The sequence below is a fragment of the Pararoseomonas sp. SCSIO 73927 genome, assembly GCF_037040815.1.
Taxonomy (GTDB): Bacteria; Pseudomonadota; Alphaproteobacteria; order Acetobacterales; family Acetobacteraceae; genus Roseomonas.
The window spans coordinates 778,971-832,746 of the sequence record NZ_CP146232.1 but is presented as its reverse complement, the minus strand read 5'-3'; the positions used below and the strand labels follow the sequence as shown (position 1 = coordinate 832,746).

Annotated in this window: 55 protein-coding genes (1 of these 55 running past the window's edge); 25 read left to right on the top strand and 30 right to left on the bottom strand. The window is 72.0% G+C overall.

The features are described 5' to 3' along the window. Positions 1-2,159, top strand: partial view of a DNA methyltransferase gene (locus VQH23_RS03965; RefSeq protein ID WP_338664321.1) — the 3' portion only. 823 nt of this gene lie to the left of the window's left edge; the window shows 2,159 of its 2,982 coding nt (coding positions 824-2,982); its start codon lies off the left edge, out of view; its stop codon occupies positions 2,157-2,159. A gap of 46 nt (positions 2,160-2,205) precedes the next feature. On the opposite strand, the gene VQH23_RS03960 is transcribed toward VQH23_RS03965, so the two are convergent. Next, positions 2,206-2,520 carry an H-NS histone family protein gene (locus tag VQH23_RS03960; RefSeq protein WP_338664320.1) on the bottom strand — a complete coding sequence of 105 codons (315 nt, stop codon included), beginning with the start codon at positions 2,518-2,520 and terminating at the stop codon, positions 2,206-2,208. A gap of 476 nt (positions 2,521-2,996) precedes the next feature. Here VQH23_RS03960 and VQH23_RS03955 point away from each other — a divergent pair, with 476 nt between their 5' ends. The 3 genes from VQH23_RS03955 (at position 2,997) to VQH23_RS03945 (ending at position 4,331) form a co-directional block, all read left to right on the top strand. Then, complete coding sequence (locus tag VQH23_RS03955) at positions 2,997-3,158, top strand: hypothetical protein (protein WP_338664319.1); 162 nt, start codon at positions 2,997-2,999, stop codon at positions 3,156-3,158. Between the two features lie 170 nt (positions 3,159-3,328). Next, positions 3,329-3,730 (top strand): hypothetical protein, encoded by a 402-nt coding sequence (locus VQH23_RS03950; RefSeq protein ID WP_338664318.1) that lies wholly within the window; start codon positions 3,329-3,331, stop codon positions 3,728-3,730. 247 nt (positions 3,731-3,977) lie between these two features. Next, a complete protein-coding gene (locus tag VQH23_RS03945; RefSeq protein ID WP_338664317.1) occupies positions 3,978-4,331 on the top strand; it encodes a hypothetical protein in 354 nt (117 codons plus the stop codon). A gap of 79 nt (positions 4,332-4,410) precedes the next feature. Here the strand turns inward: VQH23_RS03945 and VQH23_RS03940 are convergent, their stop codons facing one another. The 5 genes from VQH23_RS03940 to VQH23_RS03920 all read right to left on the bottom strand — a co-directional run bounded on the left by VQH23_RS03940 (position 4,411) and on the right by VQH23_RS03920 (position 8,724). Beyond that, positions 4,411-4,812, bottom strand: a complete 402-nt coding sequence (locus VQH23_RS03940) for a host attachment family protein (protein WP_338664316.1) — start codon at positions 4,810-4,812, stop codon at positions 4,411-4,413. A gap of 498 nt (positions 4,813-5,310) precedes the next feature. Beyond that, positions 5,311-5,634 carry a hypothetical protein gene (locus tag VQH23_RS03935; RefSeq protein ID WP_338664315.1) on the bottom strand — a complete coding sequence of 108 codons (324 nt, stop codon included), beginning with the start codon at positions 5,632-5,634 and terminating at the stop codon, positions 5,311-5,313. Positions 5,635-5,810: 176 nt separating this feature from the next. Then, positions 5,811-6,251, bottom strand: coding sequence for a type II toxin-antitoxin system antitoxin SocA domain-containing protein (locus VQH23_RS03930; RefSeq protein WP_338664314.1), 441 nt, complete (start codon positions 6,249-6,251; stop codon positions 5,811-5,813). 334 nt (positions 6,252-6,585) lie between these two features. Next, the gene (locus tag VQH23_RS03925) at positions 6,586-7,308 is read right to left on the bottom strand and encodes a YoaK family protein (protein ID WP_338664313.1); all 723 of its coding nucleotides are present in this window, start codon (positions 7,306-7,308) and stop codon (positions 6,586-6,588) included. 192 nt (positions 7,309-7,500) lie between these two features. Then, positions 7,501-8,724: a phage integrase central domain-containing protein gene (locus tag VQH23_RS03920; RefSeq protein ID WP_338664312.1), complete on the bottom strand. Its 1,224-nt coding sequence runs from the start codon at positions 8,722-8,724 to the stop codon at positions 7,501-7,503. A 238-nt stretch (positions 8,725-8,962) separates the two neighbouring features. Here VQH23_RS03920 and VQH23_RS03915 point away from each other — a divergent pair, with 238 nt between their 5' ends. The 4 genes from VQH23_RS03915 (at position 8,963) to VQH23_RS03900 (ending at position 14,019) form a co-directional block, all read left to right on the top strand. Next, positions 8,963-11,395 (top strand): SLBB domain-containing protein, encoded by a 2,433-nt coding sequence (locus tag VQH23_RS03915; protein ID WP_338664311.1) that lies wholly within the window; start codon positions 8,963-8,965, stop codon positions 11,393-11,395. A gap of 133 nt (positions 11,396-11,528) precedes the next feature. Next, positions 11,529-11,663, top strand: a complete 135-nt coding sequence (locus tag VQH23_RS03910) for a hypothetical protein (RefSeq protein WP_338664310.1) — start codon at positions 11,529-11,531, stop codon at positions 11,661-11,663. Between the two features lie 82 nt (positions 11,664-11,745). Continuing rightward, a complete protein-coding gene (locus VQH23_RS03905; protein ID WP_338664309.1) occupies positions 11,746-12,912 on the top strand; it encodes an aminotransferase in 1,167 nt (388 codons plus the stop codon). 141 nt (positions 12,913-13,053) lie between these two features. Beyond that, complete coding sequence (locus tag VQH23_RS03900) at positions 13,054-14,019, top strand: alpha/beta hydrolase (RefSeq protein WP_338664308.1); 966 nt, start codon at positions 13,054-13,056, stop codon at positions 14,017-14,019. Between the two features lie 68 nt (positions 14,020-14,087). Here VQH23_RS03900 and VQH23_RS03895 read toward each other — a convergent pair whose 3' ends face one another. The 4 genes from VQH23_RS03895 to VQH23_RS03880 all read right to left on the bottom strand — a co-directional run bounded on the left by VQH23_RS03895 (position 14,088) and on the right by VQH23_RS03880 (position 18,037). After that, positions 14,088-14,414: a hypothetical protein gene (locus VQH23_RS03895; protein ID WP_338664307.1), complete on the bottom strand. Its 327-nt coding sequence runs from the start codon at positions 14,412-14,414 to the stop codon at positions 14,088-14,090. Positions 14,415-14,430: 16 nt separating this feature from the next. Further along, complete coding sequence (locus VQH23_RS03890; RefSeq protein WP_338666051.1) at positions 14,431-15,696, bottom strand: hypothetical protein; 1,266 nt, start codon at positions 15,694-15,696, stop codon at positions 14,431-14,433. A gap of 65 nt (positions 15,697-15,761) precedes the next feature. Next, the gene (locus VQH23_RS03885; protein WP_338664306.1) at positions 15,762-17,510 is read right to left on the bottom strand and encodes an ABC transporter transmembrane domain-containing protein; all 1,749 of its coding nucleotides are present in this window, start codon (positions 17,508-17,510) and stop codon (positions 15,762-15,764) included. A 26-nt stretch (positions 17,511-17,536) separates the two neighbouring features. Further along, the gene (locus tag VQH23_RS03880; RefSeq protein WP_338664305.1) at positions 17,537-18,037 is read right to left on the bottom strand and encodes a metallophosphoesterase; all 501 of its coding nucleotides are present in this window, start codon (positions 18,035-18,037) and stop codon (positions 17,537-17,539) included. Between the two features lie 427 nt (positions 18,038-18,464). Between VQH23_RS03880 and hydA the strand changes: the two genes are divergently transcribed. Then, positions 18,465-19,871, top strand: coding sequence for a dihydropyrimidinase (hydA, locus tag VQH23_RS03875; RefSeq protein WP_338664304.1), 1,407 nt, complete (start codon positions 18,465-18,467; stop codon positions 19,869-19,871). 9 nt (positions 19,872-19,880) lie between these two features. On the opposite strand, the gene rdgB is transcribed toward hydA, so the two are convergent. Then, positions 19,881-20,492 carry an RdgB/HAM1 family non-canonical purine NTP pyrophosphatase gene (gene rdgB / locus VQH23_RS03870; protein ID WP_338664303.1) on the bottom strand — a complete coding sequence of 204 codons (612 nt, stop codon included), beginning with the start codon at positions 20,490-20,492 and terminating at the stop codon, positions 19,881-19,883. Next, the gene (gene rph, locus VQH23_RS03865) at positions 20,489-21,268 is read right to left on the bottom strand and encodes a ribonuclease PH (RefSeq protein ID WP_338664302.1); all 780 of its coding nucleotides are present in this window, start codon (positions 21,266-21,268) and stop codon (positions 20,489-20,491) included. Before rph ends, rdgB begins: the two co-directional genes overlap by 4 nt. Positions 21,269-21,689: 421 nt before the next feature. Here rph and hrcA point away from each other — a divergent pair, with 421 nt between their 5' ends. Next, positions 21,690-22,796, top strand: a complete 1,107-nt coding sequence (hrcA, locus tag VQH23_RS03860; RefSeq protein WP_338664301.1) for a heat-inducible transcriptional repressor HrcA — start codon at positions 21,690-21,692, stop codon at positions 22,794-22,796. 43 nt (positions 22,797-22,839) lie between these two features. Here hrcA and VQH23_RS03855 read toward each other — a convergent pair whose 3' ends face one another. Next, a complete protein-coding gene (locus VQH23_RS03855; RefSeq protein ID WP_338664300.1) occupies positions 22,840-23,316 on the bottom strand; it encodes a CYTH domain-containing protein in 477 nt (158 codons plus the stop codon). Between the two features lie 112 nt (positions 23,317-23,428). Beyond that, the gene (locus VQH23_RS03850) at positions 23,429-23,647 is read right to left on the bottom strand and encodes a hypothetical protein (protein WP_338664299.1); all 219 of its coding nucleotides are present in this window, start codon (positions 23,645-23,647) and stop codon (positions 23,429-23,431) included. Between the two features lie 245 nt (positions 23,648-23,892). Between VQH23_RS03850 and VQH23_RS03845 the strand changes: the two genes are divergently transcribed. Continuing rightward, positions 23,893-25,944, top strand: coding sequence for a caspase family protein (locus VQH23_RS03845; protein WP_338664298.1), 2,052 nt, complete (start codon positions 23,893-23,895; stop codon positions 25,942-25,944). Positions 25,945-26,252: 308 nt separating this feature from the next. Here VQH23_RS03845 and VQH23_RS03840 read toward each other — a convergent pair whose 3' ends face one another. Further along, on the bottom strand, positions 26,253-27,236 hold the full coding sequence (locus VQH23_RS03840) for an SMP-30/gluconolactonase/LRE family protein (RefSeq protein WP_338664297.1): 984 nt from the start codon (positions 27,234-27,236) through the stop codon (positions 26,253-26,255). 362 nt (positions 27,237-27,598) lie between these two features. Between VQH23_RS03840 and VQH23_RS03835 the strand changes: the two genes are divergently transcribed. The 7 genes from VQH23_RS03835 to VQH23_RS03805 all read left to right on the top strand — a co-directional run bounded on the left by VQH23_RS03835 (position 27,599) and on the right by VQH23_RS03805 (position 35,276). Continuing rightward, positions 27,599-29,032, top strand: a complete 1,434-nt coding sequence (locus VQH23_RS03835) for a mannose-1-phosphate guanylyltransferase/mannose-6-phosphate isomerase (RefSeq protein WP_338664296.1) — start codon at positions 27,599-27,601, stop codon at positions 29,030-29,032. A gap of 320 nt (positions 29,033-29,352) precedes the next feature. Continuing rightward, on the top strand, positions 29,353-29,994 hold the full coding sequence (locus VQH23_RS03830) for a TetR family transcriptional regulator (RefSeq protein WP_338664295.1): 642 nt from the start codon (positions 29,353-29,355) through the stop codon (positions 29,992-29,994). A gap of 106 nt (positions 29,995-30,100) precedes the next feature. Next, entirely contained in the window at positions 30,101-31,255 is a 1,155-nt protein-coding gene (locus VQH23_RS03825) for a Gfo/Idh/MocA family oxidoreductase (protein ID WP_338664294.1), read from the top strand. Positions 31,256-31,257: 2 nt separating this feature from the next. Further along, a complete protein-coding gene (locus VQH23_RS03820; RefSeq protein ID WP_338664293.1) occupies positions 31,258-32,418 on the top strand; it encodes a dihydrodipicolinate synthase family protein in 1,161 nt (386 codons plus the stop codon). Further along, positions 32,418-33,236 (top strand): sugar phosphate isomerase/epimerase, encoded by an 819-nt coding sequence (locus VQH23_RS03815; protein WP_338664292.1) that lies wholly within the window; start codon positions 32,418-32,420, stop codon positions 33,234-33,236. The genes VQH23_RS03820 and VQH23_RS03815 overlap by 1 nt, the downstream gene beginning before the upstream one ends. Positions 33,237-33,268: 32 nt before the next feature. Continuing rightward, a complete protein-coding gene (locus VQH23_RS03810) occupies positions 33,269-34,237 on the top strand; it encodes a tripartite tricarboxylate transporter substrate binding protein (protein WP_338664290.1) in 969 nt (322 codons plus the stop codon). A 118-nt stretch (positions 34,238-34,355) separates the two neighbouring features. After that, a complete protein-coding gene (locus tag VQH23_RS03805) occupies positions 34,356-35,276 on the top strand; it encodes a hypothetical protein (RefSeq protein ID WP_338664288.1) in 921 nt (306 codons plus the stop codon). A gap of 48 nt (positions 35,277-35,324) precedes the next feature. On the opposite strand, the gene VQH23_RS03800 is transcribed toward VQH23_RS03805, so the two are convergent. Next, complete coding sequence (locus tag VQH23_RS03800; RefSeq protein ID WP_338664287.1) at positions 35,325-37,439, bottom strand: YjbH domain-containing protein; 2,115 nt, start codon at positions 37,437-37,439, stop codon at positions 35,325-35,327. Positions 37,440-37,578: 139 nt separating this feature from the next. Here VQH23_RS03800 and VQH23_RS03795 point away from each other — a divergent pair, with 139 nt between their 5' ends. Next, entirely contained in the window at positions 37,579-38,271 is a 693-nt protein-coding gene (locus tag VQH23_RS03795) for a DUF1028 domain-containing protein (RefSeq protein ID WP_338664286.1), read from the top strand. 68 nt (positions 38,272-38,339) lie between these two features. Next, positions 38,340-39,335, top strand: a complete 996-nt coding sequence (locus VQH23_RS03790) for a P1 family peptidase (protein ID WP_338664285.1) — start codon at positions 38,340-38,342, stop codon at positions 39,333-39,335. Positions 39,336-39,390: 55 nt separating this feature from the next. Here VQH23_RS03790 and VQH23_RS03785 read toward each other — a convergent pair whose 3' ends face one another. Both VQH23_RS03785 and VQH23_RS03780 read right to left on the bottom strand, forming a co-directional pair. Next, positions 39,391-39,579, bottom strand: coding sequence for a hypothetical protein (locus VQH23_RS03785; protein ID WP_338664284.1), 189 nt, complete (start codon positions 39,577-39,579; stop codon positions 39,391-39,393). A 12-nt stretch (positions 39,580-39,591) separates the two neighbouring features. Then, the gene (locus tag VQH23_RS03780; RefSeq protein ID WP_338664283.1) at positions 39,592-40,254 is read right to left on the bottom strand and encodes a dienelactone hydrolase family protein; all 663 of its coding nucleotides are present in this window, start codon (positions 40,252-40,254) and stop codon (positions 39,592-39,594) included. Between the two features lie 36 nt (positions 40,255-40,290). Here VQH23_RS03780 and VQH23_RS03775 point away from each other — a divergent pair, with 36 nt between their 5' ends. Continuing rightward, positions 40,291-40,479 carry a DUF4169 family protein gene (locus VQH23_RS03775; protein ID WP_338664282.1) on the top strand — a complete coding sequence of 63 codons (189 nt, stop codon included), beginning with the start codon at positions 40,291-40,293 and terminating at the stop codon, positions 40,477-40,479. 279 nt (positions 40,480-40,758) lie between these two features. Here VQH23_RS03775 and VQH23_RS03770 read toward each other — a convergent pair whose 3' ends face one another. The 6 genes from VQH23_RS03770 to VQH23_RS03745 form a co-directional block, all read right to left on the bottom strand. Continuing rightward, positions 40,759-41,187 (bottom strand): TIGR01841 family phasin, encoded by a 429-nt coding sequence (locus VQH23_RS03770; RefSeq protein ID WP_338664281.1) that lies wholly within the window; start codon positions 41,185-41,187, stop codon positions 40,759-40,761. 73 nt (positions 41,188-41,260) lie between these two features. After that, entirely contained in the window at positions 41,261-42,154 is an 894-nt protein-coding gene (locus VQH23_RS03765) for a TetR family transcriptional regulator (protein ID WP_338664280.1), read from the bottom strand. A gap of 157 nt (positions 42,155-42,311) precedes the next feature. Next, positions 42,312-42,881 (bottom strand): histidine phosphatase family protein, encoded by a 570-nt coding sequence (locus tag VQH23_RS03760; RefSeq protein ID WP_338666050.1) that lies wholly within the window; start codon positions 42,879-42,881, stop codon positions 42,312-42,314. A gap of 29 nt (positions 42,882-42,910) precedes the next feature. Next, a complete protein-coding gene (locus VQH23_RS03755; protein WP_338664279.1) occupies positions 42,911-43,537 on the bottom strand; it encodes a glutathione binding-like protein in 627 nt (208 codons plus the stop codon). Between the two features lie 143 nt (positions 43,538-43,680). Further along, on the bottom strand, positions 43,681-44,244 hold the full coding sequence (locus VQH23_RS03750; protein ID WP_338664278.1) for a flavin reductase family protein: 564 nt from the start codon (positions 44,242-44,244) through the stop codon (positions 43,681-43,683). Between the two features lie 64 nt (positions 44,245-44,308). Continuing rightward, the gene (locus VQH23_RS03745; RefSeq protein ID WP_338664277.1) at positions 44,309-44,707 is read right to left on the bottom strand and encodes a hypothetical protein; all 399 of its coding nucleotides are present in this window, start codon (positions 44,705-44,707) and stop codon (positions 44,309-44,311) included. Between the two features lie 119 nt (positions 44,708-44,826). Here VQH23_RS03745 and VQH23_RS03740 point away from each other — a divergent pair, with 119 nt between their 5' ends. Next, positions 44,827-45,612, top strand: a complete 786-nt coding sequence (locus VQH23_RS03740; RefSeq protein WP_338664276.1) for a helix-turn-helix transcriptional regulator — start codon at positions 44,827-44,829, stop codon at positions 45,610-45,612. On the opposite strand, the gene VQH23_RS03735 is transcribed toward VQH23_RS03740, so the two are convergent. The 6 genes from VQH23_RS03735 to VQH23_RS03710 form a co-directional block, all read right to left on the bottom strand. Beyond that, a complete protein-coding gene (locus VQH23_RS03735) occupies positions 45,605-46,537 on the bottom strand; it encodes a ribose-phosphate pyrophosphokinase (RefSeq protein ID WP_338664275.1) in 933 nt (310 codons plus the stop codon). The genes VQH23_RS03740 and VQH23_RS03735 overlap by 8 nt on opposite strands. Before the next feature lie 268 nt (positions 46,538-46,805). Next, a complete protein-coding gene (locus tag VQH23_RS03730; protein WP_338664274.1) occupies positions 46,806-47,753 on the bottom strand; it encodes a hypothetical protein in 948 nt (315 codons plus the stop codon). 292 nt (positions 47,754-48,045) lie between these two features. Beyond that, positions 48,046-48,813, bottom strand: a complete 768-nt coding sequence (pgeF, locus tag VQH23_RS03725; protein WP_338664273.1) for a peptidoglycan editing factor PgeF — start codon at positions 48,811-48,813, stop codon at positions 48,046-48,048. Next, positions 48,810-49,775: an SAM-dependent methyltransferase gene (locus tag VQH23_RS03720; RefSeq protein ID WP_338666049.1), complete on the bottom strand. Its 966-nt coding sequence runs from the start codon at positions 49,773-49,775 to the stop codon at positions 48,810-48,812. Before VQH23_RS03720 ends, pgeF begins: the two co-directional genes overlap by 4 nt. 59 nt (positions 49,776-49,834) lie before the next feature. Continuing rightward, entirely contained in the window at positions 49,835-50,644 is an 810-nt protein-coding gene (gene lgt, locus VQH23_RS03715; RefSeq protein WP_338664272.1) for a prolipoprotein diacylglyceryl transferase, read from the bottom strand. A 245-nt stretch (positions 50,645-50,889) separates the two neighbouring features. Beyond that, positions 50,890-51,201, bottom strand: a complete 312-nt coding sequence (locus VQH23_RS03710; protein ID WP_338664271.1) for a hypothetical protein — start codon at positions 51,199-51,201, stop codon at positions 50,890-50,892. Between the two features lie 527 nt (positions 51,202-51,728). Between VQH23_RS03710 and VQH23_RS03705 the strand changes: the two genes are divergently transcribed. The 3 genes from VQH23_RS03705 (at position 51,729) to proC (ending at position 53,713) form a co-directional block, all read left to right on the top strand. Then, on the top strand, positions 51,729-52,157 hold the full coding sequence (locus VQH23_RS03705) for an accessory factor UbiK family protein (protein WP_338664270.1): 429 nt from the start codon (positions 51,729-51,731) through the stop codon (positions 52,155-52,157). 149 nt (positions 52,158-52,306) lie between these two features. Further along, positions 52,307-52,810, top strand: a complete 504-nt coding sequence (locus tag VQH23_RS03700; protein WP_338664269.1) for a YbjN domain-containing protein — start codon at positions 52,307-52,309, stop codon at positions 52,808-52,810. Between the two features lie 84 nt (positions 52,811-52,894). Beyond that, positions 52,895-53,713: a pyrroline-5-carboxylate reductase gene (gene proC / locus VQH23_RS03695; RefSeq protein WP_338664268.1), complete on the top strand. Its 819-nt coding sequence runs from the start codon at positions 52,895-52,897 to the stop codon at positions 53,711-53,713. Positions 53,714-53,776: the final 63 nt, after the last annotated feature.

The following is a 53,776-nucleotide window of genomic DNA, read 5'->3' as shown; positions in this document are numbered from 1 at the left end:
TGGACTGGCGGGACATTGATCCATCGATCATGGGGACGCTGTTCGAGCGCGGTCTAGATCCGGACAAACGCGGACAACTCGGAGCCCATTACACCGATCGCGACACGATCTGGCGTATCGTCAGCCCGACCGTTGTTCAGCCTCTAGAGGCCGAGTGGGAGGCGGCACACGAAGCCATCGCGCGCACCATGGCCAAGCGAAATGCAATTGGTCCTGCTGCTGTCGGAGATGCTGCGCTGGCGGCGCTGGAAGGCGACCGCATCACAGCGGAGAGCCTTGCCGCCCGGAAGACAATCAGTCGATCAGCGGAAACGCGGAGGAAGCGCTCCAGCGCATTGAAGGTTGAGGCCGAGGGGATCTTGTCGCGCTTCCTAGAACGACTGCGCACCTTCCGTGTCCTAGACCCCGCATGCGGATCCGGGAACTTCCTCTATGTGGCCCTCCTGGCCCTTAAGGACTTGGAACGCAAAGCCCTTGTGGAGGCTGAGGCGCTTGGGCTGCCTGCGCGCTTCCCCGAGGTGGGGCCTGAAGTCGTGCTCGGCATCGAACTTAACGCTTATGCGGCTGAGCTTGCGCGAGTTTCGGTGTGGATCGGCCAACTGCAATGGGCGCGCCGCAACGGCTACTCCCCGCCAGAGAACCCGGTGCTTCGAAGGCTGGATAACATTGAGTGTCGTGATGCCGTGCTTGCCCTAGACGGACAAGGAAAGCCCTCTCCGGCGGCTTGGCCCTCGGCTGATGTGATTATTGGCAATCCTCCGTTTCTCGGCGGCAAGATGCTCCGTCGCCAACTCGGTAATGCTACGGTCGATAAACTATTCGCAGCCTACACCGGCCGAGTGCCAGCAGAGGCAGACCTGGTCACCTACTGGTTCGACAAGGCGCGCCAAGCTGTGGAAGAGGGGCGGACCCGGCGCGTAGGGCTGGTTGCCACAAACTCTATTCGCGGTGGAGCAAACAGAGAAGTCTTGGACCGCGCTGCACGTGCGGCTCCGATCTTCAAGGCTTGGGCCGATGAGCCGTGGGTTCTCGACGGTGCGGCGGTGCGGGTGTCGCTGGTGTGCATGGGACGAGATGTGGTGGAGAGGCCGCGCCTCAATGATCGTGAAGTGGATGCCATCTTCACGGACCTAACTGCTGGCGATGCGGACCTAACCAGGGCTGTGCGGTTGTCAGAAAACGCACGAGTATGTTTCATGGGTACAACCAAGGTTGGATCATTCGACGTTCCGGCAGAAACAGCCCGGGCTTGGCTACTGGAACCTCCCAACGCCAATGGAGGGACAAATGCCGATGTAGTTCGCCCCTGGCGAAACGGTCTGCATATTCTTCGCCGTGCAGACGATGCTTGGGTCGTCGATTTCGGTGCGACTATGGGATCGAATGAGGCTGCATTCTACTCGGAGCCGTTCGCCTACGTATCCCGAATGGTCAGGCCCGAACGGGAAAAGCAGCGCCGTGACGGGTATCGGCTGGCATGGTGGCGCCATGGTGAGGCTAGAGCGGGAATGCGAAATGCGCTTAATGGGCTATCGCGCTACATAGCCACACCCCGAGTGGCTAAGCATCGAATTTTTACTTGGCTAGACAACATGGTGGTGCCCGATTGTCAGTTGATCGTGACTACCCGTGACGATGATACGACATTCGGTGTTCTTCACAGCCGGTTTCACGAAGCTTGGGCCCTGAGGATGGGATCCTCGTTGGAGGACAGACCTCGGTACACCCCCACTACCACTTTCGAGGCATTCCCATTTCCGATTGGCCTCACACCGAAAGTTCCTGCCGTTGTCTACGCTTGTGACCCCCGAGCAGTTCGTATTGCAGATGCCGCACGGAAGTTGGTGGCGGCGCGCGATCGATGGCTCAATCCGGATGGGTTGGTGGAGAGAGTGCGCGAAGTGGTTCCGGGCTTCCCCGACCGAGTTCTTCCGCGCTCACCTGAGGCGGCAGCGCAACTGAGAAAGCGCACCTTAACCGCCCTCTACAACACCCGAGGCAAGCCGGAGGGTACTTGGCTGGACGGCCTGCATGCCCAGTTGGATGCCGCCGTTGCTGAGGCATATGGGTGGCCGGCCGATATATCTGAGGCAGATGCACTTGCCGCTCTGCTAAGGCTGAACCAAGAGCGGGCCAGACACCCGGCTGCAGTTCACTGAGGACGGCTTGCGGCAGGCTCCTTCTTCCGAGCCTGCCAAGCCTCTCTCACACCGCGAACTCTTCCCTCTTCCTCCCCTCAGCCTCCAGCGCCGCCATCCACTTCGGCATGCGCCCACGCCCGGCCCACTCCTCACCGTTCGGCCCGCGGTACTTGGCCGCCACCGTCTTGCCGGCGTCGCTCCGGGGACGGCGGACGTTCGTGTGAGGACCAGGCCGGTCCAGCAGGTCGCCCAGGCTGAGGCCGAGGGCTGCAGCCTTCGCCTTCATCTCTTCCACCAGTTCGGTTCGGGCGCCTTCCCTTTTTGTGGCAAGGGCTGCCTCCGCCTCCTTGATGAGCTGGGTGAGCTCGGCAACGCTCATGGCGTCCAGATCGATTGCTGATTTGGCCATTTGGAACTTCCTAATCGGTAGGCGGGTAGATCTGCTGCCTACTGCAGAGGGTTGAAGCGATGATACGGGTGGTCTGCCAAGGCTGAGCCCTGTCGCTCAACTTGCGTCAGTGGCCGAACGTTACATGGCCTCCAACTCCGGAACCCTTTATGTCGCGCATCGCTGCTCTGACTACTCTGGCGATCCTGCTTGGCAGTCCCGCCCTCGCGAACGTGCCTGACGTTCCGGATGCGTCCGGGCAAGCGCGCCGCGGTCAGGCTGCCGTCATTGCGCAGGGTCACGCTGGGCGTCGAATGGCCGACGGAGGGCGGGTGGAGCTGAACTCAGATACCGTGGCGAGCGCGGATCTTCCCCTTGGCACGACGGCTCGGATCCGTAACCTACGGAATGGCCGGGTGGCGATGGTCCGAGTACGTGACCGGCTACCCGCATTCGAGGGCCGGATCGTGAGCGTCACCCCCAAGGTCGCTGGGATGCTGGGCATGGGCAGTGTCGCTCAGGTGGAGGTCGCGCCGCTGGCAATCCCGCAGAGGGATGGGACAGTACGGCTGGGATCTGGAACGCGCCTCTCCGGGCGGCGGGCCTATGTCACTGATCCCGACCGCTGAGGGTTAGCCGACTGGTATGCCTGAGACTAGTTCCGCACTCGTCCGGGCTGTTGCCCGCGCTGCATCTACCTGAATGCGAAGAGGATGAGGGGAGTTTGCTTCCAGTTCGTCATCAATAGCAGAGACGGCGCGGCGGTGCGGACGCTCATGGTTCAGGAGGATGTCGGGCGTTGATCTTCTGGGTATCCTGGTCGGGACGCGGCAGGCTTGTCCCATTCTTCGGCGTTGCAGCGATCGTCGTCGGCCTCGTCATTGCATTCTTTGCTAGGGCACCTGGCGCTGGGCTCGGCACCTTGGGCCCATGGCCTTTTTCAGCCGGGTTCGTGCTCGTCGGAGTTCTGACCCTGCCGCTCGGCGTGTGGTGGAACCGGCGATCCGCCCGCAGGATCACTGCGCCGTCCCGGGCACAGGCTGATCCTGGCCCTGCCCCACACCGCTTCTGCGGCTTGGCCATGCAGTGGTGGTCGGTTCTGATGATCGGCTTTGGCGCGCTGCTGCTCACCGACCAGGAGCCGGAGAGGGAGCCACGCGGCGCGGCGGCGGTGGCCATCGAAGAGCTCCGGAAGGAATAGCGGGTGAGCGACGAGGGGCCACGACTATCAACTGTCCTCCACACCTCGTCGCTTCCGCCAACATGGCCTGCCAAGCTTGCGAACTGGATCGGTGCGACCCTCTTGATCGTGACAGGACACCTCTGGGGTTCGGGGTACTGGGGCTGGGCACTGCCCACGTTGTTCTTGGGCGGGGGATGTATCGGGGTCGGGCAGTTCTTCGGGGAGCGGCGTGCCTACGCCGAGGGCGTGCGGGACGGGGCAGGGCATGCTCACTGAGAAAGACGACCACGCCGTGATCAGAGCGGTCTACCTGCTCCTCTTCCTGGGGATCATCGCCCAGGTGCTCCTGATTTACTACTTCCGCAACGACCTTGTGGCAGCTCGACGCGATGATGCGGGTGGGGTGTCAATCATCGGCGTGCTGATCTCGATCGCTCCAGCGATCCTGGCCGTTGGAGGTGCCACAGCGGCTTGGGCGCTGAAGCGCCGGGGATCCCGTTGGGCGTGGCTGGCCGTGGGAGGTCCGCTTGTGATCTTGGCGGCGGGCTTCGGTGCGGGGGCGTACCTCGCGGCTTATCCGCTTCCGCTCCTGGGTGGCTACGGGGGTTTGCCCCTGTAGCTGGCGGAGCGCCCATCGCGGAGTAGGGCTGCAAGACATGGGCGCGGAGCGGCTACATGCCTCCTCCGCGCCCGTTCCATCACTTCACGAGTGCAGCCGCGATCTCGCCGGCCGCGTGGTTGGTCAGGTCCTTGTCAATCGTATGCACGACGCTGGCCTCGACCGTCTTATGCATGACCTTGCGGATTTCACCGAGCGTCTGGGGATCGGCAACGATGACGAGGGCGTCGTAGTCGTTGGCTGCGCGTCTGGTTTGAAGGGTTTGGGCCAGCTTCTTGCTGAATGTGGCCTCATCGGTGTCGCTCGGAGACGCCTCCTGGCCCTGCGACCCAGACGGACCATCATTGCTGAAGTCGGACAGGGTGAGGCGGCGCTCTTCGTGCAGGTTCACTTCGCCACCCTGACCGGCGTTGCGGAACAGGATCGCCTTGGCGCCATCGGCAACAAGAATGAGGGCGTTGTGGGGGATATTGTGGGCCATGAAGGCATCTCCTTGAGGGAGCGGGGCATCGCCCTGCTGCCGGGGTGCAACGCCGGAGCGGGCTAAAAAGCAGGTGGTGGAGCGGCGACCTATTGGATCCTGGCTTGGCTAGCCTGCCGGAGCCTTTCCAGTCGCTCCAGGCACTTCCCGCACGTTACCTCATGATGGGGCGGCTCCTCCCATCCAGACCCGTTGCCGGGCTCTTCGGCGCAGAGCGCGGGCCGGCAGTACGGCGTCACAGCGTGGAAGACCCGAGCGCGCCCAGGCACCGGCCGGCCAGCCTTGCGGAGGGCGACGAACGTTCGATCGGCCACGGTGATGACGTTCAGCATCACCGGATGAACGCGGCTAGGGGCTTCACGGCGGCGGGCTGCACCGAGGCGAGGTTCCACCTCAGCCAGTGCGGGCTCTCGCGGCTGGATGAAGATGGGGATGGGGTGCCGTGTGAGGCGCTGTGTCGGTGAAGACCTCAGGCCAACTGACAAAGCGCAACGGGCCCTAAGTGTTCTTCTTGGCGACCGGGTAAACGGAATGTTGCGGATCCCACCAGAGCAGATGAAAGACCACGCCTCTCCTGATGCCCCATACTCTGCACCGGCCTGTAAACCTGACCGAGTATAAGCTGTCTTCATCGGCCTTGCCGATTTCGCCTAGACGTTCGCGTGCTTCCTTGCACACTTGGTCAGTGGGAATGGGGTGGCTACCCTGAGCGCGCAGTTGCTGCCAGGACATGGTTTCCAGGTTGTGCAGATGAGGGATGACTTCGCGGAACAGATATTCCGCTGATGTCCCACTCCATCCCCAGCTGCCTTCCAGGTCCACCTCAGCCGAGCGCCAGGAAAAGTTTCTATTCTCCACCGCATCAGCGAGTGAACCCCCACGGGGAGACCGTTCGGTTTGGCTGCGCTGATCAGCAAAAGAGCCCCCTCGGGGCTCTTTTTCTAGCTTGGTTGGGCTAACTGATCTACCCGGCTTCTTGTCGCGTTTACCCGAGCAGTTCAGACCCCAGGCGGAAGGCTGCCATAATATTCAGCCATCGAAGCCTGACTAATCTCCGCCGAGCTGAGTGCGCCATCGGGCAAGGTGCCGCGTGCATCCTTCCAGGGAGCCTCAAGATGGGTGAGATCGCTCAACCACTGAGCCGACTTGTCGCCATAGTAGGACAGCACCGCTTGGACAGTCTTGCGCGCTTCATCATCCAGCAGGCCAGGGTTGCCTGCCGTCAACTGCATAACGGTGAACTGTCCCCTATGATGCTCGTACAGGGCTGGGCTTACCGGGCCGTTTGCCCAGGCCTCGATGCGCTCGTTGAAAAGGGGGCGCTCGTCCCACACCAGCGACCAAGCTTGGCTGTAGTAGACGAGCTTCTGGAGCTTCATCGCCGTCATCGGGCCTTTCTCGGCCAAGATGTAGGCAGCGACGTCGATCACAGATGGCATGTCTGATCTGCCTTCCAGACGACCAATGCCCCCGCCCCTGTGGCGTAGGTGTCCCGCGTCGGCCCTGCATGTAGCAGGAATGCTCTCCTCTTTCCATTGGTGGCGGATCATCTCTGGCATGATGTCAACAAAGAGCTTCTGGAACAGACGCTTAATGAATTCACTCTTTCGTGACTGCTGGTCCGCGCACTGCCTTGGCCCTGTCCCGACCGCCCCGACCGCGTCCCGACCTGTCGGGACGCAGAAAGCCTAACAAAATAAGGCTGTCCCGGCCGTCACGACCGTGTTGGCCGGGGTAGAGGTGCCCTTTCACCGATCCCGCCCGCTGCTGGAGTTACGCTGTCCTCGGAAGGTGGCGCTCCGCCCGGACGATAGCCCGTGCCAGCAGCAGCAACGCGAGAGCCAGCGGTACGGTGGAGACGAACCCGAGCGTCGCGAAAGCGAATGCGCCAGCCACCCCGCCTAGGATGAATGCCGAGAGGATGGAGCCCAGCAGGCGCAGCTTCGCCCGGTCAGCTCGCACCATGTGCCCGCCCGGACCTGGCGAGCCGCGGTTCCAGTAGGCGAGCTTGCCCAGCTCGATGCCGAGGTCCGTCACCACGCCCGTCATATGGGTAGTGCGGATCCGCGCGCCCGAGATCTTCGTGATGGTGGCGTTCTGCAGGCCCATGAGGAAACAGAGGAGCGGCACAGCCAGGGCTACCACCGGCTCTGCCCGGACTGGACCGCCGAGGATGCCCAGAAAGAGCAGCAGCACGGCCTCCAGCACGAGTGGAAGGGCATGAGGCGGGTGTCGCGGGTGCCGGCGCCCCCAGTTGATCAGGATAGCCGAGAGCCCGGCGCCGGAGAGGAAAGCGAGTACGGCCAGGCTCCCGGCTAATGCGGGCCCGAGAGCATGGAGCACCACCGCGTCGGCCATGGCCGAGAGGATGCCGGACATGTGGGAGGTATATTGCCCGACCAGCAGGAAGCCGCCCGCGTTTACAGCACCTGCTATGAAGGCCAGCGAGATGCCAAGGCCGGCCTCGCTGACCGCCAGGCGCCCGAAATTCGTCATCTCGCCTCCATCGTCAGCCCACTCCCTTGACCCGATTAGGGGTGTCCTGTCCGACTTGGCCGACCCTAGCCGATCTAGTCGGACAGCAAAAAGCATAATGAAAACAATTATGTCCGACGTGACCGACCCGTCCGACCCAGAATTAGAGGGTAGGGGTAGAAACGGCATTCACCTCTGGCCAGCAGCTATCCCTCAGCCTCGCTTGGCAGCCTTGACCGAGACCACATGACCGGGCGCCTGCCCACAGAACCGACCCCAGGCTTCCATAAGCTGCGCCCGCTTCACCAGCAGCTCACTCCGTTGGTAGGCCCGCTCCACCGCGGAACCGACAGTGTGAGCCAGGGCCATCTCCCCAATTTCCCGCGGGAAGCTGGTCCTCTCGGCCACCCAGTCCCGGAAGGTCGATCGGAAGCCGTGGACGGTGAAGTCGGTCCGCTCCATCCGCTTGAGCAGGACGGCGCAGGCACGGGTGGAGAGAGCTTGCTTCCCCTTGGGGCTGGGGAACACGAACCTCCCCACCTGGCCCTGCTCTGACCGGATCCGGTTGAGAAGCGCCATGGCTGGGATTGAGAGGGGCACGCGGTGCTCCTTCTTCCCCTTCATCCTCTCGGCTGGGATCAGCCAGATCGCTCTGGCCATGTCGATCTCTGCCCACTCAGCTCCCATGGCTTCCTTTGTCCGGACGGCGGTGAGCACGAGGAACTCCAGAGCACGGGCTGCCAGATCGGGAGAGGCCCGGACCTCCTGCATGAAGCCGCCCACTTCGGTCCAAGGCAGGGCAGGGTGGTGCTGCACCTTTGCGATGCGGCTGCGAGGCGGGAGGAGCTTGGAGAGGTGCCCACGCCAGCGGGCCGGGTTCTCCCCTGAACGCCACTCCCGGACCTTGGCATAGTCCAGCACGGCCTCAATGCGCCCGCGCTGGACCACTGCCGTCTGCGACTTCTCCTGCCAGATCGGCTCCAGGGCCCGCAGGACGTCGCCTGTGCCTACGCGGTCCACCGGCATGTCCCCGAACACCGGGTAGACGTAGGCCTCCATCTGCGTGGTCCACTGGTGGCGGTGCTTGAGGTTCCGCCAGCCGGCCTGGTGCGCGGTGTGGTAGCGCTGGGCTACTTCCTTGAAGGTGAGGCGGGGCTTGCTGGCCTCAGCCTCCTGGGCAGCCCTACGCACCTCCAGCGGATCCTGGCCTTGTCGAAGCTGCTGGCGGCAGAGGGCCGCGCCTTCCCTGGCATCGGCCAGCCCCACATCCGGGAAAGGTCCCAGTCCCATCTCCCGAGCTCGTCCGTGCCGGGTGTAGCGGAACAGCCAGGACCGCCGATCGGCATCCCGAACCTGCAGCCAGAGGCCGTCACCATCGCCGTACCGCCCCGGCACGGTGAGCGCCTTCGCCTTCAGTGCCGTCAGCTTGCCCGCCATCGTCCGCCTCCAGCCCACAAATTACAGCCCACGTTTCAGCCCCCAAGAGCGTGCCGGATTGTGGCGGACGTGACCGTATGATCCCGAACGCTCGGCGTCCATCTTCTCTTTTCTAAACAATGCACTATGAACGTCTACGGACGCTCCTGAACGTGGCTACGGCTACGACACCTTCCGCAACCTCGGCGCGCCGCAGGGGGCCTCGCCCGTCCTCGTCGGGGCGCTGCCCGACAGCTACGTGCTGGGGCGGGACGACGAGGTGGTGGTGGCTATCCGCGGCCGCTCCCGCCAGTCCTACACCGTGCGGGTGGGGCGGGACGGGCTGCTGACCCTGCCGGACATCCCGCCCTTCCCCGCGGCCGGGCGCGCGCTGCGGGACCTGCGGGCCGACATCGAGGCGCGGGTGGCGCGGGAGCTCGGCGGGTCCGAGGCCTATGTCTCGCTGGGGCAGACCCGGCAGATCGCGGTCTTCGTGGCCGGCGAGGTGGTGCGGCCGGGGACCGTGCCGCTGCCCGCCGTCGCCTCCCTCCTCGATGCGCTGGGGGCGGCGGGGGGCATCCGGCGCACGGGCAGCCTGCGGGCCGTGCGGGTGGAGGGGCCGGGCGGGTCGCGGGTGGTGGACCTCTACGCCGCCATCGCCGGCACGCCGGGCAGCCCGGACCTTTCCTTGCGGGAGGGGGAGCGGGTGGTGGTGCCGCCGCTGGGCGGGGTGGTGGCGCTGGCGGGGGACGCGACGCGGCCCGCGATCTACGAGCTGCCGGCGGGGGCGGGCGCCGTGCCGATGTCCGCGCTGCTGGCGCTGGCGGGCGGGGCGCTGCGGCCGGCGGGGAACCGGTTCCTCTCCACCGGCACGGATGCGGGCGGGCGGCGGGCGCTGGCGGAACTGGCGCCGGGATCGCCGGTGCGGCGGGGCGATGCCGTGACGGTCTCCCCCGGGGTGGACGCGGTCTCGGGCGGGCTGCGCCTGGCCGGGCACGTGGTGGCGCCGGTGATGCGCGGGGTGGGCGCGCGGGGCGGGGCGGGGCTGCGGGCCCTGCTGGCGGACCCGCGGGTGATCCGGCCCGATCCCTATGTACGGCTGGGCGTGGTGTGGCGGCAGGACGAGCGCACGCGGGTGCGGCGCTTCATCGGCTTCGACCTGGGGCGGGTGATGAACGGGGCGGCGGAGCTGCCGTTGCGCGAGGGGGACGAGGTGATCCTCCTCTCCCAGGCGGACGTGCTGTGGCTGGCCTCGCCGGCCGTGCAGAGGGCGCTGAAGGGGGATGTGGGGCAGGGAGTGCCGGGCGCGTCTGTTCCCGGCGCCCCGTTCCACGGCGGGGTGCCCGGGGCGGCGCAGGCGTTGCCGGGTGCCGGGGTGCCGGGTGCCGGGATGCCGGGGGCGGGCGTGCCAGGTGTGGGGATGGCCGGCGCGGCGGGGCCTGCTGGGGCGGCGCTGCCCGGCGGGGTCGCGAGCGTGGCGGCGCATCCGCTGGCGGCGGTGCCGGAATGCCCGGCGCTGACCTCTCTCGCCATCGCCGCGCGCTCCTCGCCGCTGCGCTTCGCCCATGCGCGCAGCGCGGGATTCCCGGATATCGGCACGCCGGGCTGCCCGCAGCTCTTCATCGACTACCCGGCGCTGCTGCCCTTCCTGCTGGACCAGTCCGTGCTGCTGGCCGGCGAGGTGCGGCTGCCCGGCCTGTTCCCCGTGCTCGACGACACGGGGCTGGACATGGTGCTGGCGGCGGCGGGCGGGGCGGCGGAGACGGCCGACCTCTCCTCCGTGGAGTTCGCGCGGGAGCCGCTGGAGAACGCGGGGGCCATCCCGCTCTCCCGCACCCTGCTGGACCTGCGGAGCCGCAACTTCGCGGCCGTCCGCCTCTCCCCGCGCGACGCGGTGCGGGTGCCGCGCGGCTTCGGGGACCGCGACACGGGGCCGGTGATGCTGGTGGGCGAGTTCCTGCGCCCCGGCACCTACGACATCCGGCGCGGGGAGCGGCTCTCCGAGCTGCTGGCGCGCGCGGGCGGGCTGACGGGGCAGGCCTATCCCTACGGCGCGGTCTTCACGCGGGAGAGCGTGCGGCAGCGCCAGCAGGAGGGGTTCCAGCGCACGGCGCGGGAGCTGGAGACGAGCCTGATCCAGGTGGCGGCCGGGCAGGCCGTGGCGGGCAGCCGGCAGGGCAGCCTGGACCTGGGCGGGGCGATCAACGCGGGCCAGGCGCTGGCCTCCACCCTGCGGGACGCGCGGGCGGCGGGGCGGATGGTGGTGGAGGCGAACCCCGTGGTCCTCGCCTCCCGCCCGGAGCTGGACGTGCTGCTGGAGCCTGGGGACCTGATCGTGATGCCCAAGCGCCCGAACGAGGTGACGGTGGTGGGCGCCGTGCTGAACCCGGGCAGCCTGCAGTTCGCCACGGGCTGGAAGGCCAGCCAGTACGTGCGCGGGGCGGGCGGGGAGCAGCGCTTCGCCGACGTGTCCCGCGCCTTCATCGTGCTGCCGAACGGGCAGAGCGTTCCGGCGGGGCTGGGATCCTGGCAGGCGGGCGGGCCGCCGGTGCCGCCGGGCAGCCTCGTCGTCGTGCCGCAGGATCCGTCCCCCTACGAGACCTGGGGGTTCATCCGGGACCTGACCTCGGTGCTCGGGCAGATCTCCATCAGCTCCGCGGCGCTGGCGGTGATCTCGCGGCAGGGGCGGTAGGGCGGACCGCCACGGGACATGGCCGTGCGGGCGCGGCGATCACGAAAGATGGATGGAGGATGACGCGGGGGTAAGGCGCGTGCGAGGCTTCCCCCGCGCGGGTCCCGCGCCAATCCGAGAACGGGAGGATCAGATGCAAACCGCCCTGCACACGTTCCGCGGCCCGAACCTGGCCATCGCGCTGATCGCCCTCGCGCTGGTGGTGCTCTTCCTCGTGGTGGAGCACGTGTTCGAGTGGCCCTTCCCGCTGCACCGGGAACGGAACTAGCCGCCCCGCCTCCCCGTCCGCTGTCGGTTTAGTGCGCGCGGGCGCGCTTGCGCCGCCCGGGCTTTTTGCGGACAGCACGGGGATGCCGCCCGCGAACCCGCTCCTGCTCGACACGGGCAGCCCGCCCATCCCGGAGATCCAGCGCTGGGGAGCCCTCTACAACGGCGGGGGCGGGCCGCTGCTGAACATGTGCCAGGCCGTGCCCTCCTACCCGCCCGCGCCGGGGATGCTGGAGCGGCTGGCGGCGGCGGCGGGGGATCCCGCATCGGCCACCTACGGGCCGATCATGGGGGACGCGGCGCTGCGCGAAGCCTACGCGGCCGACCTCAACCGCGCCTATGCCGGGCGGATCGGGGCGGCGGAGGTGGCGATCACCGCGGGCTGCAACCAGGCCTACTTCGTCGCCATGATGGCGCTGGCCGGGCGCGGGGACGCGGTGCTGCTGCCGACGCCCTGGTACTTCAACCACCGCATGGTGCTGGACATGATCGGCGCGGAGCCGCGGCCGCTGCCGTGCCGCTCCGCGCGCGGCTTCGTGCCGGACCCGGAGGAGGCGGCGGCGCTGATCGACGAGCGGGTGCGCGCGATCGTGCTGGTGACGCCGAACAACCCCACGGGGGCGATCTACCCGCCGGAGGTGATCGCGCGCTTCCATGACCTGTGCCGGGAGCGGGGCATCTGGCTGGTGCTGGACGAGACCTATCGCGACTTCCTGCCGGTGGGGCAGGAGAGGCCGCACGGGCTGCTCTCCGGCGATGCGTGGCCGGAGAACCTCGTGCAGCTCTACAGCTTCTCGAAATCCTTCGCGATGCCCGGGCACCGGCTGGGCGCGATCGGGGCGCCCGCCGCGCTGATGCCGGAACTGGGGAAGGTGATGGACTGCGTGCAGATCTGCGCGGCCCGCGCCGGGCAGGCCGCGCTGGCCTGGGGGCTGGGCGCGCTGGACGATTGGCGCGCGGAGAAGCGGAAGGCGACGCAGGATCGGATCGAGACCGTGCGCGCCGCCTTCGATCGGCTGCCGGGCTGGGAACTGGAGGCGCTGGGGGCCTATTTCGCCTATGTGCGGCATCCCTACGGCGGGACCTCGGCCTGGCGCGTGGCCGAGGCGCTGGCGACGCAGCACGGGCTGATGTGCCTGCCCGGCCCCGCCTTCGCGGGGGAGGAGGCGCATCTGCGGATCGCCTTCGCGAACGTGGACGAGGCGGGGATCGTGGCGATGGAGGAGCGGCTGCGGGCGGCGACGCCCTGAGCGGCGGCGAGCGGCAGCACCGCGGGCCGGAGGGCAGCGGGCGGAACTCCTCCCTCTCAGCGCGTCGTTTCTGTGCCAGCCTGGGCGGTGGCGGGGCGGGGCCATGCGGCCGCTCCGGACGGAACACGGGAGGGGATGGCGATGGACGAGAACCCGGCGAGCCGGCGCGGCGTGATGGGGATGGGGGCGGCCGCGATCGGACTGGGTCTCCTTCCCGCCGCCGCGGCCCAGGCGCAGCAGGCGCCCGCGCCCGCATCGGCGGGGCAGGCGGCCTACGCCCCGCGCTTCGTGACCTCGCCCGACGGCGTGCGCCTGGCGACCTACGAGTTCGGCAACCCGCAGGGGCCCGCGATCCTCTTCCTGCACGGCTTCGCGCAGGCCGCCCTGTCCTGGGACCGGCAGCTGCGCGATCCCGCGCTCGCGCGCGAGTTCCGCATGGTCGCGATCGACCTGCGGGGCCACGGGATGAGCGCCAAGCCCGAGGGGGACGCCTTCTACAAGCCGGGGCAGGTGTGGGCGGACGACGTGCGGAGCGTCATCGCCGGGCTGGGGCTGCAGCGGCCTGTCCTCGTCGGGTGGTCCTATGCCGGGCGGGTGGTCGGCGACTACCTCAACGCCCACGGCGCCGCCGCGGTGGCGGGGATCAACTACGTCGATGCCAGCAGCTCGCTCAGCGATCCGGCCTTCTTCGGGCCGGATGCCGGGCTGCTCGGGCCTTCCGCCATGCTGGCACCGGGGATCGACGGCTTCATCGATGGCACGGTCCGCTTCCTGCGCGCCTGCTTCGCCACCCAGCCCGAGCCGGCGGATTTTCAGACGATGCTGGCCTTCAACATGCTGGCGCCGCACTACGTGCGCGCGGGCCTCGCGGGGCGTCCGGCGAACTACGACGAGGCCCTGAAGGCGCTGCGCCTGCCCGTGCTGGTCAGCCATGGCGAGAAGGACCGGATCCTCACCCCGGCGATGGCCCGTTTCACGGCCGGCGCGGTGCCGGGCGCGCGGCTCTCGCTCTACGCCGACAGCGGCCACGCGCCGTTCTGGGAGGAGCCCGCGCGCTTCAACCGCGAGCTGGCCGATTTCGTGCGGATGGCCCAGGCGACGCGGTAGCGGGGCGCCCGCGCTGGCGAGCAGGAGCGGTCGAGGCGGAGGGCCCTGGGTGGGCTTCCGCCTCCGGCTCAGCGTCGCGCTTGCGCCCTCCTTCGGGCGGAGATCGCGAGCAGGAGGACCGCCGCGCCTGCCAGGGCGGGCGCGAGGGCGGGCGCCGCGCGCATCAGCGGGAGATAGAGCCAGGCGTAGGCGAGGGTGGGCTCGTCGCGGTCGAGGACGATCTGATCGGGAAGGGGGCGATCCCGGGCCTCTGGGCGCTCGATCCACAGGGCCGGTGCGCGCTTGAGCACGAGAAGGGCGGTCGGTTCGTCCAAGGGGTAGACCACGCCGGTGAAGAGGCGCGCGCCTCCGATCAGGAGGGACAGGACGAGCAGTGCCAGCGCGAGCCGGTGCATGGGCGGCGCTCGGCGCTCAGCCCGGCAGCCATCCCAGCGCGCGCAGCCTCTCGCGCTCGCCCTTGAGGAAGCGGTCGCCGATATCCGCGCGCCAGCGCAGCTCGGGGGCGACGACGTTGCGGGCGCGGGCGCGGGCGTCCTCCTGCGCCGCCTCCACCGTGGCGCCGGTGCCGGTGACGATCATCAGGTGGCCGGAGCGCCGGTGGCCGAGGAGCTGGCCGTCCTCCATCCGCACGTCCACGAGGTGGTAGCGGTCCAGCTCCGCGCCCTTCGGCTCGGTGAGGAAGAAGACCGGGGGATCCTCGCCCGGCGGGGCGGCTTCCGTGTGGGCGGGGAAGGGCGGCACGGTGAGGACGATGGCCACCGACCAGCCGGGGCGGGCGTTGAAGCGGTCCGTGCCGCCCGTGGCCATGCGGGCCATCAGGTCGCCCCAGCCATCGGGCTGCAGGGCGGCGAGAACGGCGAAGCCGGGGTTGCCGAAGCGGCAGGTGAACTCCAGCGGCCAGACGCCGCGCTCGTTCACGATGAGGTTGAGGTTCACGTAGCCGACATGGCCGGCCTCCGCGAAGCGGGGGGCCATCCGGTCCAGCGTGGCGGCGAAGAGTTTTTCCGAGCCGTCATAGGCGGCCAGCGTCCCCATCTCGCCGGTCATCTCGCCCATCTCGCCGGTGAAGAAGCGCTTGTGCTCGAAGTCGATGCAGGCGGGGCGGAGGAAGCGGGTGCCGTCGAAATAGGCGCCGACGCCGACCTCCACGCCGTCCAGCCGCTCCATCAGCAGCACGCGGCCGTCGCCGGCGCGGCGGAGCATGAAGGCGAGGTCCGCGCCTTCCGGGTGGTCGCCGACGAAGGTGGTGCGGGCGGTGTCGTCGTGCTTCAGCACGTAGCGGCCGGGGTGGCGGGCCAGCCATTCCAGCGCGAGGGAGGGGTGGGCGAAGGAGTGGCTCTCGGCAATGGCGAGCCCGGCCTCCTGCAGCACGGCCTGGCCGAACTCGCGCTCCGCCTCCAGCCGGTCGCCGAAGGTGCTGCCGCCGACGACGCGGTAGCCCTGTGCGCGCAACTCCTCCTGCACGGCGCCGCGGCCGATGCGCTCGAAGAGGATGATGCCGTCGCGGCCGACCCAGTCCAGCTCCGCGCGCCAGTCCGGCACGGTCTCGATAATTCCGCCGAAGGCGCGGCGCTCCGGCGGGTCCTCCGCGTGGACGCGGACCTCGTGGCCTTCCCGGCGGAGGGCGAGATAGATGTCGCCGAGATAGGCGCGCGGGCCGATGGCGAGGATCCGCATGCTCACTCCGTCTCCGCGATGGACCCTGAAGATGTGGGTGGCGCGGTTCCACTCAACCCCGCTTGCTACATTCCCGCGAACTGCAGCCGCGCCAGCCGCGCGTAGAGCCCACCCTCCTGCACCAGCGCGTCGTGCGTGCCCTCCGCCACGAAGCGCCCGTTCTCCATCACCAGGATGCGGTCCGCGCGGCGCACGGTGGCCAGGCGGTGGGCGATGACGAGCACGGCGCGGCCGCGGGAGAGGCGGGCGAGCGCGGCCTGCACCGCGGCCTCGCTCTCCGCGTCCAGCGCGCTCGTCGCCTCGTCCAGCAGCAGCAGGGGCGGGTCGCGCAGCACGGCGCGGGCGATGGCGATGCGCTGCCGCTGCCCGCCGGAGAGGCGCACGCCCTTCTCGCCGAGGAAGGTGGCGTAGCCCTGGGGCAGGGCGTCCACGAAGCCTTCCGCGTCGGCGGCGCGGGCAGCGGCGCGGATCTCGGCCTCCGTGGCGTCGGGGCGGCCGTAGCGGATGTTCTCCGTCACGTCCGTGCCGAAGATCACGGGGTCCTGGGGGACGAGGGCGATGCGGGCGCGGATGGCGGCGGGGTCGGCCGCGCGCAGGTCCACGCCGTCCAGCGTCACCCGGCCGGCATCGGGGTCGCGGAAGCGCAGCGCGAGCTGGAAGAGGGTGGATTTCCCCGCGCCGGAGGGGCCGACCACCGCCACCGTCTCGCCGGGTTCCACAAGGAGGGAGGCGCCGTCCAGCGCCGCGCGGTCCGGGCGGCTGGGATAGAGAAGGCGGACCTTCTCGAAAGCGAGGCGGCCGACGGGGCGGCCTTGCGCGGGGGCGGGGAGGAGCGCGGGGCGTGCGGGCGGGGCGATTTCCGGCAGGACGCCGAGGAACTCGCCCAGCCGTTCCGCGGCGCCCGCCGCGCGCTGCACCTCGTTCCACAGCTCCGAGAGGGAGGTGGCGGAGCTGGCGAGGAGCACGGCGTAAAAGACGAAGGCCGAGAGCTCCCCGCCCGTCAGCCGGCCGGAGAGGACGGAGTGGCCGCCGACCCACAGCGCGAGGGTGATGGCGCCGAAGCCCAGCAGGATGAGGCAGAGCATGAAGCCCGCGCGCACGCGGATGCGGGCGAGGGAGGCGCCGACGCTCTCCTCCGCCAGATGCGTGAAGCGGGCGCGGTCCGCGGCCTCGTGGTTGTGGGCCTGGACGGTGGCCATCGCGTTCAGCGTCTCCTCCGCCTGGGCGCCGAGGTCGGCCACGCGCTCCTGCGCGATGCGGCTGAGGCGTCTCTCCCGCCGCCCGAAGAGGACGAGGGGCATGACGATGAGGGGGGTGACGGCGACGACGATAAGGGTGAGGCGCGGGCTGGTGACGAACAGCATGGCCAGCGCGCCGAGGGCGGTGACGAGCGCGCGCAGCCACTGCGACACGGCGGCGCCGACGAGCCCGCGCAGGATCTCCGTGTCCGTGGTGAGGAGGGTGAGCACGTCGCCCGTGCGCTGCCTCTCGTAGAAGCTCGGCGGCAGGTCCAGCGCGTGGGAGTAGACGCGGCGCCGGAGCGAAGCCCCCACCCGCTCCCCGAGCCAGGAGACGAGGTAGAAGCGCGTGGCGGTGCTGACCGCGAGCAGCACGACGAGGCCGAAGAGGAGCAGCGCCTGGCGGTTCAGGGATTCCTCGGTCTGGAAGCCCTCGTCCACCATGTGGCGCAGCCCCTGGCCGAGCAGCAGCAGCAGCCCCGCGGCGACCGCCATGGCGAGGATGGCGCCCGCCACGCGGCCGGGATGGGCGCGCAGCAGGGGCAGCACGATCCGGAGCGCGGGGAGGCGGCTCATGGACGCGGTGCCCGCGGCCGGCGGGCTCAAGGTGCTACCGCGCGGCGCGGCCGCAACTCGTCCAGCCGCACGGGGCGGTAGCCGCGCGGGTCCACCCCCACGTCGAACTGCCGGGGCAGGGGCTTGAGGGTGCCGTGGGAATGGCCGTGCAGGTTCCAGGCCCCCTTCCGCTGTCCGTTCCAGTGCCGCAGTGCGTAGTGGCAGAGCACGAGCGCCCGCCCCTCCCGCTCGATCTCCGCCATGGCGCCCGCGCTGGCCCAGCCGGGCAGGGCGCGGACGGCCGGCGGGTCGTTGTTGCCCCAGACCAGGTGCTTCGTGCCGTGAAGCGAGGCGAGCAACCCGGCCGGGTCCCGGTGCCCCACCGCGAAGTCCCCGAGATGCCACACCTCGTCCTCCGGCGCCACGGCAGCGTTCCAGGCAGCGGCCAGGGCGGCGTCCATCGCGGCGGTGCTCTCGAAAGGGCGGCGCATCAGGGCCCGCAGGGAACCGTGGCCGAAATGGGTGTCGGCCGTGAACCAGCTTCGCATGCGCGGGAGGTGGGGCGGTGCGCGCTGGGCGTCAGCCTTTGTAACCGTCTTGTCAGGGCGGTGATCCCGCGAGTCCGTCCTGACAGGTCCGGAGCCAGGGGGCGCCGCCCCCTGGAACCCCCGCCAAGGGCCTGAGGCCCTTGGATCCCCTTCTGGCTGCCGCCGTGCCGTCCTGAGACGGTGTTTCGGGGTGACTGGCCCCTTCCTGCCCTGGCAGTCGCCTCGGGTCATCGACCCGAGGCGCACCGTCAGCCGAAAGAGATGAAAGTCTAGAAGAAGATGATGGAGAGGGGTCCGGGGAGAGGAAGAATTCCTTCTTCCTCTCCCTGGCCACGGACCGGACGCGAAGACCCGGACCAGGACGGTGTCCGGGCTGACCTTTCCCGCGCGCCCGCCTAACCTCCCCCGGACGACGAGGGAATCTGGCATGTACGATCTGGCGATTCGCGGCGGCACGGCCGTGCTGGGCGATGCGGTGGTTCGCTGCGACATCGGCGTTTCCGGCGGCCGCATCGCCGCCATCGCGGAGCGGATCGACGAGGCGCGGCAGGTGATCCGGGCGGAGGGGCTGCTGGTGATGCCCGGTGGCGTGGATACGCACTGCCACATCGAGGAACCGCTGCCGGAGGGCGGGTTCCAGGAGGAGAGCTGGGAGAGCGCGTCCCGCTCCGCCTTCGCGGGCGGCACCACCAGCGTGGTGTGCCACACCACGCAGGAGAAGGGCGGGACGCTGCTGGAGCGGCACCGGTCCAACCGGGAGCGCGCGGCGGCGGGGGCGATGGTGGATTACGGCTTCCACCAGATCGTGGCGGATCCTTCGGAGGCGGCGCTGGCGGAGATCCCGGCGCTGGCGGCCGACGGGATCGGGAGCTTGAAGGCCTTCCTAACCTACGACAACGTGCACCTGGACGACGCGGCCTTCCTGCGGGTGCTGCAGGCGGCGAAGCGCAACGGGCTGATGGTGCACGTCCACTGCGAGAACTACGACGCCATCAACCTTGCCGTCTCCACGCTGCTGGCGAATGGGTGCACGGCGCCGAAGTTCCACGCGCTCTCCCGCCCGCCGGTGGTGGAGCGGGAGGCGACGGCGCGCGCGATCGCGCTGGCGGAGCTGGTGGGGCAGCCGATCCACGTCTTCCACGTCTCCTGCGCGGAGGTGGCGGAGGAGATCGCGCGCGCCCAGGCGCGCGGCGTGGCGGTGAAGGGTGAAACCTGCCCGCAATACGTGGTGCTGACGGCGGACGACATGGACCGGCCCGGTTCTGATGGATCGGGCTTCGAGGGCGCGAAGTTCATGTGCAGCCCGCCGCCGCGCACGGTGGCCGACCATGCGGGCGTGTGGGCGATGATCCGGCGCGGGGTGCTGGACATGATCACCTCGGACCACTGCGCCTTCTCCTTCGAGGGAGTGCGGGGGAAGGCGAAGCACGGGCGCGATGCCGCCTTCGACGTGATCCCGAACGGCGTGCCCGGGCTGGCGGCGCGGCTGCCTCTCGTGTTCTCCGAGGGGGTGTCGAAGGGGCGCATCGACCTGCCGACCTTCGTGAAGCTGGTGGCGGAGAACCCGGCGCGCATCGCGGGGCTGTACCCCCGGAAGGGCGTGATCGCGGTGGGCAGCGACGCGGACCTGGTGCTGTGGGACGCGGAGCGGCCGGTGACGATCACCAACGCGCTGATGCAGCACGCGGTGGACTACACGCCCTATGAGGGGATGGAGGTGGTGGGATGGCCCGCCGCCACCATCCGGCGCGGCGAGGTGGTGATGCAGGACGACGCGGTGATCGCGCGCCCCGGCACTGGGCAGTGGCTGCCGCGGGGGCCGGGGGTGCGGTAGCAGCGGCGCTCAGCGCGGCGGCAGGAGGGCTTCCGAGAGGAGGCGGAAGGCGGCGGCGCGGTGGCTGATGGCGTGCTTAAGGGCCGGGTCCATCTCCGCGAAGGTTTGCGTGTCGCCGTCCGGGACGAACATGGGGTCGTAGCCGAAGCCCTTCTCCCCGCGCGGGGGCCAGACCCATTCGCCATGGGCCTCGCCGAGGAAGGATTCCACGTGGCCGTCCGGCCAGGCGAGGACGAGGGCGCAGGAGAACCAGGCCTTGCGGTCCGGGGAGTGGCGGGCGAGGCGCTCCACCTTCGCCATGGCCGCCGCGTAGTCGCGCGTGCCGTCCGGCTGCTCCGCCCAGTCCGCCGTGTAGACGCCGGGTGCGCCGTCCAGGGCGGCGACGGAGAAGCCGGAATCGTCGGCGAGGGCGACAATCCCGCTGGCGCGGGCGGCGGCCATGGCCTTGATCGTGGCGTTGCCGATGAAGGTGTTCTCCGTCTCCTCCGGCACGGGCAGGCCGAGGCTGCCGGCGGTGACCACCTCGATCGCGTGGTCGGCCAGCAGTGCGGCCACCTCCCGCGCCTTGCCGGCGTTGTGGGTGGCGAGGACGAGGCGCTTCTCCGTCAGCGGGCGGGTCATGCGCCGACGGCCTCGCGCTGGGCGGCGAAGAGGGTGTCCGTGCCCTGGCGGGCGAGGGCGATGAGGGAGGTCAGCTCCGTGTCGGTGAAGGGCGCGCCCTCCGCCGTGGCCTGCACCTCCACGATGCCGCCGCGGCCGGTGAGGACGAAGTTGCCGTCCGTGTGGGCGGCGCTGTCCTCGGCGTAGTCCAGGTCCAGCACGGGGACGCCGCCGTGGATGCCGCATGAGACGGCGGCCACCTGGTCCACCAGCGGGTTGCGGGCGATGATGTTGTTCCGCATCAGGTGCTGGAAGGCGAGGTGCAGGGCCACCCAGGCGCCGGTGATGGCGGCGCAGCGGGTGCCGCCATCGGCGGTCAGCACGTCGCAGTCCAGGGTGATCGTCATCTCGCCCATGGCCGCGCGGTCCGTCACAGCGCGGAGGGAACGGCCGATCAGGCGCTGGATCTCCTGCGTGCGGCCGGACTGCTTGCCGCGCGCCGCCTCGCGGTCGCCGCGCTTGTGGGTGGCGCGGGGGAGCATGCCGTACTCGGCCGTGACCCAGCCCTCGCCCTTGCCGCGCATGAAGGGGGGGACGCGCCCCTCCACGCTGGCTGTGCAGAGGACTTCGGTGACGCCCATGCGGATGAGGCAGGAGCCCTCCGCGTGGCGGGCGAAGCCGGGCTCGAGCTTCAGGTCCCGCAGCTGGTCGGGGGTGCGGCCGGAGGGGCGGAGTCCGCGGGGAGCGCCGAGGGGGGAAGCGCCGAGGGGGGACGCGCCGAGAGGGTCGGTGGGCATGGGCGGGCACTCTCCTGCGGGGGAGGCGGGAGGAACACGCCCGGCCCCTCGGCTGTCAACGTCCCCGCTGCCAACGTCTCGGCCGGAGTCTCCAGCTGGGAGCTCTCGCGCGCCACCTCGGCCGCGGCAAGTTCGCCGGGGGGCAGCCAGAGGGTCAGCATGGTGGCCCAGGCCCCCACGGAAGGAAGGCCGCGTCGGGATGCCGGTCCCCTTCGTGTCTCGCCCATCATGGCCTCCTCATCCCCTCATGGCATTGGGGCAGGGGGTTGAGACCGGAGGATGTCCGGCTCGTGACCGATTGTGGCGGGGGCGCCTTACGATTGGCTGACCGCGGGGGCGTGATGAGGGGCGGCCTTCGTTGACGCAACGGGGCCCGCTGCCTAGCTTTTCTGGTCCATTCCCAGCGGAGACGAAACCCCGAATGGGCGCCCAGCCCAACAGCCGCCCCGGGCCCGGACCGATCCGGGCCAGCGCCGCCCTGCCGGGCGCCGGTCCCCTGCTGCCGGGGCTGGACAACCGCAGCGCCTCCATCCTGCGCCAGGTGGTGGAGCTCTACGTCGAGACGGGGGAGCCGGTGGGCAGCCGCACCCTGTCGCGCCGGCTTCCCACTGCGCTTTCCCCGGCCACCATCCGCAACGCCATGGCGGACCTGGAGGAGGCGGGGCTGCTCTACGCGCCGCACACCTCCGCCGGGCGGCTGCCGACGGAGCGCGGGCTGCGGCTGTTCGTGGACGGGCTGCTGGAGTTCGGTGACCTGACCGAGGAGGAGCGGGAGGCGATCGCGGCGCGCTGCGCCGCCTCCGGCCGGTCCATGCAGGACACGCTGGCGGAGGCGGGGCAGATGCTGTCCGGCCTCGCCGGCGCGGCGGGGCTGGTGGTAGCGCCGAACGCGGAATCGGGCCTGCGCCACATCGAGTTCGTGGCCCTCGGCCCCGGCCGCGCCCTGGTGGTGCTGGTGGGCGAGCGCGGGCAGGTGGAGAACCGCATCATCGAGGTGCCCGCGGGCCTGCCGGCCGGCGCGCTGGCGCAGGCCGGGAACTACCTTAACACCCGGCTGAACGGGCGCACGCTGGAGGACACGCGGGCGGTGGTGGAGGCCGAGATCACGGCCAACCGCACGGCGCTGGACGCGCTGACGAACCAGGTGGTGCAGTCCGGCCTTGCCACCTGGGCGGGGGGTGGTGGCGGATCGCTGATCCTGCGCGGCCAGTCCCGCCTGCTGCAGAACCTGGACCAAGCGGCGCGGGTGGCGGAGATCCAGTCCCTGTTCGACCGGCTGGAGGCGCAGGAGACGATGCTGCGCCTGCTGGAGCTGGCCCAGCGCGGCCAGGGCGTGCAGATCTTCATCGGCGCCGAGAGCGGGGTCTTCGACACCGCCGGGCTCTCCATGGTGGTGGCGCCCTTCCGCAACGGGCAGGAGCGGATCGTGGGCGCGATCGGGGTGATCGGGCCGACGCGGATCAACTACGGGCGGGTGATCCCGGTGGTGGACTACACCGCCCAGGTGATCGGGCGGATGCTGGGGTAGGGCGGGACGGCCGGGAAGTCGAAGCCCCCCGGCCTCCCGCGCATCAGGACCGGCCGCGCAGCAGCTCGGCGTTGCGGTTGAGCAGGGTGGCCTTGCGGTACTGGGGGTCGTGCGTGATCTCCTCCCCCGCCCAGGGCGGCATGGGGATGGGCTGCTCGGGGTAGTCCAGCTCCACCTCCGCGAACTCGATGCCGGAGAGGGCGCCCTGGTGGACGTCGATCGCCCAGGTCAGGCCCTCATAGGGGACGATGTGGCGGACCTTCTCCACGTGCGGCATGCCGCAGAGGAGGAAGATCTCCTCCGCCTCGGCCAGCGGGATCTCGTACTCGAACTCGGCCCGGCTGATGCCCTCCCGCGGGCCCTTCACGGTGATCCAGGCGCGGTCCCCGCCGTGGCGGACGCGGACCTTGCCCTCACCGAACCGGGCCAGCAGGCCGTCCTTCAGGACGAGCGTCTCCACGACGCCGGCCTTCCAGCCGTCGCCCGCGAGGAGGAACTTCCGCTCGATTTCGGTAGCCATAACAAGGGGCCCTGTTCTCGAAGGCCCGCCATGTAGCGCAGCGGGCGGGCGATGGAACCCCCGAATCCCGAAATTGGGACCGGCCCGGCCGGGGCCGGGAGCCGGCAGGGCCTCAGCGGGTGCGGACCCAGCCCGCCTCCGCGAGGTCGGCCGGGCAGGCGCGGGCGGAGCCGTTGCGCAGCAGGGCCGGCGAGAGGGAGGCGTCCTCCGACGGCACCTCGCAGCGCGCGAACTGGCCGGTGGCGGTGTTGTGCACGTCGATCATCTGCACCCCGCCGCAGCCGGCGGCGGTGAGGGTGAGGAGGGCGAGGAGAACGCTTCTGGAAGCCATGGCCGGGTCTGTCCTTCGCTGTGCCTGTCGGCGGCGGCGCACCGGGCCTGGCCTGGGCGGCAGGCCCGCGCCGTCCTGCGGGGCATCCTATCCGGGTTCTCGGGGCCTGCCTTCCCCCTCCCGCCGGCCGGACCTGGGGTGCGGAGGAGCGGCGTTGACAGCGGGAAGGCCGGCATGATCCCGTTTCGACCCCGGCTCGGTAGTGCGGCCGGATGCCCGGAGGGGCGCCGGAGATTTCCGTGATCATGGCCATGCCCGCCGCGATGACCCGCCCTTCCGTCCGGCGCCGCCTCGCGGGGGCGCTGGCGCGCCGGCTCCGCGGCGCGCTGCTCCTCCTGCTGCTGCTGCCCGGCGCGGCGCTGGCGGCGGACCCGCCCGGGCCCGCCCAGCCGCGGCGGGTGGCGCTGGTGGTCGGGAACAGTGCCTACCGGAGCCTGGGGGCGCTGGCGAACCCGGCCAACGACGCGACGCTGATCGCCGGCACGCTCAGGGGGCTCGGCTTCTCTCTCGTCGGGGGCGGGCCGCAGCTGAACCTGGACAAGGCCGGGTTCGACCGGGCGGTGCAGGCGTTCGGCGCGGCGCTGCAGGAGGCCGATGTCGGCCTGTTCTACTACGCGGGACACGGGCTGCAGGTCGGCGGCACGAACTGGCTGGTGCCGGTGGGCGCCAACCCCACCGGTCCGCGGGACATCGACTTCCAGATGGTCGATGCCGAGCTGGTGCTGAAGCAGATGCAGTTCGCCCGGACGAAGCTGAACATCCTCATCCTCGATGCCTGCCGCAACAACCCGTTCGGCGGGCGCGGCCTGCGCTCCTCCGGCGGCGGGCTGGCCGAGATGCGGGCGCCGCAGGGCACGCTGATCGCCTACGCCACGCAGCCCGGCAACGTCGCGCAGGACGGGGCGGGGGCCAACAGCCCCTTCTCCTCGGCGCTGGCGACGACCCTGGTGCAGCCCGGGCTGGACGTGTTCCGCCTGTTCAACCAGGTCGGGCTGGCCGTGAAGCGGGAAACGGCGGGGGAGCAGCAGCCCTGGGTCTCCAGCTCCCCGATCGAGGGGGAGTTCTACTTCGCGGCCGCCCCCGGCGCGGCCGCGCCGCGGCCGGCCGCCGACCCGGACCAGCTGTTCTGGCAGTCCGTGGCGGAGAGCAACCGGCCCGCGGAGTACCGCGCCTACCTCTCGCAGTTCCCCCAGGGGCGCTACGCCGAGCTTGCCCGCGCGCGGCTGGCGCCGCCGGAGATGCCGCAGATGCCGGGCAAGCCGGAGGCGCTGGCGGCGCTGCCCTCCTTCCGGCCGGGGCGGCCGGCCCCACCCTCCCGGCCGCCCGCGGAGGCCGCGCCGAGCCTGTTCATGGCGGGGGTGGAGGCGCTGAACAGGGCCGGGCGCGCGGGCGAGCACGGCTACCTCTCCTACGCGCGGGAGTTCAGCCCGGAGCGCGGCCCGACCGGCCGGGAAACCTCGGTGAGCTTCCGCAACGTCTTCGGCCCGACCGAGCGGGAGGCGCTGCGCCAGCTCTCCCGCGCGCTGGCGGAGGGAGGGGGTGGCGCCGGATCCGCCGCCTTCGCCGACATCACCGAGCCCCTGGCGCTTCCCCGCGCGCCGCAAGGTGGCCGGCCCCCGGCCGCGCCCGCCGAGCCCCTGCCCGCCGCCGCCGAGCGCTTCGTGGCAGCCGCGAACGCGCTGATGGCGGTGCTGGACCAGGCGCGCCCCTATTACGAGAACAGCAACTTCCTGGACGACCGCTTCGCGCGCGGCCGCGCCATGCACCCCGGCATCATCACCGCCTACCGGGACTTCCTGGCCGCGCGCCTCGGGCTGACGGAGGCCCTGCGCGCCCTGGTGCCGGCGGAGCGCGAGACCTTCCTGAACGGGGCGCGGCCGGAGATGCGGCCCGTGCAGGCGCTGGTCCAGCGCAACCTGACCCAGGGCCGGCAGCTGCTGGGCTTCATCGTGGCCGGGCTGGACGGGGGCAGGGACCCACGCGGCCTCGACGCGGGCCGGCTGCAGGCGGAGATCGACCTCTTCGAGCGCGGCCTGAACGAGCTGCAGGCCCGCGTGCGCGACGGCGACGGCGGCGTCAGCGAGGCGGCGTTCGGCACGGGCGGCGCGATCCGCATCAAGGGCTACCTGGAGAATGCCGGGGGGTTCCTGACCGTGTCGCGCTACCTGCTCCGGCAGGTCCGCGCCCGGCAGGCGCCCGACTCCCTCTATTTCAGCTTCCGGACGGGGTACGAGAACGACGTCGTGTCCCGCTTCAACAACCTCGTCGGGTCGGCGAACCTTCTCAGCGGGGCTTGACCTCTGCGGGGCTTCGGGCCTTGCGGTGGCGGTCCGTGGCCAGGGAGAGGAAGAAGGAATTCTTCCTCTCCCCGGACTCCTCACCATCATCTTCTTCTAGGCTTTGGCCTTTGCCCGGCTGACGGTGCGCCTCGGCTCGTGGAGCCGAGGCGACTGCGGGGGCAGGTCCCGGCGCCGATCGTAGAGGGTTGACGGGGCAGGTCAGTTCGGCGGCAGCCCGATGCAGGTCCAGGAGGCTCAGCCTCCTGGTGGGGGTTCCAGGGGGCAAGGCCCCCTGGCTCCGGACCTGTCAGGACGAGGAGGGGCGGTCAGAGCCCGCGCGTGTTCACCGTGACGGCGTAGAGGGAGCGGGAGGCGGTGATGAAGAGGCGGTTGCGGAGCCGGCCGCCGAAGCAGAGGTTGGCGGCGCGCTCGGGCAGCTCGATATGGCCGATAGGCGCGCCGGCGGCGTTGAAGATCCGCACCCCGTCCTGCTCCGGCGTGCCCATGCCCCAGCCGCACCAGAGGTTGCCGTCCTCGTCCACGCGGAAGCCGTCCGGGGTGCCGCCGGGCTCGGCGGTGATGAAGTCGCGGCGGTTGGAGAGGCGGTTGTTCGCGCCGACGTCGAAGGCGAGGATCTTGCGGGGGTTGGTCCGGCTCTCCACCACGTAGAGGATGGACTCGCCGGGGGAGAAGGCGAGGCCGTTCGGGCCCTCGATGCCTTCCGCCGCCACCTCCAGCGTGCCGCGGGCGGGGTCGGCGCAGTAGAGGTTCTGGGGGAGTTCCTGCTCCGCCCGCTCCCCCTCGTTGTCGGAGAGGATGCCGAAGGGCGGGTCGGAGAACCAGATCGTGCCGTCGGACTTCACCACCACGTCGTTGGGGGAGTTCAGGCGCTTGCCCTGGTAGGCTTCCGCGATGACGGTGATGCGGCCGTCATGCTCCGTGCGGGTCACGCGGCGCGTCAGGTGCTCGCAGGTGATGAGGCGGCCTTCCCGGTCCCGGGCGTTGCCGTTCGCGAAGTTGGACGGGGCGCGGAAGACGGTGGTGGCGCCGGTGGCCTCGTCCCAGCGGAGGATGCGGTTCTCCGCCACGTCGGACCACAGCAGGCAGCGGTGGTCGCCGAACCAGACCGGGCCTTCGCCCCAGCGCGTGCCGCCGGTGAGCTTCTGCACGGGGGCGTTCATCAAGCGGTAGCGGGCGAAGGAGGGGTCCAGGTCCCGCAGCCGGGGGTCGGGGTAGCGGGCCGTGGGGGTCCAGGGCGCCTCGTTGGCCGTGGATGAAGAATGGGCCGGGGCGGCGAAGGGCGATTCCATTTGGGGAGGCTGCAAGGGGCCGCAACCCGCCGCAAGTCCCCCCGTTGGGAACCCACATACCCCAACAGGAGGCGACACGATGCGTGGTATTCTTCTCTGGCTGATCGGCATCCCCATCCCCGTCATCATCCTGCTCTGGCTTTTCGGCGTCCTGAGCTAGGCCGGGACGGGGCTGCCCCGGCACGGGGGCGCCCTGACGAGGCCGTACTTGGCGCGGCCGTACTTGACGAGGCCGTATCGGAGTGGCCGCCCCGGCAAGCGGGGCGGCTTTTCTTTTGGGCCGGGCTCCTTTACTCCCAGGGCTCCTTTGCTCGTGGGGCCCCTTGCCCGTGGACGCCCCACCCAACTTGCCGAGAGAAGCCATGTCCCAGGATCGTGTCGTGCCCGTGGTCCTGTCGGGCGGCGTCGGCACCCGTCTCTGGCCGCTGTCGCGGGAGGGGTTCCCCAAGCAGTTCTGGCCGCTGATCTCGGATGCCAGCATGTTGCAGGAGACGGTGGCGCGCGGCACCGGGCCGGACTTCGCGCCGCCGATGGTGGTCTGCGCCGAGGCGCACCGCTTCCTGGTGGCCGAGCAGCTCCGTGACGCCGGGGTGGCCGTCGGGTCCGGTGGGGCGCGGATCGTGCTGGAGCCGGCGGCGCGCAACTCCGCCCCCGCCATCGCGGCCGCCGCCGTGCTGGCGGCGGAGGAGAGCCCGCACGCCCTTCTCTGGGTCATGCCCTCCGATCACGTGGTGAAGGATCTGCCGGCGCTGCACGCGGCGCTGGGCCTGGCCTGCGCGGCCGCGAAGTCCGGGCGGATCGTCACCTTCGGGATGCGGCCGGGGAGCCCGGAGACGGGGTTCGGCTACATCGAGGCCGGGGCGCCGCTGGCCGAGGCGCCGGGAGTTTCCGCCATCGCCTCCTTCGTGGAGAAGCCGGATCTGGCGCGGGCGCAGGCCTTCCTCGAGGGCGGCAAGCACCTGTGGAACGCCGGCATGTTCGTCGCCTCCGCCTCCACCCTGCTGGCGGAGCTGGAGCGGCTGCAGCCGGAGCTGGTGGCCTCCGTCCGCGCGGCGGTGGAGGATGCGACGCGGGACCTGGACTTCGTGCGGCTGGGGGCGGGCTTCGCGGAGAGCCCGAACATCTCCATCGACTACGCGGTGATGGAGAAGACGGCGCACGCGGCGGTGGTGCCGGCGGATATCGGCTGGTCCGATGTCGGGTCCTGGGACGCGCTGTGGCAGGCGAGCCCGAAGGACGCGGCGGGGAACGCCACCCACGGGCCGGTGGAGCTGCTGGACTCGAAGGGCTGCTACGTGCGGTCCGAGGGCATCCTGACCACCGTCGTCGGCCTGACCGATGTGGTGCTGGTGACCACCGAGGACGCGGTGCTGGCCCTGCCGCGCGACCGCGCGCAGGACGTGAAGAAGCTGGTGGACCAGCTGAAGGCGAAGAAGCGGCCGGAGGCCGGCGCGCACCGCCGCATGTACCGCCCCTGGGGCCACTACGAGGGGCTGATCCAGGGCGAGCGCTTCCAGGTGAAGAAGATCCTGGTGCGGCCGGGGCAGAAGCTCTCCCTCCAGAAGCACTTCCACCGCGCGGAGCACTGGGTGGTGGTGAACGGCACCGCGATCGTGGAGCGCGACGCGGAGAAGATTCTGCTGCGGGAGAACGAGTCCGTGTACCTGCCGTTGGGCTGCGTGCACCGGATGGAGAACCCCGGGATGATCCCGCTGACGCTGATCGAGGTGCAGTCCGGGTCCTATCTCGGCGAGGATGACATCGTGCGGTTCGAGGACACCTACGGGCGGGTCTGAGGCGGCGCACCGGCGGCCCCCAGGGGGAGAGAAGGAATTCTCTCCCCCTGGAACCCCCTCTCATCTTCTTCTATCGGGCTGCCGCGGAATGTTCGGCTGGCCCGCGAGGCAGTGACCTTGATGGAGTGGCGGCGCGGGCCGCCATGTCCCGCGCCGGGCGGCGTGGCCGCCCGGCGAGCCGCAGGCTCCGCATTCCGCGGCAGCCCCTCAGAAAGAGATGAGGGTGGGGGTTCCAGGGGGAGGGAGAATTCCTTCTCCCTCCCCCCGGGGCCGCCCGCGTGCCCGTTGTCATTTCCAGCGCCCCGGACAGGATGGCCCGCATGGACGCGCCCGCCCGAACCATTCCGCAGAGCCCCCGTGCCGAGGCGACGCGCCAGCGCATCCTGGACGCTGCCCTGGCCGAGTTCGCCGCGCACGGGCTGGCGGGCGCGCGGGTGGACGAGATCGCGGCGCGGGCGGGCGCGAACAAGCGGATGCTCTACGCCTATTTCGGCAACAAGGAGGAGCTGTGGGTGGCGGTGCTGGAGGCCGCCTACGCCCATAAGCGCGCGGAGGAGCGGGCGCTGCAGGTGGACGGGCTGCCGCCGGCGGAGGCGATGGCGGGGCTGGTGCGGTTCAACCTGCGCTACACGGCGCGGCACCCGGAATTCGTGGCGCTGCTGAACCAGGAGAACATGCACCGGGCGGCGTATCTAGCGCGGAGCGAGCGGGTGCCGGCGCTCTACTCGCCCCTACTGGAGTCGTTGAGCGAAGTGCTGCGGCGCGGGGCGGAGGGCGGGGTGTTCCGCGCGGGGGTGGAGCCGATGCAGGCCTACATCACGCTTGTGTCGCTGGGGCACTTCTACGTGTCCAATCTGCACACCCTCTCCGCGATCTTCGGGGCGGGGCTGGGGGCGGAGGCAGCGATCGAGGCGCGGGAGGCGCACGCGGTGGAGGTGGTGCTGGGCTGGCTGCGGCCCTGACGGGGCCGCGTGACCTGTCGGCATGACGGGGACGCTTGACGCGGGGTGCCCGGAGCGGCTTAGGTAACCACGTGGTTACCTGAGAAGTTCCGGGGAGGAAGCGCGTATGGCGCAGCGGCGTATCGGCCTGATCATGCACGGCGTGACGGGGCGGATGGGGATGAACCAGCACCTGATCCGCTCCATCGCGGCGATCCGCCGGGAAGGGGGCGTGGCGCTGCCGAACGGGGACCGGATCATGCCGGACCCGATCATCGTGGGGCGCAACCGGGAGAAGCTGGAGGCGCTGGCGAAGGCGCATGGTGTGGAGCGGGTCGGCACGGACCTGGACGCCGCGCTCGCCAACCCGGACGACACCATCTTCTTCGACGCGGCCACGACGACCATGCGCGCCGCCCTGCTGAAGAAGGCGATCGCGGCCGGCAAGCACGTCTACTCCGAGAAGCCGACGGCGGAGAACCTGGACGACGCCATGGACCTGGTGCGCGCGGCCAAGGCCGCCGGCATCAAGCACGGCGTGGTGCAGGACAAGCTGTTCCTGCCGGGGCTGCGCAAGATGAAGATGGTGATCGACAGCGGGTTCCTCGGCCGCATCCTCTCGGTTCGCGGCGAGTTCGGATACTGGGTCTTCGAGGGCGACCTGCAGCCGACGCAGCGGCCGAGCTGGAACTACAAGAAGAACGAGGGCGGCGGCATCATCCTCGATATGCTCTGCCACTGGCGCTACGTGCTGGACAACACCTTCGGCGAGACGAAGTCGGTCTCCTGCCTCGGCGCCACGCATATCCCCGTGCGCTACGACGAGAACGACAAGCCCTACGACGCGGACACGGACGACGCGGCCTACGCCACCTTCGAGCTGGAGGGCGGGATCGTCGCGCAGATCAACTCCTCCTGGGCCACGCGCGTGCGGCGCGACGACCTCGTGACCTTCCACGTGGACGGCACGCACGGTTCGGCGGTGTGCGGGCTGACGGATTGCTGGACGCAGGCGCGGGTGAGCACGCCCAAGCCCGTGTGGAACCCGGACGTGCCGCAGACCATCAACTTCTACGAGGGCTGGCAGAAGGTGCCGGACACCCAGCCCTACCCGAACGGCTTCCGCGTGCAGTGGGAGGAGTTCCTGAAGTACGTGGCGGGCGAGCGGGCGGACTACCCCTGGGACCTGCTGGCGGCGGCGAAGGGCGTGCAGCTGGCCGAGGCCGGGCTGCAGTCCTGGGCGGAGCGGCGCTGGATCGACCTGCCGAAGCTGGAGGCGTGACGATGCCGACGCTGAACCTGCCGACGGCCGGCGGCGCGATCGAGGCCTACACCACCGGCGCGCCGGGGAATTTTGCGGTGGCGAAGCCGCCCTATCCGCGCGTGGCCTATGCGGCCGCGCATGTGGTGGCGGATGCGCTGGCGGAGCAGGATCCGTGGCTGGACGTGAAGGTCGATTGGGACCGGACCATCGCCTTCCGCCGGCACCTCTGGTCCCTCGGGCTGGGCGTCGCGGAGGCGATGGACACGGCGCAGCGCGGGATGGGGCTGGACTGGGGCGGGGCGCAGGAGCTGATCCGGCGCTCGCTCGACGCGGCGAAGGACTTTCCGGACGCAGTGATCGCCAGCGGCGCGGGGACGGACCATTTGGCGCCCTCGCCGGACGTGACGGTGGACGACGTGATCCGCGCCTATGAGGAGCAGTGCGCGGCCGTGGAGGGCATGGGCGGGCGCATCATCCTGATGGCGTCGCGCGCGCTGGCGAAGGCGGCGAAGTCGCCGGACGACTACGTGCGGGTGTACGACCGCGTGCTCTCCTCCGTGCGACAGCCCGTGGTCATCCACTGGCTGGGCGAGATGTTCGACCCGGCGCTGGAGGGCTACTGGGGCCACCACGACCACATGGCGGCGATGGAGGTGGCGCTGGACGTCATCGCCTCGCACGCGGACAAGGTGGATGGCGTGAAGATCTCGCTTCTGGACGATCAGAAGGAGGTCTCCATGCGGCGGCGCCTGCCGAAGGGCGTCCGCATGTACACCGGCGACGACTTCAACTACGCGGAGCTGATCGCGGGGGATGCGGAGGGGCATTCGGACGCGCTGCTCGGCATCTTCGATCCGATCGCGCCGGCGGTGGGCGGGGCTCTGGCCGCGCTCTCGCGCAACGACCTCTCGACCTTCCACGAGATCCTGGCGCCGACCGTCCCGCTCTCCCGCCACATCTTCAAGGCGCCGACGCGGTTCTACAAGACGGGCGTGGTGTTCATGGCCTGGCTGAACGGGCACCAGGACCACTTCGTGATGGTGGGCGGGCAGCAGTCCACGCGCTCCATCCAGCACTTCGCGGAGCTGTTCCGGTTGGCGGATAAGGCGGGGCTGCTCTCCGATCCGGATCGCGCGGCGGCGCGCATGAAGTCGCTGCTCGCGACCCACGGGGTGGCGTGATGGGGGTTGCGGGACCGCTCTCCCTCAACACCGTCACGGTGAAGGAGAAGTGGGGGCTGGCGGAGTGCATCGAGGGGTGCGCGCGCCACGGGATCGCCGGCATCTCGCCCTGGCGCGACGTGCTGCAGGCGATGGGGGTGGAGAAGGCGGCGCGGGCGATCCGTGATGCCGGGCTCTCCGTTTCCGGGCTGTGCCGCGGGGGGATGTTCCCGGCGGCCGATGCCGCGGGGCGTGCGGCGGCAATCGAGGACAACCGCCGCGCCATCGCGGAGGCGCATGCCCTCAGCGCCGCCTGCTTGGTGATGGTGTGCGGCGGGCTGCCGGCCGGGTCCAAGGACCTGGACGGGGCGCGCCACATGGTGCGGGACGGGTTGCACGCCATCATGGAAGAGGCGCGCGCGGCGGGCGTGACGATCGCGCTGGAGCCGCTGCACCCCATGACCTGCGCGGACCGTTCCGTGCTCTCCACGCTCGGGCAGGCGCTGGACCTGTGCGACGAACTGGGGGCAGGCAGCGGCGTGGCGCTGGACGTGTACCACGTGTGGTGGGACCCGGCGCTGCGGGCGGGGATCGAGCGCGCGGGCAAGCGGATCGCCGCCTTCCATGTCTGCGACTGGCTGGTGCCGACCACCGACACGGTGTTCGACCGCGGCCTGCCCGGTGAGGGCGTGATCGACATCCCCGGCATCCGCGCGATGGTCGAGGCGGGGGGCTATCGCGGCCATACCGAGGTCGAGATCCTCTCCCGCCGCTGGTGGGCGGCCGATCCGGACGAGGTGCTCGAAAACATCAAGCGGAGACACGCCTCCGACTGTTAGCGTGCGTGAAAAGAAACCGGGGAAACACAAGAATGAACATCGGCCGACGTCATCTTCTCGGCGCTTCCGCATCGCTCCTCGCCGCCCCCGCGCTCGCGCAGGCGGAATGGGCGCCCAGCCGCCCGATCCGCTTCATCATCCCCTTCGCCGCCGGCGGCGCGACGGACGTGGTGGCGCGCGTGCTGGCGGACCGCATGGGCGAGCGGCTGGGCCAGGCCGTGGTGGTGGAGAACCGCGCGGGATCGGGCGGCAACATCGGGATGGAGAACGCCGCGCGCTCCGCCGCCGACGGCACCACCATCGTCATGGGCACCACGGGCACGCTGACGATCAACGGGCACCTCTACGCCAACACCGGCTTCGACGCGGCGAAGGACTTCGCCCCGGTGGGCATGGCCTTCGCCACGGACCACGTGCTGATCGTGAACGAGCGCGTGCCCGCCCGCACGGCGCAGGAGTTCATCGCCTACCTGCGGGAGAACCCGGGCAAGGTGAGCTTCGGCACGGCCGGCGCCGGCTCCTCCACCCACATGGTGGCGGAGCTGTTCCGGCTGGCCGCCCGGGTGGACGTGACGCACGTGCCCTACCGCGGCAGCGCCCCGGCGCTGAACGACACGGTGGCGGGGAACGTGCAGTTCATGCTGGACCAGCTCCCCTCCGCCATCGGCATGGTCCAGGGCAACAAGGTGCGGGCGCTGGCGACCACCGGCCCGAACCGTTCGCTGCCCGAGGTGCCGACGATGAAGGAGATCGGGCTGCCCGCGGCCGAGGCCACCTCCTGGGGCGCGGTGCTGGCGCCGGCCGGCACGCCGGCGCCGGTGGTGGGCCGCCTCAACGCGATCCTGCGCGAGGCGCTGGCGGATCCGGCGATCCAGCAGCGGTTGAAGGCGGCGGGGGCGGATGCGGTGTCCTCCACGCCCGACGAGCTGAAGGCGAGGATGGCGCAGGAGACGGAGACCTGGGGGCGCGTGGTGCGCGAGGCGAAGATCACCGTGAACTGAGCGAGGTGCCAGGGCGGGGGGGCGCGGTTGCTCCCACGCCTCGGCGGTGCCCCGCCACCCGGGCTGCCGAACTGCGGCCCGGGTGGCCTGCCCTTGTGGCGGGTGCGAGTGTTGCCCGATGAGAACGCGCCCTCTCGGCCGTCGCGCCGCCCTCGCCACCCCCCTCCTGGCCTTCATCCCCGGCGCGCGTGCGCAGTCCACGGGCGAGGGGCTTCGGGGCGGCCTCCTCGCCCTGCATCGCGCCGCATCCCATCGCGGCCTGACCGGAAGCTGGGACCGGCCGGGCGTTCCCATCCGCGCCGATCTGCTTCCGCCGGCCGGGGAAGCGCACGTGGCCGCGGCCGAGGCCCGGATGGGGCGACCCATGCCGCCGGGGCTGCGGCACTTCTTCCGGGAGGTCACGGCCGGGCTCGATGTCGCCTGGATGCTGCCGGGACGCCGACGGGTCACCGCCATGGGCCTTGCCCGCGTGGAGTACGCGGCCGTGCCCCCGCCGCCCTTCGGCAGACCGGGGCCGCCGCCCGATCCGGTCATCAACGCCGGCGGCCTGCGGATCGCCCTCGATGATGCCGAGGCGCTGGGGGGCGAGTGGCGGCAGTGGCGCGATGCCCGGCGGGAGTCGGAGAGGGGGGCGGCCGATCCCGCCGAGCGCGCCCATCACCGCTACCACGCCGAGGTCTGGGAGCGCGGCTATCCCATCGCCCGCACCATGGGCGGCGACATCGTGGCCGTGGACACGGCGGACACGGCGGAGCGGCTGATGGTGCTGCGCCACGACGGCGACGACGCGCCCGCGCTCCTGCTCGGGCAGGATCTTCGGGTGCATCTGGCGCAGCAGGCGCGCCTTCTTTTCCCGGGCTTCGAGACCTACCGGATGGAGCTCTTCGCCGATGACGGGCAGGGCAGGGACGCGGTCGCGGCCTTCGCGCCGGGCGTGGACGCGCTGGTCCGGGACCACGGCCTGTTCCTGCCGCAGCCCTGCGTGCTGGACGCGGACGGGGCCAATGCCCTGGCCTGGCGCGCCTGGATGGGCGTGTGATCGCGAGGGCGGGGAAGGGGCGTTGGGCCGGCGGCCGGCCGTTCGCGATCAGCGCGCGAAGTCCGCCACCCCGCGCCGCACGGCGTCCGCGCGCCCGGCGCGGGTGACTTCCCACAGCGGGTTGTCCACGGCCAGGCGCTGGCCGCCGTCGCGCTGCACGGGGCGGATCACGGCGGTGCCCGTGCCGCGGGAATCCGTGCCGAAGAGGGAGAGGGGGACGCGGACGTAGATGCCCTTGTCGAAGGATCCCTCGCCGAAGCGGGAGAAGGGGACGTTGGTGAAGGTGGCGAAGCCGCCGACCTCGATGCCGCTGTCGAAGCGCCGGCCCATCTCGATCGTGGCGCCCCAGTCGCCGGCCAGGTAGCGGCCCGCGCGGAGGATGCCGTAGAGGTTCCAGACCGGAAGGTCGGCGTAGAGCGAGAGGTGGCCGGTGGCCACGTTGTAGTTGCGGAAGGCGAAGAGGCCCTTCGTGTCGCGCTGCTGGACGAAGTTCAGGTCCAGCCCGATGGCGAGGCCGCGGTCGGCGGGGCGCCACAGCACCTCGGCGGAGACGCCGCCGAACATAGGTTCCAGCAGGCCGGCGGTGGCGCGGGCGAAGGTGTCGGGGGCGAGGTTCCAGACGCGCTCGGCGTAGAGGCCGGGGATCGAGGTCTTCCCGTCGCGCGCGTAGAGGGCGTAGTCGCTGCGGACGCGGGGGAGCCGGCTGTCCGAGGGCAGGCCGCGGTCGAGGTTGCCGAAGACCGCCTGCTGCAGCGCGCCGGCGGCGCTGATGCCGTGGCCGAACTCCACGCGGGCGCCCGCGGCGGCGGCGCCCTGGTAGCGGAGCGTGCGGGAGGGATCGCCGAGCTGGAGGTTCAGCCGGGGCTCCAGCACAAGGTCCCAACTCGGGCCGGGCTCGGTGAAGGCGCCGGGCCAGTCCTGCGTGAAGTCCGGGCCGGTGGCGGGGAGGAGGGTGGTGGCGGACCAGGCCTCCTCGACGCTGCCGAAGGGGGTGGCGGCCGCTTCCAGCGCCTGGCGCGGGATGAGGATGGCGCCCGTCTCCGCTCCCGCCTGCCACCAGGAGAGGCGGAGGGATTCCACGCCGGGTGGCAGGATGCCGTTCACGGCGCGCAGCACGCGGGAGGCGACGCCGGGTAGGGTGCGCTGGTTGCCGTCGGAGACGGCGATGCGGGCCTCGATGCCGCGCTCCTCGTAGGCGAGGGGGCGGAAGCCGGCTTGCCGCAGGGCGTCGAAGACCGTGCGGGCGCGCCCGTCCTCATCCCCCGCGGGAGGCTGGCGGGCGGGCATGGCGGGCACCGGGCGCAGGCGTGGGGCCTGGGGCGGGTTCGCCGGGTCCATGCGGAGGGAGACGCGCACCAGCGCGTCCGTGCCGTGCACGAAGGCGAGGGAGGCGTCCACGTACTCGCCCTGCCACTGCAGGCCGAGGTTGACGGGGCTGCGGGCGCGGCCGCGAAGGCTGTCCCGGCGCGCGGGGTAGCCGCCGCGCTCGTCGCGCAGGGCGTCGCCGGACCACTCGGCCTTGGCGCGCAGGCCGTCGAGGGTGCCCCAGGGCGTCTCCAGCGGCGGGATGCTGTACTCCACCCCGCCGAAAGGGGAGACGTCCTCGCCCCGAAAGAAGTCCAGGCGCGGGGTGCCGCCGCGGCCGACATCGCGCGGGCGGGTGCGGAAGCGGTCGGAGAGGTCGGCCAGCGGGTTGTTCAGCACTCCCCGGGTGCCGAGCCGGCCCCATCCCAGCCCGAGGGAGACGTCCAGCGGCCCCCAGCGGCGGGAGGCGACGAGGTATTCCCCGCCGTAGATCCCGGTGCCGATCACGTCCTGCAGCCCCACCGCCACGGCGGGGTTCCACGGGCCTTCCTCCAGCAGGCGCAGCTTCACGTCGAAGGCGCGGTCCGTGGTGCTGCCGCGGCCGGTGGTGGCGTTCAGGCGCTCCGTCAGGCGAAAGGTGGTTTCCAGGAAGGGCAGGGCCTGGAAGTTCGCGAACCAGAAGCGGCGCTGGTGCCGGTAGGTGCCGCCGGCCTCCAGCGTGCCGTCCTCGCGGAAGCGGGCGTTCCGCGTCTCGACCAGCCCGGCGCCACCGAAGCTGCCGCCCGTGGCCGGTATCTCTTCCCCGCCCGCGGGCAGGGCGAGGGGGCCGAGCAGCAGGGCGAGCCGGGCAGCGCGCATCGGCAGGATTACGTTAGGGTTGATCGCATTTTCGTGAGGTGTTTGATCTGCGGCCATGGCGAAGGCAAGGCGGAACGCATCGGCCGCGCACGGAATCCGGAGCATGGACACCGGCCGGACACGCTCCCAGGATCGGGCCATGACCTTCTCGCTCCTCGGCCGCTGCGCGCGCACGGGCATGATCGGCGCGGCGGGCGCCACCTCCGACCTCGCCGTCGGGGCGCGCATCCAGCACGTGGTACCGGGCATCGGGGCGGTGCTGACGCAGCACCGGACCGATCCGCGCCTGGGGCCGCGCGGGCTGGCGCTGCTGCGAAGCGGCTGCACGGCGGAGGCGACGGTGGCGGCGCTGGTGGCCTCCACGCCCCACGCCGAGTGGCGGCAGCTCGCCGCGCTGGACGCGGCCGGGGGCACGGCGCACCACCACGGGGCGCGGGTGAAGCCGGAGCGGGAAGCGGCCCACGGGCGGGACTGCGTGGCGCTGGGCAACATCCTGGCGAGCGAGGCGGTGCCGGCGGCGATGGTGCGGGGCTTCGAGGCGGATCCCGGGGCGCCGCTGGGGGACCGGCTGCTGGCGGCGCTGGCGGCGGGCGAGGCGGCGGGGGGCGAGCACGGGCCGGTCCTCTCGGCCGTGCTGGAGGTCTGGGGGGAGGAGGACTTCGCGCTGGCCGACCTGCGGGTGGACCGCGCGACCGATCCGGTCGCGGAGCTGGCCGGGCTGTGGCGGGACTGGGCGCCGAAGATCGACGAGTTCGTGCTGCGGGTGCTGGACCCGGATCGGGCGCGGGGCGGGGCCGCCGGCTCGCTCCCCGCGCAGGGGGGCGCCGCTTGAGGCGCCGTGACATCGCCGCGGGAGTTGGGGCCGGGATCGGCGCCGCCTCCCTTTCAGCCGGAGCTCCCATGGCCCAGGACGCCGGCCCGCCCCCGATGATCGGCGCCATCACCGAGGTGCCGGGCATCCGCGTCGGCCACTTCACGGAGGCGCGGCGGCCGACGGGCTGCACCGTGATCCTGGCGGAGGAGGGCGCGGTGGCCGGTGTGGACGTGCGCGGGGCCGCCCCGGGCACGCGGGAGACGGACCTGCTGGACCCCGCCAACCTCGTGGAGAGGGTGCACGCCGTGCTGCTCTCCGGCGGCTCCGCCTTCGGGCTGGACGCGGCGTCGGGGGTGATGCGCTGGCTGGAGGAGAGGGGAATCGGCTTCGCGGCCGGGCCGGCGCGGGTGCCGATCGTGCCGGCGGCGGTGCTGTTCGACCTGGCCGTGGGGGATCACCGGATCCGCCCGGACGCGGCGGCGGGCTACGCGGCCTGCGAGGCGGCCTCGGCCGAGGCGCCGGCGGAGGGCAGCGTGGGGGCCGGCACCGGGGCGACGGTGGGCAAGCTCTACGGCATGGCGCGGGCCATGAAGGGCGGGATCGGCACGGCCTCGGTGCGGGTGGGGGCGATCACCGTGGGCGCGATCGTGGCGGTGAACGCGGTGGGGGACGTGATCGACCCGCGCACCGGCGCCGTGCTGGCCGGCGCGCGGGACGCGGAGGGGCGGCGCCCCATCGGCGCGACGGAGGCGGTGCTGCGGGGCGAGCTGCCGCCGCCGATGCAGGCGGGCATGGCCACCACCATCGGCGTGGTGGCGACGGATGCCACCCTGACGAAGGCACAGTGCCGGCGCCTGGCCGGGGCCGCACATGACGGGCTGGCCCGCAGCATCGACCCCATCCACACCATGTCCGACGGGGACACGATCTTCGCCCTGGCGACCGGAAGGAGCGGGCTGCCGGGGAACATGATGGCGCTGGGCGCGATCGTGCCGCGGGTGATGGCGGCGGCGGTGCAGCGCGCCGTGCGGGCCGCCCGGGCGGTGGGGGGAAGCCCGCCGGGAATGCTGGAGCTGGGCTAGGGGCCGTTCCCGGCCGGGGCTGCCGCGCCCCGCCCGGCCCTCGCGCCCCCGCCCCTCAGGTGCTGGCGCTGGTGCCCCAGCCGCGCTGCCGGCGCCGCCGCCCGACGAGGAAGGCGACCACCGCCGCGATCGCGAGGAGGACGATCATGACGATCGGCGGCTGGGAGAAGCTGTCCGGCCAGACATAGGGGATCACCGCCAGCAGGACGAGGAAGATGACGATACCGACGACGCTGCGGAGCATGGTCCGGGTTCCCTAGCCCATGTGCTGGCCGAGGAAGGCGAGGGCACGCCCCTCCGCCAGCTCGGTTGCCGCCGGATCGTAGCTGCCGCGGTCCTCGCAGGCAAAGCCGTGGCCGGCGCCGGGATAAACGAAGACCTCCACGCCGGGCTGCGCCTGCCGCACCAGCTCCACGTCCGAGAGGGGAATGCTCCCGTCCTCCGCCCCGAAATGGAGCTGAACCGGGCAGTTCGGCGCTTCCGTCCGCGTTCCCGCGATGCCGCCGCCGTAGTAGCCGACCGCGGCGCGGAAGGCGCGGGAGCGGGTGGCGCCCCACCAGGCGATCGTGCCGCCCCAGCAGTAGCCGATGATGCCGCGCGCGGCGCCGGCCGGCAGGGCGGCCGCCGCGGCCTCCACGTCCAGCATCACCTTGTCGTCCGGGACCATCTTCCGCAGCGCCAGGCCGCGGTCCCGGTCCGCCGCCTCGTAGCCGAGCTCCACGCCGCGCTCCGCCCGGTCGAACAGGGCGGGGGTGATCACGGCCCAGCCGAGGCTTCCCAGATGGTCGGACAGGCGCCGCATGTGGGGGTTCACCCCGAAGATCTCCTGCACCACCACCAGCGCGCGGGCCGCGTCCGCGGGACCGGCCCGCCAGGCCGAGAGGCGGTGGCCGTCGGCGGCGGTCAACTCGATCTGCATGATGGCATCCCCGGAAGCGCGCGCTATCCTGCGGCCATGGCCGAGATCGTCAACCTGAACCGGGCCCGAAAGGCGCGCGACCGCGCGGCGGCGGAGACAGAGGCGGCGGCCAACCGCGCGGCCCACGGGCGCACCCGGGCGGAACGGGCGAAGGACGCCGAGGCGAAGGCGAAACGGGACGCGCTGCTGGACGGGGCGCGGCTGGAGAAGCCGGGCGGAGAGTGAAACCGGTGCGGTCGGGGTGCTGCCGGGTCCGGAACCAGGGGGCGCCGCCCCCTGGAACCCCCGCCAAGGGCCTGAGGCCCCTGGACCCCCATCTGGCTGCCGCCGCGCCGTCCTGGGACGGTATTTCTGCGGGACAGGCCCCTTCCTGCCCTGTAAGTCGCCTCGGGTCATCGACCCGAGGCGCACCGGCAGCAGGGTGAGACCAAAGCCTAGAAGAAGATGATGGTGAGGGGTCCGGGGAAAGGAAGAATTCCTTCTTCCTCTCCCCGGGACATCCCGTCAGCCCTCCTTCTTGGCGACCAGCCCACGCACCTCGTCCATGGCGTCCGAGAAGCGCCGGTTCAGCACCGTCAGCGCCTCGGAGTTGGACTTCTGGATGAGGTCGGCCAGCTCCTTCATGTTCGTCACGGCCTTCTCGTAGCTGGACTTCAGCATCTCGGCCTGCTTGGCCGCCTGGTCCTGGGGCGTCCCGGTGGTGGCGCCGCGGACGGCGTCCGTCATCTCCGCCATGGACTGCTGCAGGATCTCCATGTGGCGGCGGGCCACGGCCTGGGCGCCCTCCAGGGCCACGCGGTTGGCGGCGGAGAGGGCTTCCAGGTTCCGGCGCTGGGCGTCGGCCAGGGCCTGCACGTCCATCATCGGCAGTCGCATCTCGGACAGGAGGCGCATCGGGTCCATCTCCGGCGGGAAGGTGGGGCGGTCGGACATGGTCGTTCCTCCTTGAGCGATTCGCCGCCATCCTGGCCCGCCCCGCCGGGCCGCGTCCAGCGACGGAGCGATGTCAGGCGATGGGAAGGGGCCCCGATCCGCCCTTCTTGCGCGGCGGGGTCGGGGTGGGCGGCGTCTCGGGGCCGGATGCGCTGGGCGGGACGGGGCCGGCGGGCGGGGGCGCCTCGCCGGGGACGGCGCCGGGCGTGCCGCCCTCGCCGGGCTGCTCCGGGCCCGCGGCGGCGTCGGCCAGCATGATGCCGGTGTCGGCCAGGGGGGGATCGACGATGTCGGGCGGGGTGGAGTCGGCGCCCTCCACCGGGCTGCCCCCCGGGCTGCCCCCCGAGGTGCCCATCGGGCTGTCCATCGGGCCGGGAAGCGGCTCCTCCTCGGTCAGGCGCAGGGTGCTGGCCACCTTCTCCGCGCGGTCCAGCGCGCGGTCCAGGGCGGCCATGGTGGGGCCGAGGTCGACGCTCTCATCCCCCTCCCAGGCGCGGGCGACGGAGAGCCAGACGCCGACAAGGCCCTGCACGCGCAGCGCGCCGGTGATCCCGGCGGTGGAGACGCCCGCGCCCTCCAGCGTCCAGGCCATGGAGGCCATGAGGATGGGGGAGAGGAGGAGGGCGGAGAGCGGGTCCCGCATCAGGTCCCGCTGCATCCGCAGGATCCCCTCCCGGTGCGGCTGCAACGCGTCCAGCCGGCGCATCAGCAGGTCGAACACGCGGTCCCGCGCGCTGCCGAAGCCGGTCTGGCCGGGGACGGTGCCCTCGAGCACCGCCTGGTCCACCGTGCGGGCATGGGCGCGCAGCAGGTCCACAGGGGTGGGGTAGCGGCCGCGCAGGTCGGACAGGGTCTCCCCGCTCTCGGCCGCGATGCGGGCGAAGGTGGTGCCGTGCCAGCCGTGCTGGGCCACCACGCGCCAGAAGGCGTCGAGAAGGGCCGGGGAGGGGGCGTCGCGCGTGTCCATCGCCCTGCAAGATGGCCCATATCCCGGATGGATCAACCGCAGGGGTTGGGCCGGAGTCGCGCCCGGGGCGCGCGGCCGGAAACGGCGGCCGCGCTGGCCGCCTTCGCCAGGGCGGGGCGTGCCGCGGGGATCCCGCGGGCGCCCCGGCCCGCCCGCCTCAGGCGCCGAGTTCGGCCGGGGTGAAGCGCCATCCCGCGTCGCCGGAGGGCGGCTCCACGAAGAGGGGGAGCGCGTTGGGGGTGCGGATGTTCGCCTCCAGCCCCGCCGCCTGACGCACGGCGCGCCAGAGGGCGCCGTGCGCCACCACCAGCACCGGGCCGGGGCTGGCGGTGGCGCGGTTGATGGCGCGCACGGCGCGCGCCCGCAGGTCGGCGAAGGGCTCGCCGCCCTCGGGGGTGGAGAGGCCGTCGATCCAGTCCTGGAACCAGCCGGACATTTCCTGGCCCTCCTGCACGCCGAAGGCGCATTCCTGCAGCTCCGGGTCCAGGGCCACGGGCAGGTCCAGCCGCGCCCCCACGACCTCCGCCGTGACGCGGGCGCGGGTGAGGGTGCTGGCGTGGATGGAGCGGATGCCCTTGCCCACCAGCGCCTCCGCCGCGCGCCCGGCCTGGGCCAGGCCGACCGCGTTCAGCGGGATGTCCACCTGCCCCTGGGAGAGCATGCGGGCGTTCCAGTCCGTCTCGCCGTGGCGCAGGAACCAGAAGGGGGCGGGGTTCAGCTCGGCCATGGGGGCGGGCGCCGGCACGGGGTGGCCGCTCAGGCCGCCATGCCTTCCTGCTCCAGCGCGCGCTTCACGGAGGGGCGCTCCATCATCGCCTTGAAGTGCGCGTCCAGCTTCGGCGGCAGGGTCTGGCCGACGCGCTTCACGTGCCAGTACTCCACGAAGAAGAGCGCGGCGTCGGCGATGGAGAAGCCGCCCGGCAGCACCCAGGTCTCGCCGCGCCAGTTCTTCTCCAGCAGGTCGAAGTACTTGGCGGCGTTGGCCCGCGCCGTCTCCACCGCCTTCGGGTGGTCCTCCTCGCGCCCGCTGTACATGTTCGGGCGGAACTGGCGGGTGAAGGCGTGGGGGTGGACGGTGCCGGTGATGTAGTCCGTGGCCTCCACCGCGCGGGCCATGCCCAGCGGGTCCTTCGGCATCAGCCCGGCCTCCGGGTTGGTGGCGGCGAGGTAGGCGGCGATGGCCGCCCACTCCGTCAGCGCCGGGCCCTCGTCGCCGAGGTCCAGGGCCGGCACCTTCGACTTCGGGTTCACCGCCACGTAGTCCGGCCCGTGCTGGGCGTTGCTCTTCATGTCCACGAGGGAGAGCTCGTAGGGCTTGCCGATCTCCTCCAGCAGGATGTGGATCCCGACGGAGCAGGCACCGGGGGCGTAGTAGAGCTTCATGGCGGGTTCCTCGGCCGTTTCCTGATAGCGCGCGACCGGCCCGGCGGGACCGCCAGGGCCTGGATCGCGCGGCGGGGCGCGGGCAGGAGGTTGGCCGGAAACGCGGGAGGGATGAAGGGGGCGGGCGCCGGATTCCTACGGCATCATTCCTGCAGCATCTCCGGACGGAAGCGGCGCCGCAGGTTCAGCGGGTCTCCCGCCACCATGAACTGGCCGCCGCCGCGGTAGTGGACCGTCTTCGGGTATTTCGGCGAGCGCGGCGCGTGCGCCTTCACCACCTCCAGCACGAAGAGGCTGTACTTCCGCACCATCGCCGTGTCCGCCACGCGGCACTCCAGGCAGGCGAAGCACTCCCCGATCAGCGGCGCCGCCACCCTCTCGGCGGGCTCGGCGGTCAGCCCGAAATGGGCGAACTTGTCCAGTTCCGCGCCCGAGACGTTGCCGATCCCCACCACCGTCTCCGCCAGGTCGAGGCCGGGGACGTTGATCACGCACTCCCCGGACCGCCGGATCATCTCCCGGCTGTGGTTCGCCTCCCAGATGTAGCAGCCGACGAGGGAGGGGCTGAACCCCATCACCATGTGCCAGCCCATCGTCATGATGTTCCGCCGCCCCTTCCAGGCGGAGGAGACGAGCACGATCGGCCCCGGCTCGATGAAGCGCCGGACCTGGTCCACGGGAAAGTCCTGCTTGCGGATGGGCTTCACGCCGCGCCTCCTGCGATGGGATGCGCGGCGTGAACGGCCGGGGGGCAGCGGCGATGCCGGGCGGTCAGGCCGGGTGCGGCGCGGCGTTGCGCAGGGCGGCCCATTGCAGGCCGCCGAAGGCGGCCACCACCACCCCCTGCGCCAGCACGAAGGCGGCGCCGAGCGCGTTGGGATGCACCCAGCCCAGCGTCAGGACCAGCCCGCTCTCCACCGCCCAGAGCGCGTTGATCGCCACCACGGCGAGCACGAGGCGGCGCGGCGGCGCGGCGCGCAGGCCGAGCCAGAGGACGAAGGCGGCGTAGGGCAGCAGCACCGCCCCCGCGCCGCCCAGCAGCCCGGGCGGAAGCTGGGTGAGGGCAGAGAGAGGCCCGGCGGCCAGCAGCGCCAGGGCGCCCGTCGCACCGCTCGCCACGGCATCCAGCAGCAGCGCGTTGCGGAGGAGGGAAGGGGAGGAAGCGTGCATCGGTTCGGCTCCGTTCGGCCGGCGGGGTTGCCGGTGGGCCCAACCTGTTCCCCGGCGGTGGCGCGGGTCGATGACCTCGGAGGTCATGGAGCCGGTGCGGCCGCCGCTAGGCTCGCCCCATGAGCACGCATCGCGCCCCGATCGGCGACCATCTCCGCGCCTGGCGCCAGCGCCGGCGGATGAGCCAGATGGACCTGGCGCTGGACGCGGAGATCTCCACCCGGCACCTGAGCTGCCTGGAGACGGGCCGCGCCATGCCCAGCCGCGCCATGGTGCTGCGGCTGGCGGAGCAGCTCGAGGTGCCGCTACGGGAGCGGAACCTCCTGCTCGCGGCTGCCGGCTTCGCCCCGGCCTATCCCGAGCGCGGGCTGGAGGACCCGGCCATGCGCCCGGCCCGCGCGGCGGTGGAGGCGGTGCTGGCCGCCCATGCGCCGAACCCGGCCCTGGCGGTGGACCGGCACTGGAACCTCGTCTCGGCCAATGCCTCCGTGGGCGCGCTGATCGCGGGCGCCGACGCCGCGCTGCTGGCGCCGCCCGTAAACGTGCTGCGGCTGGTGCTGCACCCCGGTGGGCTGGCGCCGCGCATCGTCGATCTCGGCGCGCTGAAGCAACACCTGCTGGCACGGCTCGCGCGGCAGGCCACCGTGTCGGGCGATCCCGCGCTGGCGATGCTGCTGCGGGAGCTGCGCGACCTTCCCGCGCCGCCGGGCGGGGTGGAGGAGCCGGAGGCGCTTGCCCTGCCGTTCAGGATCCACGCGGGGGAGGCGGTGCTGTCCTTCCTGACCACCACGATGGTCTTCGGCACGGCGCACGAGGTCGCGCTGTCCGAGCTGACGGTGGAGACCTTCTTCCCGATGGACGAGGCGACGCGCGAGGCGCTGCGCCGCCTCCCGGGAGTTAGTTGAACAGGGTGGAGACCGAGGATTCCTCGGAGATGCGGCGCATCGCCTCCGCCAGCAGCGGCGCGACCGTCAGCTGCTTGATGTTGGAGGAGACGCGCACCGCCTCCGTCGCCTGGATGCTGTCCGTGCAGATGAGCTGCTGGATGGGCGCCGCGCCGATGCGCGCCACGGCGCCGCCGGAGAGCACGCCGTGCGTGACGTAGACGGAGACGGAGTGCGCGCCGTTCTTCAGCAGGGCCTCTGCCGCGTTGCAGAGCGTGCCGCCGGAATCCACGATGTCGTCCACCAGGATGCAGTCGCGGCCGGAGACGTCGCCGATCACGTTCATCACCTCGGACACGCCCGCGCGCGGGCGGCGCTTGTCGATGATCGCTAGGTCCGTGTGCAGGCGCGTGGCGATGGCCCGCGCCCGCACCACGCCGCCCACGTCGGGGGACACCACCATCAGGTCGCGGCCCTTGTAGCGGTCCTGGATGTCGCGGGCGAAGAGCGGGGCGGCGAAGAGGTTGTCCACGGGGATGTCGAAGAAGCCCTGGATCTGCCCAGCGTGCAGGTCCAGCGTCAGCACCCGGTCAGCCCCCGCCTGGGTGATGAGGTTCGCCACCAGCTTCGCGGAGATCGGCGTGCGGGGACCGGACTTCCGGTCCTGCCGCGCGTAGCCGAAATAGGGGATCACGGCCGTGACGCGGCGCGCGGAGGCGCGGCGCAGCGCGTCCAGCGTGATCAGCAGCTCCATCAGGTTGTCGTTCGCCGGGTAGCTGGTGGACTGGATGACGAAGACGTCCTCGCCCCGGATGTTCTCCTGGATCTCCACGAAGATCTCGAGGTCCGCGAAGCGCCGGACGGAAGCCTGGGTCAGCGGCAGGTTCAGGGCCGCGGCCACCGCCTCGGCGAGCGGGCGGTTGCTGTTGCAGGCGAGAATCTTCATCCGCAGGAAATCTCCGGGCGCGCCGCTGGACGAGTCACGGGACAGGCGGCGTGGGGCGGCGGCGGGATAGCAACCGTGGGCCGCCAAGTCCATGCCGGAGCCGCCCCGGACCCGGGCAGGGCCGCCCCACGCACGGCGCATGCCAAGCTGGATGCCGGTGTCCCGGTCTCACGGGATCGTTTGCCGGTGAAGAGGGTGCGTGAGGGCCCAGGGGCGCTGCCCCTAGGGCCATGGGAGCTACCAGTCCAGGACAGGCATCCAGCCCGGCTTACCGGGCCGGTGCCCCCGCGGCTGGCGGGGCCTCGGGCGCCGGCGCTGGCCGGCGCGCGGCCGCTTCGCCCAGGCCGCCGGCATTGGCGATGATGTCCCGCACGGCGGCGGAGGCCTCCTGGGTCACCACGTAGGCGACGTCGCCCCAGAGGCCGTTCAGGCTGCCCGCCGGCACCTCGTTCAGCTGCAGGGCCTGGCCGAGGTCGTGGCCGTCCCGTCGGCGGACGAGCCACTGGATCTCCACCCGCTGCTTGCCGCCGGCCGTGGGGGCGAGGGTGACCTTCCCGGCGAGGGAGAAGGCCGCGCCCTCCGCCCCGTCCTGCACCACGAGGCCCTTGGTGGCGAGGAAGTCCCGCATCCGCGCGGCGAGGGATTCGTTGCCGTCGCCCGGCGCGCCCTGCACGCCGGTGAAGCGCACGCGCGGGGGGCCGCCGCTGCCGTTGAAGGGCACCGTCTCGGCCGCGCGGCGCGCCGCCTCGCCGCGGGTCAGCAGGGCGGTGACGAGCTCGGCGTCGCGGGCGGCCACGCGGTGCAGGGTCTCGGTCCGCGCCTCGCTCCACTCCCGCACGGGCACGGGGGCGCCGCGGGCCTGGCCGAGCACCTTTCCGTCGGCGTCCACCACGGAATAGGCGGGGGTCACGCCGCGGCCGTCCTGCTCCGCGGTGACGTCCAGGCGCCAGTCCAGGGGGGCGGGGGCGCCGGCCACCACGGGCACCTCGGCGCCTTCCAGGGCCTCGGTCATGGCGGTGGCGAAGTCGGTGGAGGCGACGTCCGTCAGCAGGGCCGCGCTCGGGGGCGGCACGGCGATGCGGTAGGCGGGCGGCGCGGACAGGCGGCGGGCCATGGTGCCGGGATTGCCCCGGAAGGGCTGCGGCAGCGGGCCGCAGGCGGAGAGCAGCGCGAGCGGCAGGAGGAGGGCGGCGATGCCCCGTGGGACGGCGCGCATCCGCTCAGCCGGTTGCGCGAGGGGCGGGCGCGGGCACCGCGGGGGTGGGGAGGTGGGGCATGCCGGGCGCCTTATCCACGGAGCCAGGGCCGGGCGCTACCCCGGGCGCGCGAAGCGCTGCCCCCGGGCGCGCGAAGCGCTGCCCCCGGGCGCGCGAAGCGCTGCCCCCGGGCGCGCGAAGCGCTGCCCCCGGGCGCGCGAAGCGCTGCCCCCGGGCGCGCGAAGCGCTGCCCCCGGGCGCGCGAAGCGCTGCCCCCGGGCGCGCGAAGCGCTGCCCCCGGGCGCGCGGCGCCTACCCTGGCAGCGCGATGGCGGAGAGCTGGTGCCCGATCGGCCCGCCCCCCTCCAGCGTGCGACGGCGGTGGGAGAAGAACCTCTCCTCCTCCGCCCGCGTGTCGTTCGGCAGCGCCTCCGCGGCCACGCCCGCGGCCGCCAGGCGGGCCAGGATCAGCCCGGCCATGTCGAACTGCCAGTGGCCCTCCCGCGTGCCGGGGGCGAGGAAGCGCTCCCCCTCCGGATCGGTCGCCATCAGCTCCGCCCGCAGGTCGGCGCCCACCTCGTAGCTCGGCTGGCGGATGCAGGGGCCCAGCGCGGCCGCGATGTCGGCCCGGCGCGCGCCGAGGTCCTCCATGGCGGCCACCGTCGCCTCCAGCACACCGGCCAGGGCGCCGCGCCAGCCGGCGTGGCAGGCGCCCACCACCCCCGCCCGCGGGTCGGCGAAGAGGACGGGGCCGCAATCCGCCGTCACGATGCCCAGCGTCACGCCCGGGCGGTCCGTCACCACCCCGTCCGCCTTGGGGCGGGAATCGTGGGCGATCGGTTCCCGCGCCACGGCCACCGCGACGCCGTGGACCTGGAACAGGCCGGAGAGGCCCGCCGGGGATGCGCCGATGGCCTGCATCGCCAGGGCCCGGTTCTCCTGCACCAGGGCCGGGTCGTCGGCGGAGGAGAGGGAGCAGTTCAGGCTGGCGAAACGGCCGGAGGAGACGCCGCCGCGGCGGGTGAAGAAGCCGTGCCGCATCCCGGCGAGGGAGGGGGCGGTGAGGAATTCTGCGCTCATGCGGCCTCGAAACCCGGCGGGGTGGAGAGGCCGGGATGGCAGAGGACGAGGGCCTTGAACAGGCGCCCCATTGCTTCCGGCGCGGTCAGGCGGGTGGCGGCCTCGATATGGCGGGCGCCCCGGCCCGGTTCGGTGGCGGCCAGGGCCGCGGCCCGGCTGTGCAGCCCCAGTCGCGACAGGAACACGCCCTGCGGCACCGGCCCGTGGAAGGCCGCCTCGGCGGCCTGGGCGGCGCGGGCGAGGGCGGCGAAGTCCACATGGGCGGTCAGGTCGGCAGCGCCGGGGTCGGCCAGGGGATCGGCCGCCTCCCGGCCCCGGATGGCCTGCAGGCTGTCCCCCGGCCCGCTCTCGCCCGGCCCGTAGTCGAGGAACAGCGCCGCGCCGCCCCCGGCCGCCAGGCGGGCGCCGAGCGCGGCGGCGATCGCCAGGGCGGGCTCGTTCACCTCCCGCACCTCGCCCTCCTCCCCCGCATCAGGGAAAGGGGCGTCCGGGGCGGGGCGCTCCACGAAGGCGGCGCCGGCCACGAAGCGCTCCATCCACGCCCCGTCCCGGCGGACGAACTGGCGGATGGGCAGGGCGTCCAGGAACTCGTTCGCCAGCAGGATCACCGGCCCCGGCGGCAGGGCGGCGAGGCTGTCGTGCCACGTCGCATCCGGCAGGCGGGCCGCCTGCGCCGCGCGCAGCAGGGGGGAGGTCTCGATCAGGTGCAGCCGCAGGGCGCGGGCGAAGTCCGGCACCATGCCGCGGATGGCGCGCAGGGCATCGGCCATCAGCGTGCCCCGGCCCGGCCCGGCCTCGGCCAGGATCACGGGGTCGGGCCGGCCCATCATCCCCCACGTCACCGCCGCCCAGAGGCCGAGGCACTCCCCGAAGGCCTGGGTGATCTCCGGCGCGGTGGTGAAGTCCCCCGCCGCGCCGAAGGGGTCCCGCGCGGCGTAGTAGGCGGCGTTGGCCCGGGCCATGAAGGCGTCCAGCCGCTCCTCGGCGGCGGGTGGGGGAGCGGGGGCGGCGGGCGCCGCGGTCACGCCGCGGAGGTCTCGGCCACCGGCCGGCTGCGCGCCATGAGCCAGACCCCCGCGATCACCATGGGGATTGAGAGGAGCTGGCCCATCGTCGCGCCGCCGAGGAGGAAGCCGAGCTGCAGGTCCGGCTGGCGGAAAAGTTCGCCGATGATGCGGGCCACGCCGTAGCCGGCCAGGAAGGCGCCGGCGGTGAAGCCGGGCCGCGCCCGCAGCCGCGGCGTGCGCACGATCCACTGCAGGATCACCAGCAGGACGAGCCCTTCCAGCGCCGCCTGGTAGAGCTGGGAGGGGTGGCGGGGCTCCGGCCCGACATGGGGGAAGATCATGCCCCAGGGCACGTCCGTGACGCGGCCCCAGAGCTCCCCGTTGATGAAGTTGGCCAGCCGGCCGAGGCCGAGGCCGATCGGCACCACGCTCGTCACCCGGTCCGAGAAGAGGAGGAAGGGGATCCCCCGGCGGTGGCAGAAGAGGGCGAGGGCGATGATCACCCCCGCCGCCCCGCCGTGGAACGACATGCCGCCGTGCCAGAGGTAGAGGACCTCCCAAGGGGCGCTCAGGAGGATGTCCGGCCGGTAGAACAGCACGTAGCCCAGCCGGCCGCCGAGGATGATGCCGAGGGTCGCCCAGGTGACGAAGTCGTCCATCGCCTCCGCCGTGCCGGCCGCCGGCGCCTTCGGGATCAGCCGCCGCGCCACCTGCCAGCCGATGACGATGCCGGCGATGTAGGCCAGGGCGTACCAGCGCACGACGAAGGGCCCGACCGCCAGGGCCACGGGATCGAAGGCGGGGAAGAGGATGGCGGGGATCATCGGTGGCCCGTGCTGCGGGGCGCGGCGGGGCCGGGCCGGGTCGGTTGGAAGGGGGCGGCTCCTGGCCGGGAGCCAGGGGCTGAGAGCGGGTGGGCTGAGAGCGGGTGGGCTGAGAGCGGGCGCCGGGAGCCCGGGGCCGCCGGCCGGCCGCGGTATAGGCCCGATCGGCAAGGGCTGGAATGGCCGGGCGGCCGGTCAGGCGCGGCGCCCCGGCCCTGCTTGCAACCGCCCTTCTTGCAACGGCTCTACTTGCAACTGCACGTCGGCCGCCCCGCGCAGCTGGCCGGGAGGGCCGGGCCCGCCGCGGCGCCGGCAGCACCGCCGGCGGCACCGAGCGCGCTGCCGGTGCCGCTCTGGCCGACGATGCCGCCGGGGCTGGGGATGCCGGGGGCATAGCCGGCGGGGGCGGAGGGCCTGCCCCGGCCGGCGGCGCTGCTCGGGCCGGCCTGGCCGTTGGTGCAGTAGGCCGTGCTCCCCTCCGGGCAGCTGATGCTGCAGGCCGGGCCGCAGAGGCCGGCTGGCTGGGCGCAGAAGTTGCCCGCCCCGAACAGCGGCACGACCGCCGCCGCGCCCGAACCGGACGAGCCGCCGCCCGATGATCCGCTGCCCGATCCGCTGCCCGACGCCCCGCGGCCGGACTGGCCGAAGGGGGAGCCCGTCGTGCCCCCCGATCCCCCGCCTTGCGGCAATGCCCCGGCCGAGGGGGAGATCCGCACGGAGGATCCCGATGAGGGGGAGCCGGACGAGGTCGAGCCGGATGAGGTGGAGCCCCGGGCCGTGCCTCTCGAGGACCCTGTCTCGGTGTTGGAGGAGCCGCTCCCGCTCCGGCCCGGCGTGCGGTCGACGCCCTGCTCGGGCCGGGAACCGAAGTTCTGGGCGAGGGCCGCCCCGCCGAAGGCCGTGCCAAGCAGGACCAGGAGGACCAGCACCTGTCGCCTCATCGCCGCCCCCGATCGCACCTGTCCTGCCCGGTTAGGTAGGCCCCGGCCGGGGGTGCGGCAAGCCGCGCGAAATGCGCGCCGGGGACTACGCCCGGGCGGCCGCCGGGGCCATGTTGTCCGGCATGATGCGCGAGGAGGCAGGGATGCAGGACAGCGGACAGGGCGGCTCGGGCTCCTCCGGGGCGGGCGGTTCCGGACCTTTCGGGGCGGGCGGCTTCGGCAAGGGCTTCGGCGGCTCTTCCGGTGGGCCGTTCGGCGGCGCCGGGCGCGGCAAGTTCTTCGACGACCTGGCGGGCATGGCCGGCGGCGCCTTCTCCGTGCTCAACGGCGCGAAGGCGGAGATCGAGGCCATGGCCCAGGCCCAGGCGGAGGCCTTCATCGCCCGCCTGAACCTCGTCAAGCGCGAGGAGCTGGACGCGGCGCTGGAGGTGGCCCGCCGCGCGCGGGAGGAATCGGAGGCGCTGGCGCTGCGCGTGGCCGCGCTGGAGGCCCGGCTGGACGACATGACGAAGGACGCCCCGCCCGAGCCCGGCGTGCCCCCCCTGGAGGGCACGGGCCCGATCATCGTGTGATCCGATTTACTTCAGCGCGGCCCCCGCCGCGCTGAAGCCTTCGGCCTTGCCGCTGCGTTCGCCATCGCAGTATCAACCAGTTGGGGCTGACCCGGCCGATTCGATACCAGAGGAGGGGGGTCGCCCGTCTCGGGATAGGAGGTGACGCCATGTCAGCCACCCTCGCTGTGAACCGGGACAGGGCCGCCAATCCGCTCGACGTCGTCGAGCAGATCGTGTCGGCCAATGAATGGGCCTTCGATCGCCGCTCCGACGGCGAGATGGCCGCGGAAGCTCCCGGCAAGTGGTGCGACTACGGCCTGCACTTCTCGTGGTCGAACGAGATAAGCGCGATGCACTTCACCTGCGCCTTCGACATGAAGGTGCCGGCCCCGGCGCGGGGCAAGCTGCACGAACTTCTGGCGCTGGCGAACGAGAAGCTCTGGATCGGCCATTTCGGCATCGAGGGCGAGGAGGGCGTGCCCGTCTTCCGCCACGCCGTCCTCCTCCGCGGCGCGCGCAGCGCGAGCGTGGAGAGCCTCGAGGACATGGTGGACATCGCCATCACCGAGTGCGAGCGCTTCTTCCCCGCCTTCCAGTTCGTCCTATGGGGCGGCAAGCCGCCCGCCGAGGCGCTGGCGGCGGCCATGCTGGACTGCGCCGGAGAGGCCTGAACCCCTTGCGGACCCGCCGGAAGGCGGGTTTTTCATAGGGGGCCGCCCGGCCACCGCCGGGCGGCCTCTCAAGGGGTTCCGCCGATGTCCGCAGCACTTCTCCCGCCCGTCCTCCTGGTCGGCTGCGGCAAGATGGGGGGCGCGCTGCTCTCCGGCTGGCTCGCCCGCGGCCTCTCCCGCGCGGTGGTGGTGGAGCCGCACCACGATTCCACCCAGCCCTATGCCGGCCGCCCGGAGGTCATCCTGGCCCCGGACGCGGAGGGCATCCCCACCGGCTTCGTGCCGGATGCCGTGGTTCTGGCCACCAAGCCCCAGCAGGCTGAGGCGGTCCTGCCGGGCCTGCGCCCCTTCGCGCGCGGCGGCGCCCTGTTCGTCTCCATCATGGCGGGCAAGACCCTCTCCGGCCTCGACGCGCTGCTGGAGGGGGCGGCGGTTGTGCGCGCCATGCCCAACACCCCCGCCGCCATCGGCCAGGGCTTCACCGTGGCCTGCGCCGGCCGCCGCTGCTCGGAGGCCCAGAAGACCCTCGCCGACCGCCTGCTGACGGCCACGGGCGAGGTGGCCTGGGTGGAGGCGGAAAGCCTCATCGACCCCGTGACCGCCATCTCCGGCGGCGGCCCCGCCTACGTCTTCCTGCTGGCGGAACTGCTGGAGAAGGCGGGGGTGGAGCAGGGCATCCCCCCCGACCTCGCCCGCCGCATGGCCCGCGCCACCGTCGCCGGCTCCGGCGCGCTACTCGCCCGCAGCAAGGAGGACGCGGCGGTGCTGCGGCAGAACGTCACCTCCCCCAAAGGCACGACGGAACAGGCCCTGGGCGTGCTGATGGCGGAGCATGCCTGGCCCAAGCTGATCCCCGAGGCGATCGAGGCGGCCACGCGGCGGTCCCGCGAGCTGGCGGGCTGATCCTGCGGGTCCGGTCCGTGGCCAGGGAGAGGAAGAAGGAATTCTTCCTCTCCCCGGACCCCT

What these genes read in the sequence shown, in the direction of transcription:
- VQH23_RS03790 (WP_338664285.1), top strand. Translation starts at nt 38,340, where the DNA reads ATGGCCCAGGACGCCGGCCCGCCCCCGATGATCGGCGCCATCACCGAG.
- VQH23_RS03920 (WP_338664312.1), bottom strand. Translation starts at nt 8,724, where the DNA reads ATGGCGGGCAAGCTGACGGCACTGAAGGCGAAGGCGCTCACCGTGCCG.
- VQH23_RS03855 (WP_338664300.1), bottom strand. Translation starts at nt 23,316, where the DNA reads ATGGCTACCGAAATCGAGCGGAAGTTCCTCCTCGCGGGCGACGGCTGG.
- VQH23_RS03720 (WP_338666049.1), bottom strand. Translation starts at nt 49,775, where the DNA reads ATGGCCCGGGCCAACGCCGCCTACTACGCCGCGCGGGACCCCTTCGGC.
- VQH23_RS03805 (WP_338664288.1), top strand. Translation starts at nt 34,356, where the DNA reads ATGAGAACGCGCCCTCTCGGCCGTCGCGCCGCCCTCGCCACCCCCCTC.
- VQH23_RS03910 (WP_338664310.1), top strand. Translation starts at nt 11,529, where the DNA reads ATGCAAACCGCCCTGCACACGTTCCGCGGCCCGAACCTGGCCATCGCG.
- VQH23_RS03945 (WP_338664317.1), top strand. Translation starts at nt 3,978, where the DNA reads ATGCTCACTGAGAAAGACGACCACGCCGTGATCAGAGCGGTCTACCTG.
- VQH23_RS03845 (WP_338664298.1), top strand. Translation starts at nt 23,893, where the DNA reads ATGGCCATGCCCGCCGCGATGACCCGCCCTTCCGTCCGGCGCCGCCTC.
- VQH23_RS03770 (WP_338664281.1), bottom strand. Translation starts at nt 41,187, where the DNA reads ATGTCCGACCGCCCCACCTTCCCGCCGGAGATGGACCCGATGCGCCTC.
- VQH23_RS03785 (WP_338664284.1), bottom strand. Translation starts at nt 39,579, where the DNA reads ATGCTCCGCAGCGTCGTCGGTATCGTCATCTTCCTCGTCCTGCTGGCG.
- VQH23_RS03850 (WP_338664299.1), bottom strand. Translation starts at nt 23,647, where the DNA reads ATGGCTTCCAGAAGCGTTCTCCTCGCCCTCCTCACCCTCACCGCCGCC.
- VQH23_RS03780 (WP_338664283.1), bottom strand. Translation starts at nt 40,254, where the DNA reads ATGCAGATCGAGTTGACCGCCGCCGACGGCCACCGCCTCTCGGCCTGG.
- VQH23_RS03925 (WP_338664313.1), bottom strand. Translation starts at nt 7,308, where the DNA reads ATGACGAATTTCGGGCGCCTGGCGGTCAGCGAGGCCGGCCTTGGCATC.
- VQH23_RS03940 (WP_338664316.1), bottom strand. Translation starts at nt 4,812, where the DNA reads ATGGCCCACAATATCCCCCACAACGCCCTCATTCTTGTTGCCGATGGC.
- VQH23_RS03820 (WP_338664293.1), top strand. Translation starts at nt 31,258, where the DNA reads ATGCCGACGCTGAACCTGCCGACGGCCGGCGGCGCGATCGAGGCCTAC.
- VQH23_RS03755 (WP_338664279.1), bottom strand. Translation starts at nt 43,537, where the DNA reads ATGAAGCTCTACTACGCCCCCGGTGCCTGCTCCGTCGGGATCCACATC.
- hrcA (WP_338664301.1), top strand. Translation starts at nt 21,690, where the DNA reads ATGGGCGCCCAGCCCAACAGCCGCCCCGGGCCCGGACCGATCCGGGCC.
- VQH23_RS03885 (WP_338664306.1), bottom strand. Translation starts at nt 17,510, where the DNA reads ATGAGCCGCCTCCCCGCGCTCCGGATCGTGCTGCCCCTGCTGCGCGCC.
- VQH23_RS03835 (WP_338664296.1), top strand. Translation starts at nt 27,599, where the DNA reads ATGTCCCAGGATCGTGTCGTGCCCGTGGTCCTGTCGGGCGGCGTCGGC.
- VQH23_RS03960 (WP_338664320.1), bottom strand. Translation starts at nt 2,520, where the DNA reads ATGAGCGTTGCCGAGCTCACCCAGCTCATCAAGGAGGCGGAGGCAGCC.
- VQH23_RS03880 (WP_338664305.1), bottom strand. Translation starts at nt 18,037, where the DNA reads ATGCGAAGCTGGTTCACGGCCGACACCCATTTCGGCCACGGTTCCCTG.
- VQH23_RS03895 (WP_338664307.1), bottom strand. Translation starts at nt 14,414, where the DNA reads ATGCACCGGCTCGCGCTGGCACTGCTCGTCCTGTCCCTCCTGATCGGA.
- VQH23_RS03840 (WP_338664297.1), bottom strand. Translation starts at nt 27,236, where the DNA reads ATGGAATCGCCCTTCGCCGCCCCGGCCCATTCTTCATCCACGGCCAAC.
- rdgB (WP_338664303.1), bottom strand. Translation starts at nt 20,492, where the DNA reads ATGACCCGCCCGCTGACGGAGAAGCGCCTCGTCCTCGCCACCCACAAC.
- VQH23_RS03705 (WP_338664270.1), top strand. Translation starts at nt 51,729, where the DNA reads ATGCAGGACAGCGGACAGGGCGGCTCGGGCTCCTCCGGGGCGGGCGGT.
- rph (WP_338664302.1), bottom strand. Translation starts at nt 21,268, where the DNA reads ATGCCCACCGACCCTCTCGGCGCGTCCCCCCTCGGCGCTTCCCCCCTC.
- lgt (WP_338664272.1), bottom strand. Translation starts at nt 50,644, where the DNA reads ATGATCCCCGCCATCCTCTTCCCCGCCTTCGATCCCGTGGCCCTGGCG.
- VQH23_RS03735 (WP_338664275.1), bottom strand. Translation starts at nt 46,537, where the DNA reads ATGAAGATTCTCGCCTGCAACAGCAACCGCCCGCTCGCCGAGGCGGTG.
- VQH23_RS03890 (WP_338666051.1), bottom strand. Translation starts at nt 15,696, where the DNA reads ATGCGGATCCTCGCCATCGGCCCGCGCGCCTATCTCGGCGACATCTAT.
- VQH23_RS03810 (WP_338664290.1), top strand. Translation starts at nt 33,269, where the DNA reads ATGAACATCGGCCGACGTCATCTTCTCGGCGCTTCCGCATCGCTCCTC.
- VQH23_RS03930 (WP_338664314.1), bottom strand. Translation starts at nt 6,251, where the DNA reads ATGCCATCTGTGATCGACGTCGCTGCCTACATCTTGGCCGAGAAAGGC.
- proC (WP_338664268.1), top strand. Translation starts at nt 52,895, where the DNA reads ATGTCCGCAGCACTTCTCCCGCCCGTCCTCCTGGTCGGCTGCGGCAAG.
- VQH23_RS03800 (WP_338664287.1), bottom strand. Translation starts at nt 37,439, where the DNA reads ATGCGCGCTGCCCGGCTCGCCCTGCTGCTCGGCCCCCTCGCCCTGCCC.
- VQH23_RS03775 (WP_338664282.1), top strand. Translation starts at nt 40,291, where the DNA reads ATGGCCGAGATCGTCAACCTGAACCGGGCCCGAAAGGCGCGCGACCGC.
- VQH23_RS03730 (WP_338664274.1), bottom strand. Translation starts at nt 47,753, where the DNA reads ATGCGCGCCGTCCCACGGGGCATCGCCGCCCTCCTCCTGCCGCTCGCG.
- VQH23_RS03900 (WP_338664308.1), top strand. Translation starts at nt 13,054, where the DNA reads ATGGACGAGAACCCGGCGAGCCGGCGCGGCGTGATGGGGATGGGGGCG.
- pgeF (WP_338664273.1), bottom strand. Translation starts at nt 48,813, where the DNA reads ATGAGCGCAGAATTCCTCACCGCCCCCTCCCTCGCCGGGATGCGGCAC.
- VQH23_RS03830 (WP_338664295.1), top strand. Translation starts at nt 29,353, where the DNA reads ATGGACGCGCCCGCCCGAACCATTCCGCAGAGCCCCCGTGCCGAGGCG.
- VQH23_RS03815 (WP_338664292.1), top strand. Translation starts at nt 32,418, where the DNA reads ATGGGGGTTGCGGGACCGCTCTCCCTCAACACCGTCACGGTGAAGGAG.
- VQH23_RS03745 (WP_338664277.1), bottom strand. Translation starts at nt 44,707, where the DNA reads ATGCACGCTTCCTCCCCTTCCCTCCTCCGCAACGCGCTGCTGCTGGAT.
- VQH23_RS03825 (WP_338664294.1), top strand. Translation starts at nt 30,101, where the DNA reads ATGGCGCAGCGGCGTATCGGCCTGATCATGCACGGCGTGACGGGGCGG.
- VQH23_RS03760 (WP_338666050.1), bottom strand. Translation starts at nt 42,881, where the DNA reads ATGGCCGAGCTGAACCCCGCCCCCTTCTGGTTCCTGCGCCACGGCGAG.
- VQH23_RS03700 (WP_338664269.1), top strand. Translation starts at nt 52,307, where the DNA reads ATGTCAGCCACCCTCGCTGTGAACCGGGACAGGGCCGCCAATCCGCTC.
- VQH23_RS03740 (WP_338664276.1), top strand. Translation starts at nt 44,827, where the DNA reads ATGAGCACGCATCGCGCCCCGATCGGCGACCATCTCCGCGCCTGGCGC.
- VQH23_RS03905 (WP_338664309.1), top strand. Translation starts at nt 11,746, where the DNA reads ATGCCGCCCGCGAACCCGCTCCTGCTCGACACGGGCAGCCCGCCCATC.
- hydA (WP_338664304.1), top strand. Translation starts at nt 18,465, where the DNA reads ATGTACGATCTGGCGATTCGCGGCGGCACGGCCGTGCTGGGCGATGCG.
- VQH23_RS03795 (WP_338664286.1), top strand. Translation starts at nt 37,579, where the DNA reads ATGACCTTCTCGCTCCTCGGCCGCTGCGCGCGCACGGGCATGATCGGC.
- VQH23_RS03765 (WP_338664280.1), bottom strand. Translation starts at nt 42,154, where the DNA reads ATGGACACGCGCGACGCCCCCTCCCCGGCCCTTCTCGACGCCTTCTGG.